General features: G+C 66.2%; 52 protein-coding genes (2 of these 52 running past the window's edge). 26 read left to right on the forward strand and 26 right to left on the reverse strand.

Features of this window, described 5'->3' with window-relative positions:
• Positions 1–818: the 3' portion of an energy transducer TonB1 gene (gene tonB1 / locus AC4OR5_RS01555; RefSeq protein ID WP_010895710.1), read on the forward strand. 211 nt of this gene lie to the left of the window's left edge; the window shows 818 of its 1,029 coding nt (coding positions 212–1,029); its start codon lies beyond the left edge, outside the window; it ends in the stop codon at positions 816–818.
• A gap of 415 nt (positions 819–1,233) precedes the next feature.
• Here tonB1 and AC4OR5_RS01560 read toward each other — a convergent pair whose 3' ends face one another.
• Together AC4OR5_RS01560 and AC4OR5_RS01565 are read right to left on the reverse strand one after the other, a co-directional pair.
• Positions 1,234–2,541: an MFS transporter gene (locus tag AC4OR5_RS01560; protein WP_003109136.1), complete on the reverse strand. Its 1,308-nt coding sequence runs from the start codon at positions 2,539–2,541 to the stop codon at positions 1,234–1,236.
• Between the two features lie 315 nt (positions 2,542–2,856).
• Positions 2,857–4,614 (reverse strand): cation:proton antiporter, encoded by a 1,758-nt coding sequence (locus AC4OR5_RS01565; protein ID WP_034028320.1) that lies wholly within the window; start codon positions 4,612–4,614, stop codon positions 2,857–2,859.
• Positions 4,615–4,977: 363 nt separating this feature from the next.
• On the opposite strand from AC4OR5_RS01565, the gene AC4OR5_RS01570 reads away from it, so the two are divergent.
• The 3 genes from AC4OR5_RS01570 to AC4OR5_RS01580 all read left to right on the forward strand — a co-directional run bounded on the left by AC4OR5_RS01570 (position 4,978) and on the right by AC4OR5_RS01580 (position 6,862).
• Positions 4,978–5,835 (forward strand): Tim44 domain-containing protein, encoded by an 858-nt coding sequence (locus AC4OR5_RS01570; protein WP_003109134.1) that lies wholly within the window; start codon positions 4,978–4,980, stop codon positions 5,833–5,835.
• A gap of 195 nt (positions 5,836–6,030) precedes the next feature.
• A complete protein-coding gene (locus AC4OR5_RS01575; protein WP_003099687.1) occupies positions 6,031–6,432 on the forward strand; it encodes an SMI1/KNR4 family protein in 402 nt (133 codons plus the stop codon).
• 217 nt (positions 6,433–6,649) lie between these two features.
• Positions 6,650–6,862 carry a YgdI/YgdR family lipoprotein gene (locus tag AC4OR5_RS01580; RefSeq protein WP_003097061.1) on the forward strand — a complete coding sequence of 71 codons (213 nt, stop codon included), beginning with the start codon at positions 6,650–6,652 and terminating at the stop codon, positions 6,860–6,862.
• 16 nt (positions 6,863–6,878) lie between these two features.
• Here the strand turns inward: AC4OR5_RS01580 and AC4OR5_RS01585 are convergent, their stop codons facing one another.
• Together AC4OR5_RS01585 and AC4OR5_RS01590 are read right to left on the reverse strand one after the other, a co-directional pair.
• The gene (locus AC4OR5_RS01585) at positions 6,879–7,559 is read right to left on the reverse strand and encodes a GntR family transcriptional regulator (protein ID WP_015503896.1); all 681 of its coding nucleotides are present in this window, start codon (positions 7,557–7,559) and stop codon (positions 6,879–6,881) included.
• A 64-nt stretch (positions 7,560–7,623) separates the two neighbouring features.
• Complete coding sequence (locus AC4OR5_RS01590) at positions 7,624–8,406, reverse strand: SDR family NAD(P)-dependent oxidoreductase (protein ID WP_058159837.1); 783 nt, start codon at positions 8,404–8,406, stop codon at positions 7,624–7,626.
• A 115-nt stretch (positions 8,407–8,521) separates the two neighbouring features.
• Between AC4OR5_RS01590 and AC4OR5_RS01595 the strand changes: the two genes are divergently transcribed.
• The 3 genes from AC4OR5_RS01595 (at position 8,522) to AC4OR5_RS01605 (ending at position 12,138) form a co-directional block, all read left to right on the forward strand.
• Positions 8,522–9,916, forward strand: a complete 1,395-nt coding sequence (locus AC4OR5_RS01595) for an aspartate aminotransferase family protein (RefSeq protein ID WP_023107473.1) — start codon at positions 8,522–8,524, stop codon at positions 9,914–9,916.
• A 1-nt stretch (position 9,917) separates the two neighbouring features.
• Positions 9,918–11,285: a glutamine synthetase family protein gene (locus AC4OR5_RS01600; protein WP_023091001.1), complete on the forward strand. Its 1,368-nt coding sequence runs from the start codon at positions 9,918–9,920 to the stop codon at positions 11,283–11,285.
• A gap of 94 nt (positions 11,286–11,379) precedes the next feature.
• On the forward strand, positions 11,380–12,138 hold the full coding sequence (locus AC4OR5_RS01605) for an SDR family NAD(P)-dependent oxidoreductase (protein WP_003097046.1): 759 nt from the start codon (positions 11,380–11,382) through the stop codon (positions 12,136–12,138).
• A gap of 47 nt (positions 12,139–12,185) precedes the next feature.
• On the opposite strand, the gene AC4OR5_RS01610 is transcribed toward AC4OR5_RS01605, so the two are convergent.
• A complete protein-coding gene (locus AC4OR5_RS01610; protein WP_058159835.1) occupies positions 12,186–12,929 on the reverse strand; it encodes a hypothetical protein in 744 nt (247 codons plus the stop codon).
• A 160-nt stretch (positions 12,930–13,089) separates the two neighbouring features.
• On the opposite strand from AC4OR5_RS01610, the gene AC4OR5_RS01615 reads away from it, so the two are divergent.
• The 3 genes from AC4OR5_RS01615 to AC4OR5_RS01625 all read left to right on the forward strand — a co-directional run bounded on the left by AC4OR5_RS01615 (position 13,090) and on the right by AC4OR5_RS01625 (position 16,240).
• The gene (locus AC4OR5_RS01615) at positions 13,090–13,572 is read left to right on the forward strand and encodes an acyl-CoA thioesterase (RefSeq protein ID WP_033984475.1); all 483 of its coding nucleotides are present in this window, start codon (positions 13,090–13,092) and stop codon (positions 13,570–13,572) included.
• A 378-nt stretch (positions 13,573–13,950) separates the two neighbouring features.
• Complete coding sequence (gene ybaL / locus AC4OR5_RS01620) at positions 13,951–15,654, forward strand: YbaL family putative K(+) efflux transporter (protein WP_058159833.1); 1,704 nt, start codon at positions 13,951–13,953, stop codon at positions 15,652–15,654.
• Position 15,655: 1 nt separating this feature from the next.
• A complete protein-coding gene (locus AC4OR5_RS01625; RefSeq protein WP_003097034.1) occupies positions 15,656–16,240 on the forward strand; it encodes a YqaA family protein in 585 nt (194 codons plus the stop codon).
• Here AC4OR5_RS01625 and AC4OR5_RS01630 read toward each other — a convergent pair.
• Together AC4OR5_RS01630 and pdxY are read right to left on the reverse strand one after the other, a co-directional pair.
• On the reverse strand, positions 16,237–17,439 hold the full coding sequence (locus AC4OR5_RS01630) for an acyltransferase family protein (protein WP_058159831.1): 1,203 nt from the start codon (positions 17,437–17,439) through the stop codon (positions 16,237–16,239). The genes AC4OR5_RS01625 and AC4OR5_RS01630 overlap by 4 nt on opposite strands.
• Positions 17,440–17,486: 47 nt before the next feature.
• On the reverse strand, positions 17,487–18,359 hold the full coding sequence (pdxY, locus tag AC4OR5_RS01635) for a pyridoxal kinase PdxY (protein WP_003122320.1): 873 nt from the start codon (positions 18,357–18,359) through the stop codon (positions 17,487–17,489).
• Between the two features lie 32 nt (positions 18,360–18,391).
• On the opposite strand from pdxY, the gene AC4OR5_RS01640 reads away from it, so the two are divergent.
• Positions 18,392–18,892 (forward strand): DUF3301 domain-containing protein, encoded by a 501-nt coding sequence (locus AC4OR5_RS01640; RefSeq protein ID WP_003122321.1) that lies wholly within the window; start codon positions 18,392–18,394, stop codon positions 18,890–18,892.
• Between the two features lie 12 nt (positions 18,893–18,904).
• Here the strand turns inward: AC4OR5_RS01640 and AC4OR5_RS01645 are convergent, their stop codons facing one another.
• Together AC4OR5_RS01645 and poxA are read right to left on the reverse strand one after the other, a co-directional pair.
• Positions 18,905–19,693 carry an OXA-50 family oxacillin-hydrolyzing class D beta-lactamase OXA-851 gene (locus AC4OR5_RS01645; RefSeq protein ID WP_014603442.1) on the reverse strand — a complete coding sequence of 263 codons (789 nt, stop codon included), beginning with the start codon at positions 19,691–19,693 and terminating at the stop codon, positions 18,905–18,907.
• A gap of 71 nt (positions 19,694–19,764) precedes the next feature.
• Positions 19,765–20,643: an alpha/beta hydrolase PoxA gene (gene poxA / locus AC4OR5_RS01650; RefSeq protein ID WP_003161097.1), complete on the reverse strand. Its 879-nt coding sequence runs from the start codon at positions 20,641–20,643 to the stop codon at positions 19,765–19,767.
• A gap of 81 nt (positions 20,644–20,724) precedes the next feature.
• Here poxA and AC4OR5_RS01655 point away from each other — a divergent pair, with 81 nt between their 5' ends.
• The gene (locus AC4OR5_RS01655; protein ID WP_003097020.1) at positions 20,725–22,491 is read left to right on the forward strand and encodes a sensor histidine kinase; all 1,767 of its coding nucleotides are present in this window, start codon (positions 20,725–20,727) and stop codon (positions 22,489–22,491) included.
• Positions 22,488–23,831 (forward strand): sigma-54-dependent transcriptional regulator, encoded by a 1,344-nt coding sequence (locus tag AC4OR5_RS01660; protein WP_058159828.1) that lies wholly within the window; start codon positions 22,488–22,490, stop codon positions 23,829–23,831. The genes AC4OR5_RS01655 and AC4OR5_RS01660 overlap by 4 nt, the downstream gene beginning before the upstream one ends.
• Positions 23,832–23,849: 18 nt before the next feature.
• On the opposite strand, the gene AC4OR5_RS01665 is transcribed toward AC4OR5_RS01660, so the two are convergent.
• The 12 genes from AC4OR5_RS01665 to zur all read right to left on the reverse strand — a co-directional run bounded on the left by AC4OR5_RS01665 (position 23,850) and on the right by zur (position 34,756).
• Positions 23,850–25,199 carry an APC family permease gene (locus AC4OR5_RS01665; protein ID WP_003099715.1) on the reverse strand — a complete coding sequence of 450 codons (1,350 nt, stop codon included), beginning with the start codon at positions 25,197–25,199 and terminating at the stop codon, positions 23,850–23,852.
• A gap of 101 nt (positions 25,200–25,300) precedes the next feature.
• Entirely contained in the window at positions 25,301–25,969 is a 669-nt protein-coding gene (locus AC4OR5_RS01670) for an N-formylglutamate amidohydrolase (protein WP_003136463.1), read from the reverse strand.
• Between the two features lie 67 nt (positions 25,970–26,036).
• On the reverse strand, positions 26,037–27,368 hold the full coding sequence (locus AC4OR5_RS01675; RefSeq protein ID WP_023100289.1) for a glutamine synthetase family protein: 1,332 nt from the start codon (positions 27,366–27,368) through the stop codon (positions 26,037–26,039).
• Complete coding sequence (locus tag AC4OR5_RS01680; RefSeq protein WP_003097010.1) at positions 27,365–28,018, reverse strand: cysteine hydrolase family protein; 654 nt, start codon at positions 28,016–28,018, stop codon at positions 27,365–27,367. The genes AC4OR5_RS01675 and AC4OR5_RS01680 overlap by 4 nt, the downstream gene beginning before the upstream one ends.
• A gap of 4 nt (positions 28,019–28,022) precedes the next feature.
• Complete coding sequence (gene qapR / locus AC4OR5_RS01685) at positions 28,023–28,880, reverse strand: transcriptional repressor QapR (protein WP_003097009.1); 858 nt, start codon at positions 28,878–28,880, stop codon at positions 28,023–28,025.
• A gap of 202 nt (positions 28,881–29,082) precedes the next feature.
• Complete coding sequence (locus tag AC4OR5_RS01690; RefSeq protein WP_009316033.1) at positions 29,083–29,865, reverse strand: MetQ/NlpA family ABC transporter substrate-binding protein; 783 nt, start codon at positions 29,863–29,865, stop codon at positions 29,083–29,085.
• A 76-nt stretch (positions 29,866–29,941) separates the two neighbouring features.
• A complete protein-coding gene (locus AC4OR5_RS01695) occupies positions 29,942–30,619 on the reverse strand; it encodes a methionine ABC transporter permease (RefSeq protein WP_003097004.1) in 678 nt (225 codons plus the stop codon).
• Complete coding sequence (locus tag AC4OR5_RS01700) at positions 30,619–31,626, reverse strand: methionine ABC transporter ATP-binding protein (protein WP_003097002.1); 1,008 nt, start codon at positions 31,624–31,626, stop codon at positions 30,619–30,621. Before AC4OR5_RS01700 ends, AC4OR5_RS01695 begins: the two co-directional genes overlap by 1 nt.
• 206 nt (positions 31,627–31,832) lie before the next feature.
• A complete protein-coding gene (locus tag AC4OR5_RS01705) occupies positions 31,833–32,621 on the reverse strand; it encodes a PA5502 family lipoprotein (protein ID WP_073657448.1) in 789 nt (262 codons plus the stop codon).
• Positions 32,622–32,662: 41 nt separating this feature from the next.
• Positions 32,663–33,451, reverse strand: coding sequence for a zinc ABC transporter permease subunit ZnuB (gene znuB / locus AC4OR5_RS01710; protein WP_003096998.1), 789 nt, complete (start codon positions 33,449–33,451; stop codon positions 32,663–32,665).
• Complete coding sequence (znuC, locus tag AC4OR5_RS01715; RefSeq protein WP_003099732.1) at positions 33,444–34,253, reverse strand: zinc ABC transporter ATP-binding protein ZnuC; 810 nt, start codon at positions 34,251–34,253, stop codon at positions 33,444–33,446. Before znuC ends, znuB begins: the two co-directional genes overlap by 8 nt.
• Positions 34,253–34,756, reverse strand: coding sequence for a zinc uptake transcriptional repressor Zur (gene zur, locus AC4OR5_RS01720; protein WP_003096992.1), 504 nt, complete (start codon positions 34,754–34,756; stop codon positions 34,253–34,255). Before zur ends, znuC begins: the two co-directional genes overlap by 1 nt.
• A gap of 69 nt (positions 34,757–34,825) precedes the next feature.
• Here zur and AC4OR5_RS01725 point away from each other — a divergent pair, with 69 nt between their 5' ends.
• The 3 genes from AC4OR5_RS01725 to AC4OR5_RS01735 all read left to right on the forward strand — a co-directional run bounded on the left by AC4OR5_RS01725 (position 34,826) and on the right by AC4OR5_RS01735 (position 38,769).
• On the forward strand, positions 34,826–35,749 hold the full coding sequence (locus AC4OR5_RS01725) for a zinc ABC transporter substrate-binding protein (protein ID WP_024947780.1): 924 nt from the start codon (positions 34,826–34,828) through the stop codon (positions 35,747–35,749).
• A gap of 109 nt (positions 35,750–35,858) precedes the next feature.
• Positions 35,859–38,063 carry an adenosylcobalamin-dependent ribonucleoside-diphosphate reductase gene (locus AC4OR5_RS01730; protein WP_003122328.1) on the forward strand — a complete coding sequence of 735 codons (2,205 nt, stop codon included), beginning with the start codon at positions 35,859–35,861 and terminating at the stop codon, positions 38,061–38,063.
• Positions 38,064–38,079: 16 nt separating this feature from the next.
• Entirely contained in the window at positions 38,080–38,769 is a 690-nt protein-coding gene (locus AC4OR5_RS01735) for a TSCPD domain-containing protein (RefSeq protein ID WP_003096987.1), read from the forward strand.
• A 727-nt stretch (positions 38,770–39,496) separates the two neighbouring features.
• Here AC4OR5_RS01735 and AC4OR5_RS01740 read toward each other — a convergent pair.
• Both AC4OR5_RS01740 and AC4OR5_RS01745 read right to left on the reverse strand, forming a co-directional pair.
• Positions 39,497–40,447, reverse strand: a complete 951-nt coding sequence (locus tag AC4OR5_RS01740) for a homoserine kinase (RefSeq protein WP_058159826.1) — start codon at positions 40,445–40,447, stop codon at positions 39,497–39,499.
• A 33-nt stretch (positions 40,448–40,480) separates the two neighbouring features.
• Positions 40,481–40,771 carry a DUF2782 domain-containing protein gene (locus AC4OR5_RS01745; RefSeq protein WP_003096984.1) on the reverse strand — a complete coding sequence of 97 codons (291 nt, stop codon included), beginning with the start codon at positions 40,769–40,771 and terminating at the stop codon, positions 40,481–40,483.
• A 77-nt stretch (positions 40,772–40,848) separates the two neighbouring features.
• On the opposite strand from AC4OR5_RS01745, the gene polA reads away from it, so the two are divergent.
• Positions 40,849–43,590 carry a DNA polymerase I gene (gene polA, locus AC4OR5_RS01750; protein WP_058159824.1) on the forward strand — a complete coding sequence of 914 codons (2,742 nt, stop codon included), beginning with the start codon at positions 40,849–40,851 and terminating at the stop codon, positions 43,588–43,590.
• A gap of 263 nt (positions 43,591–43,853) precedes the next feature.
• On the opposite strand, the gene yihA is transcribed toward polA, so the two are convergent.
• Complete coding sequence (gene yihA / locus AC4OR5_RS01755) at positions 43,854–44,501, reverse strand: ribosome biogenesis GTP-binding protein YihA/YsxC (RefSeq protein WP_003096980.1); 648 nt, start codon at positions 44,499–44,501, stop codon at positions 43,854–43,856.
• Positions 44,502–44,684: 183 nt separating this feature from the next.
• Between yihA and AC4OR5_RS01760 the strand changes: the two genes are divergently transcribed.
• The 7 genes from AC4OR5_RS01760 to ampDh2 all read left to right on the forward strand — a co-directional run bounded on the left by AC4OR5_RS01760 (position 44,685) and on the right by ampDh2 (position 50,857).
• The gene (locus tag AC4OR5_RS01760) at positions 44,685–44,978 is read left to right on the forward strand and encodes a c-type cytochrome (protein ID WP_003096979.1); all 294 of its coding nucleotides are present in this window, start codon (positions 44,685–44,687) and stop codon (positions 44,976–44,978) included.
• A gap of 45 nt (positions 44,979–45,023) precedes the next feature.
• Positions 45,024–45,629 (forward strand): c-type cytochrome, encoded by a 606-nt coding sequence (locus AC4OR5_RS01765; protein WP_003102831.1) that lies wholly within the window; start codon positions 45,024–45,026, stop codon positions 45,627–45,629.
• 167 nt (positions 45,630–45,796) lie between these two features.
• Entirely contained in the window at positions 45,797–46,432 is a 636-nt protein-coding gene (dsbA, locus tag AC4OR5_RS01770) for a thiol:disulfide interchange protein DsbA (protein ID WP_003096976.1), read from the forward strand.
• A 15-nt stretch (positions 46,433–46,447) separates the two neighbouring features.
• Positions 46,448–47,326 carry an endonuclease/exonuclease/phosphatase family protein gene (locus AC4OR5_RS01775; RefSeq protein ID WP_003096975.1) on the forward strand — a complete coding sequence of 293 codons (879 nt, stop codon included), beginning with the start codon at positions 46,448–46,450 and terminating at the stop codon, positions 47,324–47,326.
• Positions 47,323–49,338, forward strand: coding sequence for a diguanylate cyclase DgcP (gene dgcP, locus AC4OR5_RS01780; protein WP_058159822.1), 2,016 nt, complete (start codon positions 47,323–47,325; stop codon positions 49,336–49,338). Before AC4OR5_RS01775 ends, dgcP begins: the two co-directional genes overlap by 4 nt.
• A gap of 117 nt (positions 49,339–49,455) precedes the next feature.
• Positions 49,456–50,049 (forward strand): MarC family protein, encoded by a 594-nt coding sequence (locus AC4OR5_RS01785; RefSeq protein ID WP_003102836.1) that lies wholly within the window; start codon positions 49,456–49,458, stop codon positions 50,047–50,049.
• A 28-nt stretch (positions 50,050–50,077) separates the two neighbouring features.
• Positions 50,078–50,857 carry an N-acetylmuramoyl-L-alanine amidase AmpDh2 gene (gene ampDh2 / locus AC4OR5_RS01790; RefSeq protein ID WP_003096970.1) on the forward strand — a complete coding sequence of 260 codons (780 nt, stop codon included), beginning with the start codon at positions 50,078–50,080 and terminating at the stop codon, positions 50,855–50,857.
• 34 nt (positions 50,858–50,891) lie between these two features.
• Here the strand turns inward: ampDh2 and AC4OR5_RS01795 are convergent, their stop codons facing one another.
• Together AC4OR5_RS01795 and algB are read right to left on the reverse strand one after the other, a co-directional pair.
• Positions 50,892–52,679, reverse strand: coding sequence for a KinB sensor domain-containing domain (locus AC4OR5_RS01795; protein ID WP_079980140.1), 1,788 nt, complete (start codon positions 52,677–52,679; stop codon positions 50,892–50,894).
• Positions 52,676–54,025: a sigma-54-dependent response regulator transcription factor AlgB gene (gene algB / locus AC4OR5_RS01800; RefSeq protein ID WP_003136427.1), complete on the reverse strand. Its 1,350-nt coding sequence runs from the start codon at positions 54,023–54,025 to the stop codon at positions 52,676–52,678. Before algB ends, AC4OR5_RS01795 begins: the two co-directional genes overlap by 4 nt.
• A gap of 476 nt (positions 54,026–54,501) precedes the next feature.
• Here algB and AC4OR5_RS01805 point away from each other — a divergent pair, with 476 nt between their 5' ends.
• The gene (locus tag AC4OR5_RS01805) at positions 54,502–54,663 is read left to right on the forward strand and encodes a DUF1328 domain-containing protein (protein ID WP_003096961.1); all 162 of its coding nucleotides are present in this window, start codon (positions 54,502–54,504) and stop codon (positions 54,661–54,663) included.
• A gap of 21 nt (positions 54,664–54,684) precedes the next feature.
• Positions 54,685–55,086: the 5' portion of an inhibitor of vertebrate lysozyme family protein gene (locus AC4OR5_RS01810; protein WP_003096958.1), read on the forward strand. The gene runs 66 nt beyond the window's last position; only the first 402 of its 468 coding nucleotides appear in the window; its start codon is at positions 54,685–54,687; its stop codon lies off the right edge, out of view.

Consider the following 55,086-nt stretch of genomic DNA (forward strand, 5'->3'; position numbering starts at 1 on the left):
ATGGCAGCGATCCCGAAGACGTCCCCGGCGAGCCGCCCAAGTCGCGCTGGTGGTTGTCCTCCGGCGCAGCGGTGGCGATGCATGTGGCGATCATCGGTGCGCTGGTGTGGGTGATGCCGACCCCGGCCGAACTCAACCTTGGCCACGGCGAACTGCCGAAGACCATGCAGGTGAATTTCGTCCAGCTCGAGAAGAAGGCCGAGCCGACCCCGCAGCCGCCGGCTGCCGCGCCGGAACCGACGCCGCCGAAGATCGAGGAACCCAAGCCGGAGCCGCCGAAGCCGAAGCCGGTGGAAAAACCCAAGCCCAAGCCGAAACCCAAGCCCAAACCGGTGGAAAACGCCATTCCCAAGGCCAAGCCGAAGCCGGAACCCAAACCCAAGCCGGAACCCGAGCCGAGCACGGAAGCATCCAGCCAGCCCAGCCCGTCCAGCGCCGCGCCGCCGCCCGCGCCTACCGTCGGGCAGAGCACGCCCGGCGCGCAGACTGCGCCCAGCGGCTCGCAAGGCCCGGCCGGCCTGCCCAGCGGCAGCCTCAACGACAGCGACATCAAGCCGCTGCGCATGGATCCTCCGGTCTATCCGCGGATGGCCCAGGCGCGGGGTATCGAAGGCCGGGTGAAGGTGCTGTTCACCATTACCAGCGATGGCCGCATTGACGACATCCAGGTGCTGGAGTCGGTGCCGTCGCGCATGTTCGACCGCGAAGTGCGCCAGGCCATGGCCAAGTGGCGTTTTGAGCCGCGTGTCAGCGGTGGCAAGATCGTCGCCCGCCAGGCGACCAAGATGTTCTTCTTCAAGATCGAGAAGCGCCGCTGAGGCGGTTCGCCGACAACGAAAAGAGCCGCGCCTTCGAGCGCGGTTTTTTTATTCCCGGTAGGTCTCGCAGACGGGGCCTCGCTGCCTGGGGACGGCAGGCCCCTTGCGCTGTTCCGCCGTGGGAACGCGAGGAGATCGGCGTTTACGCGCCAAGGTTCCAGCCCCGCCGGAATGACGAGCCGCAGGGTGAATAACCGCTTGCGGTTATCCGCCGTGGAACGCAGGGGCACCGGCGGATTACTCCGCCGGCGTTGCGCGCCTTAGGGTTCCGGTCGGGATGCCGTGCCGTGGACCAACAGCCGGCGGGTGTGGGGAAATCGGTTGCCGCGCCAAAAAGCAGGACGGCGACCCGAAGGTCGCCGTCCTGTGGATAAAAAGGCCCGGAGTGTGTCGGGGCCATGAGCACGAGGCTCAATCAATCGGTCGTGATCTTCGAGTGCTTCTGGGTGTCCTTCATGAACACATAGACCAGCAGCGAGCAGGCGATGCAGGCGGTGACGTACCAGTAGAAGCCGCTCTCCAGGCCGACGCTCTTGAACCACAAGGCAACGTATTCGGCGGTGCCGCCGAAGATCGACACGGTCAGGGCATACGGCAGGCCGACGCCCAGGGCGCGGATCTCGGTGGGGAACAGTTCGGCCTTCACTACCGCGTTGATCGAGGTGTAGCCGCTGACGATCACCAGCGCCGCCATGATCAGGAAGAACGCGCCCCACCAGCTGTCGACGCTGTGCAGGGTGCTGAGGATCGGGTAGGTGAAGATGGTGCCGAGTACGCCGAAGGCGATCAGGATCGGCCGCCGGCCGATCTTGTCGGAGAGGGCGCCGACGATGGGCTGCAGCAGCATGAAGAGGAACAGGGTGGCAGCCGAGATCATGGTCGAATCGGTCTTGCTCATGCCTACCGTGTTCACCAGGTACTTCTGCATGTAGGTGGTGTAGGTGTAGAAGGCCAGGGTGCCGCCCATGGTCAGGCCGACCACGGTGAGCACTTCCTTCGGGTGGCGCAGCAGGGTGCGCAGCAGGCTTTCCTTCGGCTCTTCCTTCTTCTTCGAGAAGGACTCGGTCTCTTCCATGCCGCGACGCAGGAACATCGCCACCACTGCGCACAGCGCGCCGATGAAGAAGGGTACGCGCCAGCCCCAGCTTTCCAGTTGTTCTACGGTCAGGGTCTGTTGCAGGACGATCAGCACCGCCAGGGCGATGAGCTGGCCGGAGATCAGGGTCACGTACTGGAAGCTGGAGAAGAACCCGCGCTGTTCCTTGTTTGCCATTTCGCTCAGGTAGGTGGCGGAGGTGCCGTATTCGCCGCCGACCGACAGGCCCTGGAGCAGGCGCGCGACCACCAGCAGGATCGGCGCGGCGACGCCGATGGTTTCGTAGCTGGGGGTCAGGGCGATGATCAGCGAGCCGAAGCACATCAGCAGCACCGAGGCCAGCAACGCCGCCTTGCGGCCCTTGCGGTCGGCATAGATACCCATCAGCCAGCCGCCGATCGGGCGCATCAGGAAGCCCACGGCGAAGATAGCTGCGGTGTTCAGCAGTTGGGCGGTCATGTCGCCCTGGGGGAAGAATGCCTTGGCGAAGTACAGCGAGAAGGCGGCGTAGACGTACCAGTCGTACCACTCGACCAGGTTGCCGACGGAACCGCTGAAGATCGACTTGATGCGTTGCGAAGTGGTGCGGGGCTGGGCAGACGCGGAAATGGCGTTGGCGCTTTCCATCGTGTTTCCTCTTTTCGTTGTTGTCTTGGATGTGCTGATCAGGGCGCAGCACACCGGCACATCGCGAGGGCGACGTATTGGATGGCTCGATAGCAGGTGCCGTGCCAACGCGGGAAAGCCGCGTGGGGACTGGGTTGGAAGAGGAGCGGGGTGGTCTTGGCCGAGCGGGAGTCCGCCGACCGGGAGAGTGGATAAGCGGAAATCCGCCGATCCTTCAGGGCAAAGGGTCCGATAGCGACATCAGGTGCAGGCGAGGGCGAATAACCGCAGCGTGGTTATCCGCCGATTCGACGGTAGGCCGGGATTGCTTGGCTCTCAGTGGCTGCCCTTTTCCTGCTCCAGGGTTTCCATCAGGGCGATCTGCATCCGCGAATGCACGCGGATCAGCCAGCGCCAGAGCACTGCGATCACCAGGCCGGCGACCAGCACCACCACGATCAGCAACTCGCCCGGCGGCAGGATGCTCGAGCTGAGCGCAGCCAGCAGCACCATCATGCCGGCCAGCGACAGCAGCGGGATCACCTCGGAGATCACCCGGCGTACCCGCGCCGTATGGCGTCCGGCTTTCTCTGGCTTGACCCCGAGCTCGGCCAGCAGCATCGACAGAGCCTTGAGCTTGCGGTACGCGGCGATCAGGAAGGCCAGCGAGACCAGCAGCGCGCCGCCCCAGATCAATGCCTTGTGCAGTCCATCGTAGGCGACCCACTGGCTCATCCAGGCGGAAAGCGTATCGGCGAAATAACCGCCGGCGAGGAAGATCGCGATCACCAGCGCCAGGTTCACCCCGACCTGCAGCAGGATGCGCCGGATCATCGCCGCCAGCACCGCACGGTCGCCCTGCGGCTGGATGCTGCGCAGCCAGTCGCCGTAGTGGCCGAAGATCCTCGCCATGCGCTGCGGCATGGCGTTGGCCAGGTGCTGCGAGAGCGGATCGGCGGCGCGGATCAGGTACGGGGTGAGCAGGGTGGTGATGGCCGAGACCGCTACCGCCACCGGGTAGAGGAAGTCGCTGGTGACTTTCAGGGTCATGCCCAGGGCGGCGATGATGAAGGAGAACTCGCCGATCTGCGACAGGCCCATGCCGACCCGCAGCGAGGTGCGGCCATCGTTGCCGGCGATGAACGCGCCCATGCCGCAGGAAAACATCTTGCCGAGCACCACCGCGACGGTGATCAGGGCGATCGGCCAGGCGTACTCGACGAGGATCTTCGGATCGATCAGCAGGCCGATGGCGACGAAGAAGATCGCACTGAACATGTCACGGACCGGCTCGATCAGCCGTTCGATCTGCACCAACTGGCGCGACTCGGCCATGATCGCGCCGATCAGGAAGGCGCCGAGCACCATGCTGTACTCCAGCTTCACCACCAGCAGGCAGAAGCCGAAGCACAGGCCGAGCACGGTGACCAGCAGCATCTCGTTGCTCTCGAACTTCGCCACGTAGGCCAGCAGGCGTGGCACCAGGAGGATGCCGACGACCAGCGCGACGATCATGAACAGGCTGAGCTTGCCGACCGTGGAGAACACCTCGCCGGTTTCCACCGAACCGCTCACGGCGATTCCCGACAGCAGGGCGATGATGCCGATGCCGAGGATGTCCTCGACGATCAGCACGCCGAAGATCAGTTGGGCGAAGCGCTCGTTCTTCATCTTCAGGTCGCCGAGCGCCTTGACGATGATGGTGGTGGAGGAGATCGCCAGGATCGCGCCGAGGAACAGCGAGTCCATGGTGCTCCACTCGAAGAAGCGACCGATCTCGAAGCCGATCCAGATCATCAGGACGATTTCCAGGAACGCCGCGATGAACGCCGTGGCGCCGACCTGGAAGAGCTTGCGCAGGCTGAATTCCAGGCCGAGGCAGAACATCAGGAAGATCACCCCGAGTTCGGCCAGAGTCTTGATCGTGTCTTCGTCGTGGATCAGCCCGAAGGGCGGGGTGTGCGGGCCGATGATGAAGCCGGCGACGATGTAGCCGAGGACCACCGGTTGGCGCAGGCGGTGGAAGAGAATGGTGACCACGCCGGCCACCAGCATGATCACGGCGAGGTCCTGGATGAAATCGACGGCATGCATGGCGGCGGTCCTCGCTCGAGTGGGAATGGGTCGGCAAACGCGCGACCGGGAAGCCTCGCAGAGCCGCAGACTAGCACTGGCAAGTGCTTGATCGGGGTACTGAAAAAAACTGTAACAGACCTTTCTGCAAGGCTTTGCGCTGCGCCTTTCCAGCCGCCGGGCGGGCGTTCGTCCGCCGATCCGGGATAGCGCCTGTCATCCTCGTCAACGACGGTGTACCCTGGCGCCGACCCGCGAGCCAGACGCGGCGGGCGAAAAAACGGCGGCCAGGGAGCAATAGCCCGAAACAAAATCCGGCTGGTCCTGCCGCCCGTACCGCCGCAACATGACGCGCGTCGATTCCCCCAAGAGAGAAAGACTACAATGCAGCGTGTTCTCAGCATCGCCCTCGCCTTCTGCCTGGCGCTGACCGTCAGCCTGGATGCCAATGCCAAGCGCTTCGGTGGCGGCAAGAGCCTCGGCTCGGCACCCAGCCACCAGACCCGCCAGGCGCAGCCGGCCACTGCGCCGAACGCCACTGCTGCCGCCCCCAACGCCGCCCGTCCCGCCGCTGCCGCCAGCGGTGCTTCGCGCTGGCTCGGCCCGCTGGCCGGTATCGCCGCCGGCGGCCTGCTCGCCTCCATGTTCATGGGCGACGGCTTCGAAGGCATCCAGATGCTCGATATCCTGTTGATCGCCCTGGTGGCCTTCATTGCCTTCCGCTTCATCGCCGCTCGCCGACGCCAGCAGAATCAGGGGCAGCCGGCAATGGCCGGGCACGCGCCGATGCAGCGCGAAATGCCGGCCCAGGCGCCGATCTTCGGTGGCGCCACCGCCGCTGCCGCCGTTGCGCCGAGCCCGGTGATCAACGCGCCGAGCTGGTTCAACGAGGAGCGCTTCGTCGGTGCCGCTCGCGAACACTTCATGTCCCTGCAGCAGCATTGGGATGCCAACGAGATGGACAAGATCGCCGAGTTCGTCACCCCGCAGATGTTGCAATGGCTGAAGCAGGAGCGCGCCGAGATCGGCGACGCCTACCAGTCCACCTACATCGACAATCTGGTCGTGCAACTGGACGGCGTCGACGACCAGGCCGACAAGACCATCGCCACCCTGACCTTCAGCGGTGTGTCGAAGACCTCGCGCTTCGACCAGGGCGAAGCCTTCAGCGAAAGCTGGCGGATGGAGCGCGCCCAGGGCGAGAACCAGCCATGGCTGGTGGCCGGTATCCGGCAGAACTGATCCCGAGTGGTTGCGGTCCCTTCGGGGGCCGCCGAAACCCCCGCTCCCGCCAGGGAGCGGGGGTTTTTCATTTCCGTTGGCGGGTTGACCGACCATTCGTCCGGCGCCATGGCCGAAGGCCAGCCACGACACTTGTCTTGCGCTCGGTGCGGCTACTGTATAAAAAGCGCGCCACCCGTTGCGAGAGAGCCTGTCGTGGAAGACGTCATCGAAAAACTGCGTGAACTCAACGAACCGGTTCCGGTGCCCCTGGAACTGCCGGAAGAAGAACTGCTGGTGGAAATCGAGGAAGAGCTGCTGATCGGCATTCCCGCCGAATTCCGCGAATTCCTCCTGCTGGTCAGCGATGTGGTCTACGGCCGCCTGGAGCCGGTGACCGTGACCGATCCGCACTCGCACACCTACCTGCCCGAAGTGGCGGCCACTGCCTGGGACCTGGGCGTTCCGCGCGAGCTGATCCCGCTTTGCGAGGACGACGGCAGCTACTACTGCGTGGCGGAGGACGGCGAGGTGGTGCTCTGGGCCGATGGCGACCTCACCGATGAAAGCTGGGATTCGGTGTGGGTCTGGGCTCGCGACGTCTGGCTGGAGAGCTGAACCTGAACCGCCGCAAAGGCTCTGCAACGCGCCTTTGCGGCTGACTTCCCGACGTCGCGCGAGGCTGCCTGGAGGCCCTGCGCGCCGCCGTTGGTGTTTCATCTCCGACAAAGCGCCGCTGCGCTAAGGAATTTCCCTCGATTGCCACGGTCACAAGGGCAATTCCGCACTTGTCGCTCCGGATGTAGGCAAGTGCGCTGCCCCGTGTGGAGATTCTATGAAGTTCAAAGCTCTGTTCGCTGCATTGCTGCTGACCAGCCTGGCGGGTTGCGCCAACCAGGCGGTGGTCACTTTGCAAGATGGCAGCGAGGTCCTGGTCAAGGATCAGTCGGATTACGACAAATACAATGACTACTACGAGTTCGAACAGCTGAATGGCGACACCATCCTGATCAAGAAGGACAATGTGCGCACCATTCGCCCGCAGTAGCAGCGCTTATCTCCCGTCAGGCGTGCTCGCCGGAGCGGTGTCGCTTTCGTGGCCGGGCCTCCAGCTCCAGGAGGTTCAGCAGGTACTGGCCGAAATAGGCCAGGTCCTGTTCGATCGCCGCGCGCGCGGCCGGGCCGTCGCCGCGGCGCAGTGCCTCCAGGGCGTCCTCGTGGAAATCGTTCAGGCGTAGGGACAGGTCGGCCTCGGTGAACAGCCGGTTGAAGAACGGCCCGACCTGTAGCCAGAGCGTCTCGATGAGACGCAGCAGCACCGGGTTGCCGCAGGCGCGGTAGAGCGTCAGGTGGAATTCGCTGTTGGCTTCCAGGTAGGCCTGTACCTCGCGTCGGCGCAAGGCGTCCTCCATTCGCCGCAGACATCCTTCGAGCCCTTCCAGTGCCTGCTCGTCCAGCCGGCCGCTGGCGCTTTCGGCCGCCAGCCCTTCGAGGGAGAGGCGCACCTGGAGGATCTGCAGGAAACGTTCGCGGGTCATCAGCGGCACCCTGAGCGAGCGTTGTGCCTCGCCCTCCAGCGCCCCTTCCGCCACCAGCCGTTGCAGGGCGGCGCGAACCGGCATCGGGCTGGTGCCCCACTGGTTCGCCAGGTCGCGGATCTTCAGTCGCTCGCCGGGCTGGAAACGTCCGGCCAGCAAGTCTTCCCGCAGTCGTTGGTAGAGTCGTTCCTGGAGATTCTCGGCCATGGTCAGCTCCGGGTCGCCGGTGGCGCCGGAAGCTGGGAAAGCGTCAGGCTGCAGTTGCGCATGTTCAGCTCCGTTTGTTTTCGATCAGGCAGTTGCCGCCGTCCACCACCAGCAGTTCGCCGTTGACGAAGCTGGCTTCGGGCGAGGCGAGGAAGGCCACCGCGGCGGCCACCTCTTCGGGCCGGCCGGCACGTCCGCTGGGGCTGGCCAGGGCGGCCTGGCGTTCTTCGGCGGTGCTCGAGCCGGTGGCGATCCAGCCCGGCGCGACGCTGTTCACCGTGATGCCGCTCTTCGCCACCTCCAGCGCCAGGCCCATGCTCCAGCCGACCAGACCGGCCTTGGCCGCGCTATACGCGGCTTCGCCCGGGTTGCTGCCGCGGGTTCCGGTGGTGGAGGCGACGTTGACGATCCGCCCGTAGCCGCGCTCGCGCATGCCCGGCAGCAGGCCGCGGGTGAGCAGGAAAGCGCTGGTCAGGTTGCGCGACAGGGACAGTTGCCAATCCCGCAGCGAGGTCGCTTCCACTGCGCTGAAGGGTTCCGCGCTGTCCAATTGGGCCATGCCGGCATTGTTCACCAGGATGTCGACCCGTCCCCACTGGGCTTCGGCCCAGTCCAGCAGGCCCTGCACCTGGGCTTCGTCGGTCAGGTCGGCGCTCGCGGCGCGCACGTCGTGACCACATGCGCTCAGTTCCTCCGCTCGTTGCCGAACCCGCTCGCTGCTGGCGGTGATCAGCAGGCGCACGCCTTCGCGGGCCAGCCGCCGGGCAATGGCGAAACCGATGCCGAGTTCGCTGCCGGCGCCGCTGATGAGCGCGACCTGGCCTGCCCACTTCGGAAAATCGTTCATTTTTGTGATCACAAAATTGACATGAAAAGCAGATTATCAGTGCTTTCAAATACTGTATTGACTTTTTTGTGATCACAAATGAAAGTTGTGCGAAATAAAAAACGAGGTGTTCGAAATGACCGCCAGTGGTATCGCCGAAGCCGCCGTGGAAACCTTCATGGCCCGCGAGCAGCAACGTTTCCTCGCGCAGAATCCACAGTCCGTCGCGCACGCCGAGCGAGCCCGGCGTGCGTTGTTCGACGGCGTGCCGATGCACTGGATGAGCGATTGGTCGACGCCCTGTCCGCTGTTCGTGGAGCGAGCCCACGGCGCGCGCTTCCATGACGTGGATGGCCACGCCTACGTGGACTTCTGCCTGGGCGATACCGGCAGCATGTTCGGCCATTCTCCGGCGCCGATCGCCCGGGCACTCGCCGAGCAGGGCGCGAACGGCCTGACCACCATGCTTCCGGGGGAGGATGCCATCGTCGCCGGCGAGCTGCTGGCGCAGCGCTTCGGCCTGCCGTTCTGGCAGGTAGCGACCACCGCCACCGACGCCAACCGCTTCGTCCTGCGCTGGGCGCGCGCGATCACCGGTCGCAAGGTGGTGCTGGTATTCGACGGCTGCTACCACGGCACGGTCGACGACACCCTGGTTCGCTGCCGCGACGGCCGCACCGTGCATCGCTCCGGCCTGCTCGGCCAGGCCCACGACCTCACCCAGTTCAGCCGCGCGGTGCCGTTCAACGACCTCCAGGCCCTGGAGCGGGCGCTGGCCAGCGAAGACGTGGCCGCCGTGCTCTGCGAGCCGGCGATGACCAACATCGGCATGGTCTTGCCGCAACCCGGCTTCCACCAGAAGCTGCGCGAGCTGACCCGTCGTCACGGCACGCTGCTGATCATCGACGAGACCCACACCATCTCCACCGGACCAGGCGGCTGTACCCGCGCCTGGAAACTCGAGCCGGACTTCATCACCCTCGGCAAGCCGATCGCCGGCGGCGTACCGTGCTCGGTGTATGGTTGCAGCGCGGCGATGGCCAGCGCCATGCAACTGGCCAGGGCACGTGCCAGCGAGCAGAGCGAAGGCCACGGCCACAGCGGCATGGGTACCACACTGTCGGCCAACGCCCTGGCGATGCGCTGTATGCGCGCCAACCTGGAAGAGGTGATGACCGATGCCGCCTACGCCCACATGCTGCCCCTGGCGGCGCGTCTGGCCGAGGGCTTCCGCAGGATTATCCACAAGCACGGCCTGGCCTGGTCGGTGACCGAGCTCGGCGCGCGCAGCGAGTTCCAGTTCTGCCCGCAATCCCCACGCGACGGCGCGGCCGCCGAGGCGGCGTTCCACGACAGCCTGCAGATGGCCTTGCACCTGTATCTAATCAACCGCGGCATCCTCATCACGCCGTTCCACAACATGACCCTGTGTTGCCCGGACACTCGCGAAGAAGACGTCGACCGCCTGCTCTCCAGCCTCGACGAGGCGCTCGGCGAGCTGCTCGCCATACCCGGCGCGCGGGAGGCCTGAGATGCATTTCGCCGATCCGCGGGAAGCCCGCGAGTTCCTCGCCGCACACCCCGAGGTGCGCAGCATCGAGCTGTTCCTGATCGACGCCAACGGCGTGCCGCGCGGCAAGCTGCTGCATCGCGACGAGCTGCTGGCTGTCTACGAAAGCGGGCGGCCGCTGCCGAGCACCATCCTCGGCCTGACCATCAATGGCGATGACGTCGAGGAGACCGGCCTGGTCTGGGACGTCGGCGATGCCGATTGCTGGACCTTCCCGCTGCCCGGCAGCCTGACCCTGCAACCCTGGCGGCAGTCACCGACCGGCCAGGTGCAGGTCAGCATGCATCCCGAGCTCGGGCTACCGGCCGCGGCGGGCGATCCCCGACATGTGTTGCAGCGGGTTATCCACAGCCTGCAGGCGGAGGGTTTCCACCCGGTGATGGCGGTGGAACTGGAGTTCTACCTGCTCGACCGCGAACGCGACAGCGACGGCCGGCCGTTGCCGGCGTTGCAGATGAATGGCCAGCGGCCGCGGGCGACCCAGGTCTATGGCGTCTACGAGCTGGAGCAGTTGCAGCCATTCCTCGATGACTTGTATGCCGCCTGCGAGGCCCAGGGCCTGCCGGCGCGCACGGCGATCTCGGAGTACGCGCCGGGGCAGGTGGAGATTACCCTGCAGCACCGCTTCGACGCGCTCCAGGCGATCGACGAAGGCGTGCGCTACAAGCGCCTGGTCAAGGGTGTGGCGAATCGCCATGGGTTGCAGGCCTGCTTTATGGCCAAGCCGTTCGCCGATCTATCCGGCAACGGCCTGCACCTGCACGTCAGCCTGGCCGACGCCGCTGGCAACAATCTGTTCGCCAGCGAGGACCCGGCCGGGACCCCGCTGTTGCGCCAGGCCATCGGTGGAATGAAGGCGTGCCTGCTGGAGTCTTTGGCGCTGTTCTGTCCGAACGCCAACTCGTTCCGCCGCTTCCAGGCGAACAGCTACGCGCCGCTGGCGCCGACCTGGGGAATCAACAACCGCACCGTGTCGCTGCGGGTTCCCGGCGGCCCGCCGTCCAGCCGGCACATCGAGCACCGCATCTGCGGCGCCGACGCCAATCCCTACCTGGCGGCGGCGGCGTTGCTCGCGGCGGTGCGCCTGGGTATTCGCGAGCGACTCGACCCCGGTGCGCCGATCACTGGCAACGGCTACGCTCAAGCCACCCAGGCGTTGCCGAGCGACTGGCTGACCGCGCTGCGCGCGCTGGAGGGCTCGGCCTGGGCGCGCGAGGCGCTCGGCGAGGATTTCCTGAAGATCTACCTGGCGATCAAGCAGGCCGAATACCGTGCCTTCATGGGCGAGGTCGGCGAGCAGGACTGGCGCTGGTATCTCAACCAGGCCTGAATGAACGGCTGCCGGCGTTGCCGGTCAGTCATTGAAGCGGGCGGCCGATTGGCCGTCGGTGTTTTCCACGCGGCACAGGAGTAAGGAAAAGCAGATGAGCACGCCCGTCGTTCTTATCACTGGTGCAGCCGGCGGCTTGGGCCGGGCAATCGCCAAGCGTTTCGCCCAGAGTCATTGGCGCATCGCCGCCACGGATGTGGATAAGGAGGGCCTGCACGCGCTGAACGCGCAGGTGCCGTTGGACGCCAGCGGGGTCGCCGACCTGCGCAGCGCGGATAACTGCCATACCCTGATGTCGAAGATTCTCGCCCGTACCGGACGCCTCGACGCCCTGGTGAACGCCGCGGGCGTCTGGCGCGAGGGGCCTGTGGAAAACTTCACCGAGGAGGATTTCGACCTGGTCCTGGGAGTCAACCTCAAGGCCTCCTTCTACATGTGTCAGGCCGCGATACCCTACCTGAAGGAAAACCAGGGCAGCATCGTCAACATCTCCAGCGACTCCGGACGCCAGGCCTACCGGGGTTCGGCGGCGTATTGCGCGAGCAAGGCGGCGCTGACCATGCTGAGCAAGACCCTCGCGCTGGAACTGGCCGAGCAGGGCGTGCGGGTCAACGCCGTGTCGCCGGCGGATATCGCCACGCCGATGCTCGACTACCAGGCCGAACGCTATGGGATGGGCAATCCGGATGGCTACAAGCGCGCGCTGCTGAAGGATTATCCACAGGGCAAGGCGGCACGCTTCATCCGTCCGGAAGAAGTCGCCGAGCTGGTCTGGTATCTCTGCGGCCCTCAGGCCGAAGCGATCACGGGCGCCGACCTGGCGGTGGACTTCGGCCTGTCCGCTGGCCGCTGAGTGGATTTTCCACGGGTCGCTCCGCTGGAGCGGCCTGTGGAAAAGTTTCAGTCGTCCCTGGCCTGACTGGATATCTTCACCCAGTTACCGGCGGCGGCGATGCCCATGCCGCCGTAACCCTGGCAGTCCCCGCCAAGGCTCTCCACCACTCGCAGGTCGATGCCTTCCTGCCATACCAGCAGGCTGCAGCCGGCGCCCAGGCCTTCGCTGCGCAGCCGGTAGAGGGCGCCTTGCCCCTCCAGCCGACCGGACAACTCGCCGACCGCCGCGGGCCCATATTCCATCAGTTTCTCCGGATTGCCGATGCGCATCAGGGCGAAGCTCGCCTGGTAGCCGCCCTTCACCGGTTCGATCTGCAGGCTTTCCCATTTGGCCTGCCCGGCGTAGCGCAGGTAGTGCCCGGCGAGGCCCTGGAGGGACGGATAGTCGACTTTCAGGGCAACCTGTTCCAGGTTGTGGCGCGTGGCCTTGCCGCTGTAGCCGCGATCCAGCGCCAGGTTCATCCAGGCGCGGGCGCGTCCCGGTTGCCCGGCCTTGAGGCTGGTCAGCGCGAGATTGTTCAGCGCCTGTTCCGAGTCGGCTCCGCCCTGTTCCTGGCGTTCGGCCAGGCGCAATTGCCAGGCGAAGGCGTCCAGCGCCTGTGGATAACTCCCCTGTCGATAAGCCTGGGTGCCGCGCGTGTTGCATTCCGCGGCGGTGGCGCAGGGCGTATCCTCGGCCTGGATGGCAGCGGCACCGATGCCGGCAAGCACGGCCAGGGCCAGGAGAAGGATGCGAATGGCGGCAGGCATTGGCGCGATTCCCGGTGGAAAAGGGCCAGTCTAGAAAAGCCCGCGGATGTCTGCACGACCCGGCGCGATTTCGATCATGACGATTGAAAATTTGTGGCCGCTGCCGTCTTCGTTTGCGTCTATGGTGTCCCCCGCCCGTCCTGATGAGAGAAAAAGCGCTATGCAACCCGGAAACAACCAACTGACGATGACCGTGCTGATGACCCCGGACATGGCCAATTTCTCCGGCAATGTCCATGGCGGTACCCTCCTGAAGTATCTCGACGAAGTCGCCTATGCATGCGCCAGTCGCTATGCCGGTCGCTACGTGGTGACCCTGTCGGTGGATCAGGTGATCTTCCGCGAGCCGGTGCATGTCGGCGAACTGGTGACCTTCCTCGCTTCGGTCAACTACACCGGGCGGACTTCCATGGAGATCGGCGTCAAGGTCATCACCGAAAACATCCGCGAGCAGTCCGTGCGTCATACCAACAGCTGTTTCTTCACCATGGTTGCTCTGGATGACGAGCGCAAGCCGGTGGCCGTCCGCCCGCTGGAGCTGGAAACCGCCGAGCAGAAGCGCCGCTTCGCCCAGGCCCAGCAACGCCGCCAGCTGCGCGCGGAGCTGGAGGCCCGCTACCAGGCGATTCGCGAAGACGGTTGAGGAAAGCTGCCGGTGTCCGGTCGAGCCCGCTTCGGACCTGCTGCCGTTTCGCGAATTTTCGCAGCTTTTCATAAGAAAACGCAGAAGTTTGCCTCTGCTGGCGTCCATTCCTGACATTTCTTGATAAGAAACCGGCGTGCCTGTTAAAACTCCAGCAACGTCAACGGGTTAACCTGTCGGTATCGCGCCGGGTTTCGCCAGGAACCATAGCCGCCGTCGGGTCGCTCGAATGTCATGGGCCGGTCGCTCTGCCCGGCTCCGTTGGCGGAAAGCCTTTCCGCCTTGCTGTCACGGGCGCGGGTCCGTGATCCATTTCGAACGTCGTCGTCCGCCGGCCAGGCCGCGGAGGACGCGTTCCCCGTGTTGCCGGGAGTCCTGATGCACCATACGCCGTTACTCACTACACTCGCCGCGGGGTTCGTCCTCGCCTTCCTCTTCGGGGCCCTGGCCAATCGCCTGCGCATTTCGCCGCTGGTCGGCTACTTGCTCGCGGGTGTTCTGGCCGGGCCGTTCACTCCCGGTTATGTCGCCGACCAGGCGCTGTCGCAGGAAATCGCCGAACTCGGCGTGATCCTGCTGATGTTCGGCGTCGGTCTGCACTTCTCACTCAAGGACCTGCTCTCGGTGAAGGCCATCGCCATTCCCGGGGCGCTGGTGCAGATCGGCGTCGCCACGCTGCTTGGCATCGGCCTGGCCAAGCTGCTCGGCTGGAGCTTCGGCGGCGGCCTGGTATTCGGCCTGAGCCTGTCGGTGGCCAGTACCGTGGTGCTGTTGCGCGCCCTGGAGCAGCGCCAGTTGCTGGACACCAAGCGTGGCAGGATCGCCATCGGCTGGCTGATCGTCGAGGACCTGGCGATGGTCCTGACCCTGGTACTCCTGCCGGCGCTCGCCGGCACCCTCGGCGGCAAGACCGACGGCGGCGAAGCCGGTCTGCTCTGGCCGCTGCTGATTACCCTGGGCAAGGTCGCCGCCTTCGTCGCCCTGATGATCTTCGGCGGTCGCCGGGTGGTGCCCTGGGTGCTGGAGAGGATCGCCGCCAGCGGTTCGCGGGAACTCTTCACCCTGGCCGTGCTGGCCATCGCCCTGGGCATCGCCTATGGCTCGGCGGTGCTGTTCGGGGTGTCCTTCGCGCTAGGCGCCTTCTTCGCCGGGATGATCCTCAACGAGTCCGAACTCAGCCACGAGGCGGCGGAGAACTCGTTGCCGCTGCGCGACGCTTTCGCGGTGCTGTTCTTCGTCTCGGTGGGGATGCTGTTCAATCCGATGATCCTGTTGCAGGAGCCGCTGACGGTCCTGGCCACCTTCCTGGTCATCGTCTTCGGCAAGTCGGTGGCCGCCTACCTGATCGTCCGTGCTTTCGGCCATCCGAACAGCACCGCACTGGTGATCGCCGCCAGCCTGGCGCAGATCGGCGAGTTTTCCTTCATTCTCATCGGCCTGGGCATCGGCCTCGAACTGGTGCCGGAGCAGAGCCGCGACCTGGTGCTGGCCGGGGCGATCCTGTCGATCCTGGTCAATCCGCTGCTGTTCATCGCCATCGATCGCCTGCAGCAACGCAAGGAGCAGCGCCTGGCGGAGGCCGCTGGCGGGGTCCGCGAGATGCCGGCGCAGGACCTGCCGCCGCCGATCCTGGAGCGCGAGCATGCGGTGCTGATCGGTCATGGCCGGGTTGGCGGGTTGGTCAGCGCTCGCCTGCGCGCCGCCGGGACGCCCTTCGTGGTAGTGGTGGACAAGCGCGACAAGGCCGACGAACTGCGCGAACAGGGCTACAGCGTGGTCCTCGGCAACGCCGCCAGTCCCGGCGTGCTGGAACTGGCCAACATCGCCGAGGCGCGCTGGTTGCTGATCGCCATTCCCAACGGCTTCGAGGCCGGGCAGATCGCCAGCCACGCCCGCGCGGTGAACCCGCCGCTGGACATCGTCGCCCGGGCGCATTTCGACGCCGAGGTGGAATACCTGGAGCAGAACGGCGCCAATCTGGTGATCATGGGTGAGCGCGAGATCGCCTGCGGCATGGTCCATCGCCTGGGACTCGACCGTGACGAGCGCGGCGCCGACGCACCGCTGCCGCAGTCGGCCTGACATGTTGCGCCGTCTCTACGACTGGACCCTGCGCCTGGCCGGCCATCCTCGCGCGGAGCTGGCCCTGGGCGGGGTGACCTTCGCCGAAAGCTCGTTCTTCCCGATTCCGCCGGACGCCTTGCTGGTGCCGATGGTCCTGGCCAACCGGGCCAAGGCCTGGCGCTACGCGACGATCTGCGCGATCAGCTCGGTGCTGGGCGGCATCGCCGGCTATTTCATCGGCTTGCTGCTGTTCGAGAGCGTGGCCATGCCGATCCTGGCGTTCTACGGCTTGCTGGAGAACTTCGAACAGGTCGCCGAACGCTACAACGAACTGGGCTGGCTGATGGTGCTGCTGGGCGGCGGCTTCACGCCGCTGCCGTACAAGGTGATCACCATTACCAGCGGAGTGACCCAGCTCGACCTCTGGCTGTTCGTCGGCCTCAGCCTTGTCGCCCGCAGCCTGCGCTTCGCCGCTACCTGCGCTTTGCTGTTCTGGGCCGGCCCTCGCCTGAAGACCCTGATCGAGCGGCGCCTGGGCATGGCTTTCGTGCTGATGGCGGTGATGGTGGTCGGTGGGTTGATGTTGGGGAAATACGTTCTTTAGCCAGCAGTCGGGGGACGGCCCAGGCGCTTGAGCGCCAGCATCGGTTTGCCCAGCAGAGCGCTGAGTTGTCTGGAGCGTTGCATGGCCGGACTTTCTATGAAACGGAAGGATAGGTACGACGCGATCACCACCAGGGGAGTGATCGCGCCTATGACCAGCCAGTGTTCCAGAGCGGAAAACGCCTTGGCGTTGTCCCTGCCGATCAGCAGTTCGAAGCTGATGAATAGGATGCACCCGTGCAGCAGATACATGCTGTAGGTCATTTCGCCGAGGAAGCGGGACAGTGCTTGAGTCAGCAGGCCGAATAGGCTCGAACCCGCCGCAATCAGCAGGAAAGCCAGGCCGAGAATGAGGATCGCCGTTTCCTGATAGGCGCTGGGAAAGAGCACTCCGGGTAGGAGCAGGAGCGCCAGGCATAGGAGATTGCCGGGAATACTCGCGGCGAATCGCTGCAGGTGCGTCGAGCGTACCGCGAGCGCTGACACCCCACCAGCGACGAACATATAGGCGAGCGTCCAGTTCGGCTGCCAGGCTTTCAGTACCAGCCAGATCATGCCCGCCATGATGGCCATGGCTACTGGGGAAGGACGGTTCCCGAGCAGGACGCCGAGGAATGGCAGGCAGAAGTAGAACAACCACTCATAGGGCAGCGTCCAGGTCACCCCTGCCACGATGCGGAATGTCCCGATGAAACCGTTCATGTCAGGCTTGCTCGGTATCGAGAAGAGCAACCAGTCGAGCATCTTGCCAAGCAGGGCCGAGGGCGCCTCGCGCAGGGAAAAGCCGGTGGCCGTGAACACCAAAAGGAATAGCAGTGCCATTGCCAGGAGATAGGCTGGGAGCAGCCGGGCGATCCTCGATGCATAGACATCCAGCCATCTGATCGGCGTGCCGCGGCTGTGCAGGAGCTTGTGAGCGAAGAGGAAGCCGGTGACCATGAAGAACAGCGCGACGCTGGTCTGGCCGAAATGGGCGTAGAGCCGGGACGGCGGTAGTTGCCAGAGACCATCCTTCAGGTAGTAGTACCAGATGGACGAGTGATGGAGAAAAACGAAGAACGCCAGGTAACCGCGCAGGCCGTCGATGGTGACGAACCGGGAAGCGGGCAGGCGCGCGCTGCCAAGGCGACGAAGAAACTCACAGGTGGCGAGCGCCACAGCCAGGCAGGCTAGGGCAGGTAGGGCGCTGGTGGGGCTCATTCGTCGGTCTATCTCTGTCGGAAGACCGAGAATGATATGTCAGATTCCTACATTGCGAGTGAGCGAGCTTCGAATTTGAGACGTGGGTGTGCGATCCGATCCTGCGCCCGCACCAGCTCCAGCTCGTAGCTGCCGCAGGCCTGGGTTTCCAGCAGCACTTCATGGACCGCGGCGCCGGTGAATTCGAAGGCGTTACGCAAGTCGTCGCCGAGCAGCAGGCGAGAGAGGAACAGCCCCGAGGCCAGGTCGCCGACTCCGACCGGTTGCCGCGGGAAGGCCAGCAGCGGGCGTTGCAGGTGCCAGGCCTGATCGGCGGCCACCAGCAGCATCTCGAAGGTGTCGCCGGCCTTGCCCGGATAGTTCAGGTGCTTTACCAGGATTGCCCTGGGACCGCGTGCCAGCAGGCTCCGTGCCATTTCCACGCAGTCGGCGAGGGAGTTCGGTTGGCGGTCGCAGAAGCTGTCCAGCTCCAACTGGTTGGGGCACAGGTAGTCGGCGACCGCGGCGGCTTCTTCCAGCAGGAAGTCGCTGACCTCCGGGGCCACGATGCAGCCTTTTTCCGGGTGGCCCATGACCGGGTCGCAGAGGTACAACGCCCGAGGGTTGGCCTGTTTGATCCGTGCCACCACGTCGAGAATGGCGCGGCCCTGGGCGGCGCTGCCGAGATAGCCGGACAGCACCGCGTCGCAGTTGCCCAGTTCGCCGATGCCGGCAATACCGTCCACCAGCGCCGGGATCTGCTCCGGCGGCAGCACCTGCCCGGTCCATCGACCGTACTGGGTGTGGTTGGAGAATTGCACCGTGTTCAACGGCCAGACGTTGATTCCGATGCGCTGCATCGGGAACACCGCCGCGGCATTGCCGGCGTGGCCGAAGACCACATGGGACTGGATGGCGAGCAGGTGGGGCGTGCGTGGCATGAGACGACTTCCTACAGCTGAGTCGGCGCAGTATGGGGGCTAATTCACATGGCGAAAACACCCCCCACTCGCTGCCTGCCGGGAGAACGGGTAAGCTGACCTTCCCCCTACACCGGATTCCGCTCGTGACCCTGGGTAACCTTTTCGTCATGCTCCTGTTGGGCGCCGCCGCAGCCTGGTGGTGGCGCGCCCATGGCGTGCGCGAGCGGGCGTTGCTGCTGGCCAAGCAGCATTGCGCCAAGCAGGGCGTGGAACTGCTCGACGAGAATGTCGCGCGCCGGCGCCTGCGCCTGGCCCGTGACCACCGTGGGCAGTGGCGGCTGAGCCGCGAGTTCGGTTTCGAATTCACCGTCAGCGGCGAGGAACGCTACGCCGGGCGCATCGTCATGTATGGCTATCACCTCGGCGCCATCGAATTGGCCCCGCATCGCTTCGAGGCGGCCGCCGAGGTCGACAACCCGCCGGTGCATAGCGCCGAGGTGATTCGCCTCGACGAGTGGCGGCAGTCCCGGCAGAAAAAGGTCGGCGACTGAGGCGGCAGAGCGTCAGGGCAGTATCCCGAGAGCCTTGAGACTGGCCTTGCCCAGTTCGACGCGCTTGCCGATGTCGGCCTCGCCGCCGGGCATGTCGATGTTCAGGGCGAAGCCGTAGAGCCGCTCGTTGCGCTTCACCCAGCCCACCCACCAGCCGAGTTCCGGCGTGCAGTCGAAGCACCAGCCGGTCTTGCCGTGCAGCTCCCAGCCCGGGCCGCTTTCCAGCAGGGTCATGGCGCGCACGGTGGACTGCACCGGGGCGGGGAATGGCAATTCTCCCTGCGCCAGTCGGAGCAGAAAGCGGGTCTGTTCCATCGCGCTGATCTTCAGCGGTCCCACCAACCAGAAGTTATCCACAACCTGGCCGATTTCCGCGTTGCCGTAACCCAGGCGCGAGACATTGGCGCGCATCCGCTCCAGGCCGATGCGTCGCGCCAGTTCCTGGTAGACCGGTACGTTCGATGCCTTGATCGCGTCGCGCAGGCTCATGTCGTGCTCCCAGGCCTTGAAGCGCTGGGGCTTGCCGCCATAGGGAAGAACCTCGTCGGCGGATCTAACCGCCCCTGTGGATAAGCCAATCAGGCTGTTCGCCACCTTGTAGGTGGAGGCAGGAACGAAGCGAGTTTCCGCGCGCTCCCGGTCATGGCCGACATAGCGCTGCCGCTGCACATCGTAGAGGACGAAGGTGCCTTTCACCCCGGCCGCGCCGAATAGCTTGTCCACGGCCTGGCTGTCGTTCCATTCGCTGGCCTGGGCATGCCCGGAGAGCAGGAGAAGGGCGCTGAAGAGGAGAGGGCGCATGGCTCGGTCCTGTGGGGGTCATCCTCCCTGGGACCGATGGATGAGCGCCGGATTCCCCACGGAAGGAGCGTTCATGGATTGGGCAGGAGAAAGTCGCGTACGCGTTCGGCGGCATCGGCCGGGTCTTCCTGCATGAAGCAGTGGCCGCCGACCACCGCGTGGGCGCTGACCTGGGGGTTGAGCGAGCACCAGCGCGCCACCGACTTGGCGACGAAAGGGTAGGTGCGGTCACCGTAGAGCACGCGGGTCGGCGTGGTGATCTTGTCCAGCGACGGCCACAGCCGCCTGGGGAAGGAGCTGAAGATCTCCGCTTCGCGGCTTGGCCGGCACTTCAGCTCGACTCCGCCGTCGCTCTCCTTCAGCGCATATTCCACGTAGGCCCACAGCGCCTCGTCGGTCCAGCCCTTGAAGATACCGCGGCCGCGCAAGCCGGCGTAGGCGGCTGCGCGATCGGGCCACTGGCTGCGGCGCAGGCGCGCCTTCTTCGCCAGGCTGCCGCGCAATTGCAGGCCGAGGGTCTCGGAAAGTGCCATCACGCCGATCATCGCCGGGGTGAACAGTACCGGGTCGAGCAGCACGGCGCGGGCGAACAGGGTGGGATGGCGGGCCAGGACGAGGCTGCTGAGGACGCCGCCGAAGCTGTGCCCGCAGGCCAGTCGCTGGACATCGCCATAGGGACCGCGCCCGGCCTCGAAGGCCTCCACCGCCATCTCGGCGTTGCGGTTCCAGCCGTGGAAGCGGCCGCCGTGGTCGCTTTCGCCGTGGCCCTGGATGTCGCACAGCCAGAGGTCGAAATCCTCCGCCAACAGACGCAGCATCGGTTCGTAGGTGCGGCCGCAGAAGCCGTTGCCATGGAGGAAATGCAGCAACGGCTTGCCGCTCGGTTCGCTGCGCCAGCCGCGCAGGGTGAAACCGGCCGAGCAGGAATGGGACCAGGGGGATAGCGACATGGGCGGACTCCTCGTACGGCGCGCAGTGTAACCGGGCGCCGTGCTATCGTCGCCGCTTCCCGCCGCCGTTTCGATCCGCCGATGTCCTTGTCCCGTCCGCTGCGCCTGTTCCTGCTGTTGCTGCCGCTGCTCGGCGGCCTGCTGCTGTCCATGGACTGGGCGGGTCGCCAGGCGCGGCAGCAGGCGCTACGCGCCGAGGGCGAACAGGTGCGCAAGCAGCTGGACCTCTACGCCGGCTCGCTGCAGACCCTGATCGAACGCTTCCGCAGCCTGCCGGCGGTGCTGGCGCTGGATCCGGACCTGCGCGCGGCGCTGGCCGGGCCGATCGACGGCGAGTTGCAGCAGCGCCTCAACCTCAAGCTGGAAAGCATCAACCTGGCCGCCCGCTCCTCCACCCTGGAGCTGCTCGACCGTACCGGGCTGGCCGTGGCGGCGAGCAACTGGAACCTGCCGACCAGCTACGTGGGCCACAACTACGGTTTCCGTCCCTATTTCCGCCAGACCATCGCCCAAGGCTCCGGACGTTTCTATGCGGTCGGGGTGATCAGCGGGATTCCCGGTTATTTCCTGTCCCACGCGGTGCGCGCCGAGGACGGCAGCTTCCTGGGCGCAATCGTGGTCAAGCTGGAGTTTCCCGATCTGGAACGGCAGTGGAACCAGACCCCCGACCTGGTCCTGGCCAGCGACGCCAAGGGCATCGTGTTCCTCGCCAACCACGCCGGTTGGCGCTACCGCGAACTGGAACCGCTGGATACCGTGGACCGCTTCGAACTGGCGGAGACCCGGCAATACGATCGCCAGCCCCTGACCCCCCTGCGCCACCAGACCTTGCGCAGCTACGGCGAAGACAGCCGTCTGGCGCGGGTGGAAAGCGCCGACGGCGAGAAGGACTACCTCTGGCAATCGCTGGACCTGCCCAACGACGGCTGGACCCTGCACTTGCTGCGCGACACCGCGAGCATCCAGGACGACGTCGCCACCGCGCGCCTGGCCGCCGCCGGCACCTGGCTGGCGCTGGTCTTCCTCGGCTTGTTCCTGCACCAGCGCTGGCGTATCGCCCGCCTGCGGCAACGTAGCCGGGAGGAGCTGGAGCGCCTGGTCGAGCAGCGCACCGCCGACCTGCGTACCGCGCAGGACGGCCTGGTGCAGGCGGCCAAGCTGGCCGCCCTGGGGCAGATGTCGGCGGCCCTGGCCCATGAGATCAACCAGCCGCTCACCGCCCAGCGCATGCAACTGGCCAGCCTGCGCCTGCTGCTCGACGCCGGACGCCACGACGAGGCGCGCCAGGCGTTGCCGCGCATCGACCAGATGCTCGAACGCATGGCCGCGCTCACCGGCCACCTGAAGACCTTCGCGCGCAAGAGCGCCGGCGGCCTGCGCGAGCGTATCGAGTTGGGCCACGTGGTCGAACAGGCGCAGCAGTTGTTGCTGCCGCGAATCCGCGCCGAACGGGTGGAGATCGAGCAGGCGCTGCTCTGGCCGGCCTGGGTGATGGGTGACGCGATCCGCCTGGAACAGGTGCTGGTCAACCTGCTGCGCAACGCCCTGGATGCCGTTGCCGGCCAGGAGCGGCCATGGATCCGCCTGGCCCTGCAACGGCTTGGCGGCGACTGGGTGCTGAGCGTCGCCGACAACGGCGGCGGGATTCCCGCCGAGCACCTGGGCAGCGTCTTCGATCCGTTCTTCACCACCAAGCCGGTGGGAGAGGGACTCGGCCTCGGCCTGGCGGTATCCTATGGGATCGTCCACGAACTCGGCGGCCGCCTGCAGGTCGCCAATGCCGAGGCGGGAGCGGTGTTCAGCCTGATCCTGCCGGCGGCCCCCGATGACACGAGCGTAACGACATGAGCGACCAGGTGATCTTCGTCGACGACGAAGCGACGATCCGCGAAGCGGTGCAGCAATGGCTGGAGCTGTCCGGCTTCGAGGTGCGCCTGTGCCTGCGCGCCGAGGAATGCCTGGGAGCATTGGACAAGTCCTTCGCCGGGGTGGTCATCAGCGATGTGCGCATGCCCGGCATGGACGGCCTGCAACTGCTCGCCAACCTGCAGGCGGTCGATCGCGACCTGCCGGTGATCATGGTCACCGGGCACGGCGACGTGCCGATGGCGGTGGAGGCCATGCGCCAGGGTGCCTACGACTTCATCGAGAAACCCTTCACGCCCGAGCACCTGCTCGGCAGTTTGCGGCGCGCGCTGGAAAAGCGCCGCCTGGTGCTGGAGAACCGGCGCCTGAAGGAGCAGGCCAGTCTCAAGGACCAGGTCGATGCGCGTCTGCTCGGCGTGTCCAAGCCGATGGAAGCGTTGCGCCGGCAGGTTCTGGCCCTGGCGCCGACCCCGGTGAACGTCCTGATCCGTGGCGAGACCGGCAGCGGCAAGGAACTGGTTGCCCGCTGCCTGCACGACTTCGGGCCGCGCGCCGACAAGCCGTTCGTGGCGCTGAACTGCGCGGCGATTCCCGAGCAACTGTTCGAGAGCGAGCTGTTCGGTCATGAGAGCGGCGCCTTCACCGGCGCGCAGGGCAAGCGCATCGGCAAGCTCGAGCATGCCCATGGCGGCACCCTGTTCCTCGACGAGATCGAAAGCATGCCGTTGGCGCAGCAGGTCAAGCTGCTGCGCGTCCTGCAGGAGCAGCAACTGGAGCGGCTCGGCTCGAACCAGAGCATCCACGTCGACCTGCGGGTGATTGCCGCGACCAAGCCCGACCTGCTGGCCGAAGCACGTGCCGGACGCTTCCGCGAGGACCTGGTGTATCGCCTGAACGTCGCTGAGCTGCGCCTGCCGCCGATCCGCGAGCGTCGCGAGGACATCCCGCTGCTCTTCGAACATTTCGCCAGCGTTGCCAGCCAGCGCCTCGGCCGCGAGCCGCAGCCCGCCGCGCCGGCGGAACTGGCGCGGCTGATGGCCCACGACTGGCCGGGCAATGTACGCGAGCTGGCCAACGCCGCCGAGCGTCATGTCCTCGGCCTGGAGCGCGGGGACGCGGAGGAAGGCGGCGGCCTCACCTCGGGGCTGGCGGAACGCATGGAAGCCTTCGAGGCGGAGTGCCTGCGCCAGGCGCTCGGCCAGTGCCGCGGGGACATCAAGGCGGTGATGGAGTTGCTGCAACTGCCGCGTCGGACACTCAACGAAAAGATGCTGCGGCATGGCCTCAGCCGCAGCGATTTCGTCGGTGAAGAGCCGGCCTGAAGCAGCCCTCGCGAGGCGTCAGAGATCCTTGGCCAACTCCGTTGGCGCCTGGCGCCCGCCGCGTTGCAGCAACGCCAGGTAGACCAGCCCCACCGCGATCCAGGCCAGTCCGAGCAACTGTGCGTCGAGGCTCATGCTGTACAGCACGTAGGCGATGATCGCCAGGCCCACCAACGGGAACAGTAGATGCCGCAACCACTGGCCGGAGCGCTGGCGGCGGTAGTAGTGGTTGATCACGCTCAGGTGCAGCAGGCAGAAGCCGGTGAGGGCACCGAAGTTCACCAGTGAGGTGAGCACGTCCGGTGCGTCGAGGAAGGCCCAGCCGATTCCCAGCGACAGCACCGCCACCAGGTACAGGCTGACGTGCGGCGTCTGGTAGCGCGGATGGACCCTGGCCAGCGCGCGCGGCAGCCTGCCGTCGCGGGCCATCGAGTAGAGCAGGCGCGAGACCGCTGCCTGCGAGGTGATCGACACGGTGACACCCCAGGCCAGCGCGGTGGCTACCGCGGTCAGCATCGACAGCCACTGGCCACCGGCCGCTTCGGCGATCTCGTAGAAGGCGGTGTCCGCCGACTTGAAGTTCATCCCGGCGGCGAGGTCGGTGGCCAGCCAAGTCTGCGCGATGAAGATGCCGCCCATGATGAACAGCGCGATCAGCGCGGCGCGGCCGATCTGTCGCGCGGGATCGCCCTTGACCTCCTCGGCGAGGGTGGAGATGGCGTCGAAGCCGAGGAACGACAGTACGGCGATCGAGGCGGCCTTCATCACCAGGCCGAGATCGAAGGCCTCCGGGCGATACAGCGGTTCGAGGGTCAGCCGGCCGTTGCCCAGGCCGCCTTCCAGCGCCTGGTAGCCGACCACCAGGAAGATCGCCAGGACCACCAGCTCTCCGATCAGGAACAACAGGTTGGCGCGGGCGGCGAAGGTGATGCCGCGCAGGTTGACCAGGGTCGCCGAGACCAGGAACAGCAGCATCCAGGCCAGCTTGGGGATCGCCGGGAACAAGTGGTTCAGCGCCAGCGCGCTGAACACGTAGAGCAGCGGCGGGATCAGCAGGTAGTCGAGCAGCAGCACCCAGCCGGCGATGAAGCCGACATGGGGGTGGATGCCGCGCTGGGCGTAGGAATACACCGAGCCGGCAATCGGAAAGGCCTTGGCCATGGCTCCGTAGCTGAGGGCGGTGAAGAGCATCGCCAGCATGCCCACCAGGTAGGCCATCGGCACCATGCCGTGGGCGTCGGCATGGACCCAGCCGTAGACCCCGAACGGGGCGATGGGGATCATGAAGATCATCCCGTAGATGATCAGGTCGCTCAGGGACAGGCTGCGGCGCAGCTGTTGCCGGTATCCGAACTGTTCGATGGCCATGACGGGCTCCTCGGGAAAAGGCAGCGTATTGTCGTTATCGGCGCCGCACGCGAAGCGGGCCTCTTTCTCGTTATTGGCGACCGGCGGCGCCGGTCATCGCATCAGAGCCAGGGATACAGACGCTCGGCCCAGGCGCTCACCGCATCCGGCGTGCGCAATCCATCGTTGCGGATCTCCAGCAGCACCGCTTCCAGACCGCGTGCGTCGCCATGCACCGGAACGGTAGTGTCTTCCGCCGGGTCGATCGCATAGGGCTGGTTGCCGGCGACTTCCAGGCCGTGCCGGCGCAAACCGTCGAGGATGCGCCCGGCGTAGGCGCCGGCGTTGCGATAAAGCACCCCGGCAACCAGCGGGCGGGGTCTGCCGTGGTACACCGGGGTAAAACTGTGCACGCCGACCACGCGGGTCGGCACGCCGGCGGCCTGGCGCTCGTCGAGCAGTTGCGTCAGGCGCTGGTGGAACGGATGGAACAGGCAATCCTGGCGATAGCGGCGCACCGTCTCGGACAGCTCGCGGTTGCCGGGAACCGGGTAGATCTCGCTGTGCGGCGGAATGCTGTCGGGTGCCTCCAGCGGTCGGTTCAGGTCGATCAGCAGGCGCGAGTAGCCGGCCGCCAGCAATGGCGCGTCGAGCCGCCGGGAAAGCTCTTCGGCCAGCGCCAGGGCGCCGATATCCCAGGCGATGTGTTCTTCCGCCGCGGCCTGGTCCAGGCCGAGGCGCTGCAACTCCAGCGGGATGTGCCGGCTGGCGTGCTCGCAGACCAGGACCACCGGGCTGCGCCCTTCGGGGTTGAGCAAGCGGTAGGGAGGCAGCTGGTAGATGCCGAGTTCGGGGTTGTCAGTAAAGCTCGGCATAGTGGCGGCACAGGTCGTCGTCGGAAAGGCCCGCCGTCAGTGCCAGTTCGTGGCGCTTCATGGCGAGGTAGGTGTCCAGCAGCGGCTTTGGCAGCTCGGCGCAGAGCGTCTCGTCGCGCTGCAGGCAGTCGAGCGCATCGCCGAGGGTCGCCGGCAGGGCCTGGATGCCGCGGGCCTGGCGCTCTTCGTCGCTGAGGCCGTGCGGATCGACATCGGCCAGGGCGCGCAGCGGCAGGCGTCGTTCGATGCCCAGGCGGCCGGCGATCAGCACCGCGGCCATCGCCAGGTGCGGACAGGCGGTGGCGTCCATCGGCCGGAATTCCAGGTTGTACTGCTTGCCCAGCGGCTTGCCGCCGACGCTCACCACCGGGCAGATGCGCAGCGCCGCTTCGCGGTTGCGCAGTCCCAGGCAGGCGTAGGCGGCGCTCCAGTGGTGGGGTTTCAGGCGCAGGTAGGAGGCGGCGGTAGGCGCGGTCAGCGCGCACAGCGCCGGCAGGTGCGCGAGCACGCCGGCGGCCCAGTGCTCGCCGAGTTCGGAGAGATCGTTGGGTCGACCGGGCTCGTACAGCAGCGGGCTACCGTCGGCATGTTGCAGGCTCAGGTGCAGGTGTACCCCGTTGGTCACCGCGCCGGGTGCCGGCAGCGGTGCGAAGCAGGTACGCAGGCCCATCTGCCGCGCCACTTCGCGAGTGACCTCGCGGACGTTCACCGCGCGGTCGGCGGCGGCCACGCCCTGCGCCGGGCGGCAGGTGACCTCGTACTGGCGCTGGCCGTATTCGGGGAGGAACATCTCCGGCTCGGTGCCGGCCTGGGCCAGGGCGCTGACCAGCCAGCCGGGGAACTGCCCGGCGGCACGCTGGGCCTGCAGCGAAAACGCCGCGGCCGGACGCTCGCCGGGCAGGCCGAGCAGGCTGAATTCGTGTTCGAACGCCGCGATGACCTGCAGGCCGCTGTCGCGATAGCGTTCCACCTCGGCCCGCAGCAGGCTGCGCGGGCAGGCCGACCACGGCGTGCCGTCGGTTTCCACCAGGTTGCCGTGCAGGTAGTCGAGCGCCGGCGCAGCGGCGTCGGGACCCTGCTCGACGCGTACCCGGCTGTTCGGGTCGGGCAGCAGGCGCAGGTCGCCGTGGCTGCCCCAGGGGCTGCTCTCGTCGATCAGGTCCTGCGGGGTCAGCGAACTGTTCGCCGGTACCCAGCCGCAACCGCTGGCCAGTTGCTCTTCCAGGGTCGCCAGGGGCAGCGAGCGCCCGCGGGTGATGCCGGCCAGGTCGGTGGTGACGAAGCTGACCAGGCGTACCGGCTGCAGGCGGTTCACAGGTTGCTCCGGCCGAGGGCGGCGATGCGTTGCAGGACGGTCTCGGTGTCGCTGATCCAGCAGTAGCCCTTGATCGCTTCCAGGCAGGCCTGGTGGCGTTCCGGGGTATGGGTGGCACAGGCATCCTCGACCAGGGTGACCAGGTAGCCGCGGTCGGCGGCATCGCGCACGGCCATGTCCACGCACTGGTCGGTGACCACCCCGCAGACGATCAGGTGGCGGGTGCCGAGGTTGCGCAGTACGTAGTCGATGGCGGTGGAGTTGAAAACGCCGGAAGAGGTCTTCGGCAGCACGATCTCGTTGGCGGTCGGCTCCAGGGCGTCGATCACCCTGGCGTCCGGGCTGCCCTTGGGCAGGTGCATCTCCGACAGCTTGTGATCCAGCGAGCGGTCGCGGCCATCGGCGGTGAGGCTCTCGATGACAGTGTGCAGGACGTTCTCGTCCACTGCGCGCATGGCCCCGAGCAGGCGCTGCTGGTTGGGGATCACCTGGTTCTGCACGCGCTCGTAGAAGTAGCCGGCTGCCTGCGGATCGACGTGCGGGTCGCGCCCCGGCTCGACCCAGGCGCGCTGCATGTCGACGAACAGGATGGCGGTCTGCCGGCGGCCGAACGGCAGGTCGCGCGGCGAGTGGTGGGGCAGGCTGAACATCGGGTCATTCCTCCAGAAGATGACTGCTGAACGCATTGCGGAGCTGGTCGATGCCCTCCAGGCGTTCGTCGAGCGGCGCGCCCATGCGCGCCACCAGGGTCGCTACCAGTGCCTCGACCTGGGCCATGGCCGGCACCAGCGAGTCGAAGGGCGAGGCGGATTCCACCGGCGAACTGACGATCAGGTCGGCGTGTTCGCGCAGCGGCGAGGCGTAGATGTCGGTGAACAGCACCAGCCGCGTGCCGCGTGCCTTGGCGGCCTGGGCCACGTGCTGGGCCTGGCTCTGGTAGCGGCGATAGTCGAACAGGACCAGCAGGTCCTGGCGGCCGAGGTCGTAGAGCTGGTCGGGGAGCAGGGCGCCGTCGTCGAGCAATCGGCATTGCGGGCGCAGCAGGCGCAGATGGGTGACCAGGTAGCCGGCGAGGAAACGGCTGAAGCGTCCGCCGTGGCAGTGCACGCGCAGGCGGCTGTCGAGCAGCCAGTCGGCGAGGCGCTGGATGTCATCGGGGCGGGTCAGGCCGAGGGTCTGTTGCAGGCTCTGGCCAGCCTGGTCGAGGTAGCGCGCCCAGGTGTCGTCGCGGCCCATCCGCTCGCGACGTTCGGCGAGCAGGGTCCGCGGCGAGCGCAGGCGGTCGTCGACGTCGGCCAGCAGCGCTTCCTGGAAGTCGCCGTAGCCGGCGAAGCCGAGCTTTTTCACCAGGCGCATGATCGTCGGGTCGCTGACTCCGGCGTGCCGGGCCAGGCGCGTCATCGGACCGAGGCCGAGGCGCGGGTAGTCATCGAGCAGGGCACGCACCACCTTGCGCTCCGCGGGCGTCAGTTCGGCGGGCGGGGAGGCCAGGCGTTGTTTTAGTTCTTGCATGGGGCATCCTCGAAGGTGGGTCGATTGTGTAGTGAATTTTTCAGATTGTTCAATATGTGACGGAATGTTTTTTTCACTACATTTCCCGCAAACGGCCGAATGACCTCTGTCGTGGCACGGCAGGCAGACGTGCGGCCGGGCCGGAAACGAAAAAGCCCGGTCGAAGACCGGGCTTTTTCCAGGGGCGGTTACGCAGCGTGGCTCAGAACGCCGGCACCACCGCGCCTTTGTATTTCTCCTGGATGAACTGCTTGACCTCGGCGCTGTGCAGGGCCTTGGCCAGCTTCTGCATGGCGTCGCTGTCCTTGTTGTCCGGCCGCGCGACCAGGATGTTCACGTAGGGCGAGTCGCTGCCTTCGATGGCCAGCGCATCCTTGGTCGGGTTCAGCTTGGCTTCCAGGGCGTAGTTGGTATTGATCAGCGCCATGTCGACCTGGGTCAGCACGCGCGGCAGGGTCGCGGCTTCCAGTTCGCGGATCTTGATGTTCTTCGGATTGTCGACGATGTCCTTCGGCGTGGCGGTGATGCTCTTGTTGTCCTTGAGCTTGATCACCCCAGCCTTGTCCAGCAGGAGCAGGGCGCGGCCGCCGTTGGTGGCGTCGTTGGGGATCACCACGGTGGCGCCGGAAGGCAGTTCGTCGAGCTTCTTGTACTTGCTCGAGTAGGCGCCCAGCGGCTCGATGTGTACGCCGGTCACGGCGACCAGGTCGGTGCCCTTGGCCTTGTTGAACTCATCGAGGTACGGCTGGTGCTGGAAGAAGTTGGCGTCCAGGCGCTTCTCCGAGACCTGCACGTTCGGCTGCACGTAGTCGGTGAACTCCTTGACCTTCAGTTCCACGCCTTCCTTGGCCAGCAGCGGCTTGACCACATTGAGGATCTCCGCGTGCGGCACCGGGGTGGCCGCGACGGTGAGGGTCTCGGCGGCCTGGGCGGCGGTGAGGCCGAGCGCCGCGACAGCGGAGAAAGCAGCAAGCAGTTTTTTCATCTTCAACTCCTTTCGAGGTGTTCCTGGCGGCTGTGGATAACCGCGGCGCTCAGGGTTTTGGGCTTGGCCGGCAAGCTTACTTGCGCGAGAAGTGCACCACCAGCTTGTCGCCCACGGTTTGCAGAATCTGGACGAGGATCAGCAGCATCACCACGGTGACCACCATCACGTCGGTCTGGAAGCGCTGATAGCCGAAGCGGATCGCCAGGTCGCCCAGCCCGCCGGCGCCGACCACTCCGGCCATCGCGGTGTACGAGACCAGGGTGATGGCGGTGACGGTGATGGCGGCGATGATGCCCGGCCGGGCTTCCGGCAGCAGGGCGTTCCAGATGATCTGCCGGGTGCTGGCGCCCATCGCCTGGGTTGCCTCGATGATGCCCTTGTCGACCTCGCGCAGCGCGGTTTCCACCAGGCGCGCGAAGAACGGCGTGGCGCCCACCACCAGCGGCGGGATGGCCCCGGCGACGCCCAGCGAGGTACCGGTTATCAGTACGGTCAGCGGGATCATCACGATCAGCAGGATGATGAACGGCAACGAACGGAGGATGTTCACCACTAGCGAGAGCAGGGTGTAGACCGCCTTCTGCTCGAACATCTGCCGTGGCCCGGTAAGGAACAGCAGGACGCCGAGGGGCAGGCCGAGGACCACCGTGAATAGCAGCGAACCGCCGAGCATCCAGAAGGTGTCGACGCTGGCCAGCCAGATTTCGTACCAGTCGATGTTGGCGAAGCTCATGGTTTCGAAGAAGTCCATCAGCGCAGTACCTCCACATGTACGTCAGCGGCGTTCAACTGGCTCATGGCGGCTTCCAGGTCACCGCCGACCAGGGCCAGGGTCAGCTGGCCGTAGGGCGTGTCCTTGATGCGGTCGATGCGTCCGGAAAGGATGCTGTAGTCGACCCCGGTCTGCCGCGCCACGGTGCCCAGCAGCGGCGCATAGGTGGCTTCGCCGCGGAAGGTCAGGCGCAGGATGAGACCCGGCACGTGGGCGAAATCGTCGTGACGCTCGTCTTCGTCGACCCGTTCGGCCTCGAACACGAAGCGGCGTGTGGTCGGGTGCTGCGGATGGAGGAAGACATCGGCGACATCGCCCTGCTCGACGATGGCGCCGCCGTCCATGACCGCGACCTGGTCGCAGACACGACGGATCACGTCCATCTCGTGGGTGATGAGGACGATGGTCAGCTTCAGCTCGCGATTGATTTCCGCCAGCAGTTGCAGGACCGAGGCGGTGGTCTGCGGATCGAGGGCGCTGGTGGCCTCGTCGCAGAGCAGGATGCTCGGCCGGCAGGCCAGGGCGCGAGCGATGCCGACGCGCTGTTTCTGTCCGCCGGAGAGCTGGGCCGGATACTTGCGCGCGTGGTCGGACAGGCCGACCCGCGCGAGCAGCTCGGAGACCCGCGCATCGACTTCGGCACGGCTGAAGCCGCCGGCCAGGCGCAGGGGCATGGCGATGTTGTCGGCGACGGTCTTCGAGGACAGCAGGTTGAAGTGCTGGAAGATCATCCCGACGCGCTGGCGGAAACGGCGCAGGCCTTCGGCGTCGAGGGCGGTGACGTCTTCGCCCTCGACCAGGATGCGGCCGCCGCTGGGCTCCTCGAGGCGGTTGATCAGGCGTAGCAGGGTGCTCTTGCCGGCACCGGAATGGCCGATCAGGCCGAAAATCTGCCCGGCCTGGATGTTCAGGCGGGTCGGTTGCAAGGCGGGGATTTCCCGACCGGCAACTCGATAGGTCTTGTGGACGTCGTGGAATTCGATCACTGGGCGAACCTTGTGGGTGCGGCGATGCTGTTACGGCTGGAGCACGGGCTTGGCGGGAAGCATGGGCGGTCAGCTAAACCGAACATTTTACCTTGCTTTCTTATGCATTATTAATATTTGTTGGTGATGAAAAAACATTGAAATGGAATAAGCGTCTGGCTCGCTCCCGACAAGCGCTTTCTGCTGCGGCCGGGGCTGGACCGGCCTCAATTCCGGGGGGTAAGTATCAATCGGGTCGGCTTGTCGGCCTGTACGACATGGCTGAGATGCAGGTCGAAATCGGGTGAGAGCTTCTTCACCCGCGCCAGGAGCTGGTCGGAAACCAGCGGATAGTCGCTGTCCCGGCGCACTTCGATATGCACCCTGCAACGGTAGGCGACGACATCCGCGGCCACCGCGTCGAGCACCGCACCGAGGCCGCCCTGGCCGGTGCCGTCGAGCATCGGCAGGGGCACGGCGCTGCTGGCCGCTTGCGGATCGATCAGGTGGGGAGCGCCGGGCAGCGGCTTCAGTTCGCCGTCGGGCGGCGTCTGGATGATCTGCTGCATCTGCTGCTGGGCCGCCTGCTGCATGCGTCGGGCCTGCTCGGCACGGGCGGGATCGACCTTGGCGCGGTTGATCGCACCGTCCAGCCCGGCGGTCAGCGCCGGCGCCTTGGGCATCAGTCCGCGGGCATGGCCGAGGGCACTGGTGGCGGTGTTGAGGTCTCCTTGGCGCAGCGCGGTTTCCCCGCGCTGCATGTAGGCCTCGGCCAACTGGCGGCGGAATGCTTCGACGCGCTCGTCGCCGGCGGCGGCGCTGCGCAGGGCCAGCCATTGTTGCTCGGCCTGTTCGAGCTTGCCGGCGGCCAGGGTTTCCTGCAGTTCGGCATAGGGATCGGCGGGCTGCGCCTGGGGCGCGACCACCGGCGTCGGTTGCGACGACGCATTGCCCTGGCAGGCGCTGACCAGCAGCGCCGCCGCCAGGATGGACAGCAGGCGAAAGAAGGACGACATCATTCCTGCGGGTTCTCGTTTGGTCAAAAAATCGCCAGATTCTACACCGTGCGGCGGGGCAGGACAAAACTCAGCAGGAACAGGCCGGCGGCGCTGACCACGATCGAGGGGCCGGCGGGGGTATCCTTGAACCAGGACAGGGCCAGGCCGGCGCACACCGCGACCAGTCCCAGCAGGCTGGCACCGACCGCCATCTGCTCGGGACTGCGGGCATGGCGCTGGGCGGCGGCGGCGGGAATGATCAGCAGCGAGGTGATCAGCAGTACGCCGACGATCTTCATCGCCACGGCGATGACGATGGCGATCAGCAACATCAGCGCCAGGCGGATCGCTCCGACCGGCAGGCCTTCCACCTTCGCCAGTTCCTCGTGCACGGTGATCGCCAGCAGCGGCCGCCAGAGGAAGCAGATCAGTGCCAGGACCAGCGCGCTGCCGGCGATTATCCACAGCAGGTCGCTGGCGCTCACCGCCAGCAGATCGCCGAACAGGTAGGCCATCAGGTCGACCCGCACTTCCTTCATGAAGCTCAGGGTGACCAGGCCCAGCGACAGGGTGCTGTGGGCGAGGATGCCCAGCAGGGTGTCGGCGGCCAGCGGCTGGCGCTGCTGCAGGGTCACCAGCAGCACCGCGAGCAGCACGCAGCCGACGGTCACAGCCAGGGTCGGGCTGACATCGAGGAGGAAACCCAGGGCTACCCCGAGCAGTGCGGCGTGGGACAGGGTATCGCCGAAATAGGCCATCCGCCGCCAGACCACGAAGGAGCCCAGGGGGCCAGCCACCAGGGCCAGGGCGAGGCCGGCGAGGAGGGCGTTGAGCAGGAAGTCAGCCATGGTTGCAGTCGGGGCCGTGCTTGTGGACAGGAGTGAAGCGGGTGCCTGGAGGCAAGGCGCCGGGACCGGCCTTGACCACCTCGCCGTGGAGGTCGTGGGCGTGATCGTGGTGGTGGTGGTAGATCGCCAGGCTGCGAGCGTCCTGGCCGAACAGCTCGACGAAGGCCGGGTCGCCGCTGACCTGCTCGGGGTGCCCTGAGCAGCAGACGTGGCGGTTCAGGCAGACCACCTGGTCGGTGGCGCTCATCACCAGGTGCAGGTCGTGGGAGACCATCAGCACACCGCAGCCGTAGCGGTCGCGCAGTTTGCCGATGAGGCGGTAGAGTTCGGCCTGGCCGGCGACGTCGACGCCCTGCACCGGCTCGTCGAGCACCAGTAGCTCGGGCTTGCGCAGCAGGGCGCGGGCCAGCAGCACGCGTTGCAGTTCGCCACCGGAAATGCTTTGCAGCGGGCGCTCCAGCACGTGCGCCGCGCCGACCTCGCGCAACGCCGCCAGCGCCTGCTCGCGCCTGACCCCGGGTACCAGGCGGAGGAAGCGCAGTACGCTGAGCGGCAGGGTGGCGTCGACGTGGAGTTTCTGCGGCATGTAGCCGATGGTCAGCCGCGGCCGTCGCCAGACCTCGCCGACGTGCGGCTTGAGCAGGCCGAGCACGCTGCGTACCAGGGTGGTCTTGCCGGCGCCGTTGGGGCCGATCAGGGTGACGATCTGGCCGGGCTCGATGGCCAGGTCGACATCGCTCAGCACCGCTTGGCCGTTGAAGGACACGCCGACCTGGGTCAGCCGCACCAGCGCGTTGTCCATCAGGCGTCCTTCTGGTCCCGGCAGGTGCCGCAGAGGCCGACCACCTCGACGGTCTGGCTTTCAACGGCGAAGCCGACGCTGTTCGCTCCGGCGACGATGGCCCGGCTGATATCCGGCTGTTCCAGCTCGATCGCGGTGTGGCAGGTGCGGCAGATGAGGAACTGGCCCTGGTGGCTGTGCTCCGGGTTGTTGCAGCCGACGAATGCGTTGAGCGAGGCGATGCGGTGCACCAGGCCGTTCTCCTGGAGGAAGTCCAGCGCGCGGTAGACGGTCGGCGGCGCGGCGCGGCGGCCGTCGGTTTCGCTGAGCACCGCGAGGATATCGTAGGCCCCCAGCGGCTTATGGCTCTGCCAGACCAGCTCCAGCACGCGCCGCCGCAGTTCGGTCAGGCGCACGCCCTGGCGCGCGCACAGCGCATCGGCCTCGGCCAGCGCGGTGCTGACGCACTGGCTGTGGTCATGGGGCTGGCAGGCCAGCGGGGTCTTGGGCGCAATCTTGTACATGGGCTGCGACGCTCGAGGGTAGAGACGTTATTATATTACCCGCTAACCACCTTTCATGTGAGTGCCGCCGTGACCCTGCGTCCCTTTGCCCTGCTGTCCGCCTGCTTCGCCCTGTTCCTGCTGGCTTCGCCGGCGCGCGCCGAGGTCAGCGTGCTGACCAGCATCAAACCGCTGCAACTGGTCGCCGCGGCCATCCAGGACGGCGTCGGCCAGCCGGACGTACTGCTGCCGCCGGGCGCCTCGCCGCACCAGTACGCCCTGCGTCCTTCCGACGTACGGCGGCTGCGCGAGGTGCAATTGTTCTACTGGATCGGCCCGGACCTGGAGAACTTCCTGCCCAAGGTGCTCGCCGGCCGCCAGGGGTCCAGCGTCGCGGTGCAGGACCTGCCGGGCATGCACCTGCGCAAGTTCGTCAATTTCGAGGAAGAGGAGCATGCCGGTCACGACGAGCACGACCATGACCATCGTCCCGGCATGCTCGACGCCCACCTCTGGCTGTTGCCGGCCAACGCCCGCACCATCGCCGCGCGGATGGCCGAGGACCTGGCCCAGGTCGACCCGGCCAACGCCGGGCGCTACCGGGCCAACCTGAAGGCCTTCGAGGAGCGCCTCGGCGGGCTCGACGGGAAACTCCGCGAACGCCTGGGCAAGCTTGCCGGCAAGCCTTTCTTCGTCTTCCACGAAGCCTTCGACTATTTCGAGGAAGCCTACGGGTTGCGCCATACCGGCGTGTTCGCGGTATCCGCGGAGGTCCAGCCGGGAGCACGCCATGTCGCCGCCATGCGCGCCCAACTGAAGGCCGCCGGTCCGGCCTGCATCTTCAGCGAGCCGCCGCTTCGACCGCGGCTGGCCGACACCCTCAGCGAAGGCCTGCCGGTGCGCCTGGCCGAACTGGACGACCTGGGCGTGAACGTGACCGTGGACGCCAACGGCTATGAGAATCTTCTGAACAACCTGGCAGGCGAATTTGCCGGCTGTCTGGAAAAGCTCTGAAAACCCGTGACTGATGGCCGCGCCCTCTTGCGCGCGGCGTCCCGATGACTAAGGTTGTCTGTTGCTGCCTGACACAAGATATTGATTCCCGTCAGGTACGGATAACTAGATGTTGCGTACGGTGGCCGGCTTCGGACGCCCCAACAACCATCGGGAGGTTAATCAGCGGATGGCCAAGACAGACGCACGCAGTCCCCGCACCGAACGCGGGACCATCGCCCTGCAGGACGCGTCGCAGGATATCTGGGACAAGAAGTACCGGCTCAAGAGCAAGGACGGTACGCCGGTGGATGCCAGCGTCGACGGTACCTGGCAACGCGTCGCCCGCGCCCTTGCCGATGTCGAGGACAAGGCCTCCCGCGAACACTGGTACGGGCGCTTCCTCTGGGCCCTGCGCAACGGCGCCATCCCGGCCGGCCGGATCATCTCCAACGCCGGCGCCCTGGGGCACAAGCCGGCCACCTCGACCATCAACTGCACGGTGTCCGGAACCATCCAGGACTCCATGGACAACATCCTCGAGAAAGTCCACGAGGCCGGCCTGACGCTCAAGGCCGGCTGCGGCATCGGCTATGAGTTCAGCACCCTGCGCCCGCGCGGCGCCTACGTTTCCGGTGCCGGTGCCTACACCAGCGGGCCGCTGTCGTTCATGGACATCTACGACAAGATGTGCTTCACCGTCAGCTCCGCCGGCGGCCGCCGCGGCGCGCAGATGGGCACCTTCGATGTCAGCCACCCGGACGTCCGCGAATTCATCCGCGCCAAGCGCGAGGACGGGCGCTTGCGCCAGTTCAACCTGAGCCTGCTGATCACCGACCAGTTCATGCAGGCGGTGGAACAGGACGCCGACTGGCCGCTGGTATTCCCGGTGCACGTGAAGGAGCGCGACGAGATCGACCTCGACGACCCCAACGCGGTGGTCTGGCGCGAATGGCCGATCCAGGACGACTACGTCCAGCGCGCCGACGGGCTGGTCGCCTGCAAGGTCTACGGCCAGGTCCGCGCCCGCCACCTGTGGGACATGATCATGGTCTCCACCTACGACTATGCGGAGCCGGGCTTCATCCTCATCGACCGGGTCAACGAACTGAACAACAACTGGTGGTGCGAGGCGATCCGCGCCACCAACCCCTGCGGCGAGCAACCGCTGCCGCCGTATGGCTCGTGCCTGCTCGGCTCGGTGAATCTCACCTGCTTCGTCGAGCAGCCATTTGGCGACGAGGCGCGCTTCGACTGGGACCGTTTCCGCGAAGTGGTGCGGGTGTTTACCCGGATGCTCGACAACGTGGTGGAAATCAACGGCCTGCCGCTGGAACAGCAACGCCAGGAAATCCTTGGCAAGCGCCGGCATGGCATGGGCTTCCTCGGCCTGGGCTCGACCCTGACCCTGCTCAAGCTGCGCTACGGCAGTCCCGAGGCCTGCGTATTCACCGAGGAAGTGGCGCGGGAAATGGCCCTGGTGGGCTGGGAAGTGGCCCTGGAGCTGGCCAGGGAGAAGGGCCCGGCGCCGATCCTGGCGCAGGACTACGAAGTCACTGCGGAAATGCTTCGCAAGCGTCCGGAAATGGCCGCCGATGGCTATAAGGCCGGCGACCGCATCCGCGGCAGCGTGCTTCACGCCAAGTATTCCCGCTACATGCAACGGGTTGCCGAACATGCTCCGGAACTGATCGAGGCGTTGGCTGAAACCGGCGCGCGCTTCACCCACCACAGCTCCATCGCGCCGACCGGGACCATCAGCCTGAGCCTGGCCAACAATGCCTCCAACGGCATCGAGCCGAGCTTCGCCCACCATTATTCGCGCAACCTGATCCGCGAAGGCCGCAAGACCAAGGAAAAGGTCGAGGTCTACAGCTACGAGCTGCTGGCCTACCGGACCCTGGTCAACGCCCAGGCCCTGCCGGACAGCGACGACCCGGCGCGACGCCTGCCGGACTACTTCATCACCGCCGACAGCGTCACCCCGGCGCAGCACGTGGACATCCAGGCGGCGGCGCAGAAGTGGGTCGATTCGTCGATCTCCAAGACCGCCAACGTGCCCACCGACTACCCGTTCGAGGACTTCAAGGACATCTACCGCTACGCCTGGCACCAGGGACTCAAGGGCTGCACCACCTTCCGCTTCAATCCCGAGGCGTTCCAGGGCGTGCTGGTCAAGGAGTCCGACCTGGAGAAGACCCGCTACCGCTTCGAACTGGAGGACGGCAGCGTGGTGGAGTTCAAGGGCAACGAGCAGGTCGAGTACGACGGTGAGATCCATACCGCCGCCAACCTCTTCGACGCCTTGAAAGAAGGCTATTACGGCAAGTACTGAGGCCGGGGGAATCGATATGTCAGCAGTCAAGATCACGCAGAAGATCAAGGGCTTCAAGGTCGTCAACGAAGCCGAGGAGCAGGCCCTTGCCGCCGCTGCGGAAGCCGCGTCGGTGGTGCAGATGGACGAGACCCTGGAGCGCCCGGATACCCTGATCGGCGCCACCTACAAGATCAAGTCGCCGCTGTTCGAGCACGCGCTCTACGTGACCATCAACGACATGGTCCTCAATGCGGGCACGGCGCACGAGCAGCGGCGTCCCTTCGAGATCTTCATCAACTCGAAGAACATGGATCATTTCCAGTGGATCGTCGCACTTACCCGCATCATGTCCGCGGTTTTCCGCAAGGGCGGCGACTGCACCTTCCTTGTCGAGGAACTCAAGGCGGTATTCGACCCGCGCGGGGGCTACCTGAAGAAAGGCGGCATCTACATGCCCTCCATCGTCGCCGAGATCGGCGGCGTGCTGGAGCGCCACCTGACGGCCATCGGTCTGTTGCGTGGCCCTGAACTGGACGAGGAACAGCGTCTTTTCCTCGCGGAAAAACGCGCCGCCTACGAGGCCGCCCAGGGCACCAGCAAGGTCGAGCCGGGCGAAGGCTTCCCCGCCGGCGCGCAACTGTGCGGCAAGTGCAACAGCATGGCGGTGGTACAGATGGACGGCTGCGCCACCTGCCTCAACTGCGGACACTCGAAATGTGGGTGAGCACTTGAAAAACGCATGCGTTTTTCAATGCGAACGACCGGCCAGGATGGCCGGGCCGGGGATGGGCTGAACGACGAGGCCTCGACAGGATGTCGGCTCGGCCTCATCCCAAGACGCCGAACCGCATGCGTTTTTCAATGCGAACGACCGGCCAGGATGGCCGGGCCGGGGATGGGCTGAACGACGAGGCCTCGACAGGATGTCGGCTCGGCCTCACCCCAAGACGCCGAACCGCATGCGTTTTTCAATGCGAACGACCGGCCAGGATGGCCGGGCCGGGGGTGGGCTGAACGACGAAGCCTCGACAGGATGTCGGCTCGGCCTCACCCCAAGACGCCGAACCGCATGCGTTTTTCAATGCGAACGACCGGCCAGGATGGCCGGGCCGGGGGTGGGCTGAACGACGAAGCCTCGACAGGATGTCAGCTCGGCCTCACCCCAAGACGCCGAACCGCATGCGTTTTTCAATGCGAACGACCGGCCAGGATGGCCGGGCCGGGGGTGGGCTGAACGGCGAGGCCTCGACAGGATGTCAGCTCGGCCTTACCCAAGACACCGAACCGCATGCGTTTTTCAATGCGAACGACCGGCCAGGATGGCCGGGCCGGGGGTGGGCTGAACGACGAGGCCTCGACAGGATGTCAGCTCGGCCTCACCCAAGACGCCAAACCGCATGGGTTTTGAAGGGCGAGCGGCCGCAGGACGGCCGTACTCCTGCGGTTCCTGCCTACAACGCAAACGGCAAATGAATCTCCACGTTCTGCCGTTGCGCCAGGCGCATCTCGAACTCCGCCGGATCATGGATCAGCACGTCCTGTCCGGCGAACGCCTCGGCGGCGATCAGTCGCGACAGCCAGAAGCGCACGCAGGCGACCCGCAGCATGCTCGGCCAGTGCTCGGCTTCCAGCGCGGTGAACGGCCGGCGGTTGGCGTAGGCGGCGAGCAGGGCGCGGGCGCGGGCCGGGTCCAGGCTGCCGTCGGCATTGGAGCACCAGTCGTTCAGGGTGATCGCCAGGTCGTAGAGCATCCAGCCGGAGCAGGCGTTGTAGAAGTCGATCAGACCGGCCAGGTGCGGGCCGTCGAATAGCACGTTGTCGCGGAACAGGTCGGCATGCAGGTTGGCGCGCGGCAGCGCAGGGTGCTCGGCATCCAGCGCGGCGATCTCCGCCAGGGCCGGGGCGAGCAGGGCGCGGGCCTGTTCCGGTAGTCGCGGGGCGAGGTTGGCACCTTGTTCCAGCATCCAGGGCAGGCCACGGTCGCTCGGGCGTTCGAGGATGCGCCCGCGGGTGGCGGCGTGAAGGTGGCCGAGCAGATCGCCCACTTCCTGGCAGTGGTGGGCGTTCGGCTGCCGCTCGTGGCGGCCGGCCAGGCGCGGTTGCAGCAGCGCCGGCTTGCCTTCGAGACGGCGCAGGGCCTCGCCGTCGCGGGTGCGCAGGGCGTAGGGCACCGGCAGGCCGTCCTCGTGGAGCACGTCGAGCAGTTCGATGAAGAACGGCAGGTCCTGCACCGGGCCGCGCTCGACCAGGGTCAGGACGAACTCGCCGTGTTCCAGGCTGACGAAGAAGTTGCTGTTCTCGGAGCCTTCGGCGATGCCACGGAAATCCCGCAGGCGGCCCAGGTCGTAGGGGGCGAGGAAGGCTTCCAGGGTCGAGCGTTCGAGTGGGGTGAACACCGACATGTCAGCGCGGCCTCGCCAGGTTGGAAGTGCACATCACCAGCTGAAGATCTCCCATTGTGGAATCAGCTTGTCCGGCTGGTCGGAGCGAATGAAGTTGCCATCGCTGCCGTCGGCGCGGACCAGGAAATAGGGTTTGCCATGCTTGGGAACCACCTTGATGGCGTAGAGGAAGCCATTCACGCGGTATTCCTGGATGGTCTTGTCGCCCTCCTGGCGGATGGTTACGTCGGGCTCGCCGGAGGGCGCGTCGTCGTCCGCCGCCATCGCGACGAGCGGGGCGAACGCCAGCAGTCCGGCGAGCATCAAGCGGTTCAGCGTACGCATGGTAACCTTGCTCCTTTATCGAATCGTCCAGGGTTCATTCTACACGCCCTGGTCTCCGGAAAAGGTTGATTCCCCTCATGAGCCAAGCGCCCCTCGTCCTGGTGGACGGTTCCTCGTACCTGTACCGCGCCTTCCATGCCCTGCCGCCGCTGACCACTTCGACCGGCAAGCCCACCGGTGCGGTGAAGGGCGTGCTGAACATGCTCCTGAGCCTGCGCAAGCAGTACCCGGACAGCCCGTTCGCGGTGGTCTTCGACGCCAAGGGCCCGACCTTCCGCGACGAGCTGTTCGCCGAGTACAAGGCCAACCGGCCGTCGATGCCCGACGACCTGCGGGTCCAGGTCGAGCCGCTGCATGCCAGCGTCCGCGCCCTCGGCCTGCCGCTGCTGTGCGTGGAGGGGGTCGAGGCCGACGACGTGATCGGCACCCTGGCGCGCAGCAGCGCCGCGGCCGGCCGCCCGGTAGTGATTTCCACCGGCGACAAGGACATGGCGCAACTGGTCGACGGGCACATTACGCTGGTCAACACCATGACCGGTAGCCGCCTCGACGTGGATGGCGTGAAAGAGAAATTCGGCGTCGGTCCTGAGCTGATCATCGATTTCCTCGCCCTGATGGGCGACAAGGTCGACAACATCCCCGGCGTTCCCGGCGTCGGCGAGAAAACCGCGCTGGGCCTGCTGACCGGCGTCGGTGGCGGCCTGGAGGTGCTCTACGCCAGCCTGGACAAGGTGCCCGAGCTACCGATCCGCGGCGCCAAGGGTTTGCCGGCGAAGCTCGAGGAAAATCGCGAGCAGGCGTTCCTGTCCTATCAGTTGGCGACCATCAAGACCGACGTCGAACTGGACGTGGAGATCGACAAGCTGTATCCCGGCGAGCCGCAGCGCGAAGCGCTGATCGCCCTGTACCGCGAGCTGGAGTTCAAGAACTGGCTGGACGACCTCCTGCGCGAGGCCAAGGAGGCCGGCGAGAGCGGCGAGGCGGAAACGCCTATCCAGGCCGAGGTCGACTACGACGTGGTGCTCGACCAGGCCGGGTTCGACGCCTGGCTGAAGAAGCTGGAGGAGGCCGAGCTGATCGCCTTCGATACCGAGACCACCAGCATCGACGCCCAGCAGGCGCAGGTGGTGGGGGTGTCCTTCGCCGTGAAGGAGGGCGAGGCCGCCTACGTGCCGCTGGCCCACAGCTACATGGGCGTTCCCGAGCAACTGGACCGTGACGCGGTGCTGCGTGCGTTGAAACCGCTGCTGGAGGATCCGAAGAAGCTCAAGGTCGGCCAGCATGCCAAGTACGACATCAATGTCCTGGCCAATGCCAGCACCCCCATCGCGCTGCGGGGCGTAGCCTACGACACCATGCTCGAGTCCTATGTGCTGGACTCCACCGCCACTCGCCACGACATGGACAGCCTGGCCCTGAAGTACCTCGGCCACAGCACCATCCGTTTCGAGGACATCGCCGGCAAGGGCGCCAAGCAACTGACCTTCGACCAGATCGCCATCGAACAGGCCGGGCCCTATGCGGCGGAGGACGCCGACGTGACCCTGCGCCTGCACCAGGCCCTGTGGCAGAAGCTGGAGGCGATCCCGTCCCTGGCCAGGGTCCTGACCGATATCGAGATGCCGCTGGTACCGGTGCTGGCGCGAATCGAGCGCAACGGCGCGCTGGTCGACGCCAACCTGCTGGGCATCCAGAGCCGCGAACTGGGCGAGAAGATGGTCGCCCTGGAGCGCCAGGCATACGACCTGGCGGGGCAGGAATTCAACCTCGGCTCGCCCAAGCAGCTCGGCGCGATCCTCTACGACAAGCTCGGCCTGCCGGTGCTGAGCAAGACCGCGACCGGCCAGCCGTCCACCGCCGAGGCGGTGCTCGCCGAACTGGCCGAGCAGGACTTCGAGCTGCCCAAGGTGATCATGCAGTACCGCTCCATGAGCAAGCTCAAGAGCACCTACACCGACCGCCTGCCCGAGCAGATCAACCCGCGCACCGGGCGCATCCATACCTCATATCACCAGGCGGTGGCGGCTACCGGGCGGCTGTCGTCGAGCGACCCGAACCTGCAGAACATCCCGATCCGCACCGCGGAGGGCCGGCGCATCCGCCAGGCGTTCGTCGCGCCGCAGGGCTACAAGCTATTGGCCGCGGACTACTCGCAGATCGAGCTGCGGATCATGGCCCACCTGGCCAAGGACGACGGCCTGCTGGATGCCTTCCGCCACGACCTGGACGTACACCGCGCCACCGCGGCGGAAGTCTTCGGCGTGCCGCTGGAAGACGTCAGCGGCGACCAGCGACGCAGCGCCAAGGCGATCAACTTCGGATTGATCTACGGCATGAGCGCCTTCGGCCTGGCCAAGCAGATCGGCGTCGAGCGCAAGGAGGCCCAGGCCTACATCGACCGTTACTTCACCCGCTACCCCGGCGTCCTGGCGTACATGGAACGGACCCGCGCCCAGGCCGCGGAGCAGGGCTTCGTCGAAACCCTGTTCGGCCGTCGTCTGTACCTGCCGGAGATCCATTCGAAGAACGGCGCCATGCGCAAGGCCGCCGAGCGCACCGCGATCAACGCGCCGATGCAGGGCACCGCGGCGGACATCATGAAGCGCGCCATGGTCGCTGTGGATAACTGGCTACTGGAAAGCGGCCTCGATGCCCGGGTGATCCTCCAGGTGCACGACGAACTGGTGCTGGAAGTGCGCGAGGACCTGGTCGAGCAGGTGCGCGAGGGAATCCGCCCGTTGATGAGCGGTGCGGCGACCCTGGACGTACCGCTGGTGGTCGAGGCGGGTGTCGGTTCGAACTGGGACGAAGCCCACTGATGAACGGTTGCGAGGCCCGTGTGGCGGGCCTTGCGAGCAGGTCCGGAGTGCCCGGTGAGGGTGCCGTGGAAAAGTTTTTCGCGGTGCGCTGAACTTTCCCGTTTTGCCGACAGTCAGAACACACGAATGGCTTCTTGAGCCCTTCGATGCTCCTTTGCAGTGTTTAGTGTTGGCAGATTCCTGGACCCCGCCCTAGCGGTCCGGACTTGAACCCCGAACTTCCCCCTCCCCATACGAAGCTCGGGGTTTTTTTTGCCTGGAATTCAGGCTTCCTCGAACGCCTCTTGTTCCTCGTCCAGCAGGCCCAGCCATTGCGCCAGGACCATTTGCGCCTCGTCGACGCCCTGGCGCTTGGGCGCGGAGAACAGTTGCAGGGTGGCGACGTCGCCCCAGCCTTGCTGGACTTCCCGGCGTACCTTGAGCAGGGCGTTCTTGGCCGCGCCGAAGGCCAGCTTGTCGGCCTTGGTCATCAGCACATGGATCGGCAGCTGGCTGGCCTGTGCCCAATCCAGCATCAGTCGGTCGAAGTCGGTCAGCGGGTGGCGGATGTCCATCATCAGGAACACCCCGGCCAGGCTTGCGCGGCTGCTCAGGTAGGCTTCCAGGTGGCGCTGCCAGTGCTGCTTCAGGGGGATCGGCACCTTCGCGTAGCCGTAGCCGGGCAGGTCCACCAGGCGCCGCGAGTCGTCCAGGGCGAAGAAATTGAGCAGTTGGGTACGTCCCGGGGTTTTCGAGGTGCGCGCCAGGTTGGCGTGGGTGAGGGTGTTCAGCGCGCTCGACTTGCCGGCATTGGAGCGCCCGGCGAAAGCGACTTCCAGGCCCTCGTCGGGGGGGCACTGGTCGACCTGGGCGGCACTGATGAGAAAGCTGGCCTTCTGGCACAGGCCGACGATGGGGTTCTTCTCTGACATGGGTTATCCACAGGGGTGCGACTCGGTGTCGCGGGGGGCTGTTTCGTTTCCGTTTCGGTATCGGAAGTATATAATGCCGCGGATTTTGTGTGCGCTTTATCCCCCAGGGTCGAGCGCGCGCGGGAACGGACAGAGCATTTTCCGCGCGGTAGAACGCGGGCGTTCCCCCTGATGAGGACGATCATGAAGAAACTGCTGCTCGCAGCGACAGTCGTTGCGGTGGCCGTTACGGCGCAGGCGGCGCAGGACCCGGAAGCAGTGTTCAACCGGACCTGTGGCGCGTGTCACGACGGCCAGCTGCCGATGGCGCCGAAAAAGGGCGACCATGCCGCCTGGGAGCCGCGGCTGGCCAAGGGCATGCCGACCCTGGTCCAGCATGTGACCAACGGATTCAACGCCATGCCGCCCCGCGGCCTGTGCACCGACTGCAGTGCCGAAGACTACCAGGCAACCATCCAGTGGATGGTGAAGAAGTAGCCGAAGCCCACTATCTTTCACCCTTAGCCGTAATTGGATTAGCTGATGAACAAACTTCTCGTGAGTCTGCTGTTGACCCTGGGTCTGACCGGCCTTGCCCATGCCGCTGGCGATGCCGCCGCGGGCCAGGCGAAAGCCGCGGTATGCGGCGCCTGTCACGGTGCGGATGGCAACAGCCCGGCGCCGAACTTCCCGAAACTGGCCGGCCAGGGCGAGCGTTACCTGCTCAAGCAGATGCATGACATCAAGGACGGCAAGCGTACCGTGCTGGAAATGACCGGCCTGCTGACCAACCTCAGCGACCAGGACCTGGCCGACATCGCCGCCTACTTCGCCAGCCAGAAGATGAGCGTCGGCATGGCCGATCCGAACCTGGTGGCCCAGGGCGAAGCGCTGTTCCGCGGCGGCAAGATCGCCGAAGGCATGCCGGCCTGCACCGGTTGCCATTCCCCGAGCGGCGTCGGCATCGCAACCGCCGGTTTCCCGCACCTGGGCGGCCAGCACGCGACCTACGTGGCCAAGCAGCTGACCGACTTCCGCGAAGGCACCCGCACCAACGACGGCGACACCAAGATCATGCAGTCCATCGCCGCCAAGCTGTCGAACAAGGACATCGCCGCGATTTCCAGCTACATCCAGGGTCTGCACTGATCGCTGCGTAGCACGGCAAAAAAGATGTATGAAAAAGGGTGGCCTCGGCTGCCCTTTTTTGCGTCCGCCATCGCTACAATGCTGGAACCCGTGACCGCTCCCCCCGGTCGAACTGACCGGGCCGAACCCGGCCGGAGAGCGGCACTGACCTCGCCTAGGAGTGAACGATGCGTAACCTGATTCTCACCGCCATGCTGGCCATGGCCAGCCTGTTCGGCATGGCCGCCCAGGCCGACGACTATACCGCCGGCAAGGAATACGTCGAGCTGAGCAGCCCGGTGCCGGTGTCCCAGCCGGGCAAGATCGAAGTGGTGGAACTGTTCTGGTATGGCTGCCCGCATTGCTACGCGTTCGAGCCGACCATCGTGCCGTGGAGCGAGAAGCTGCCGGCAGATGTCCATTTCGTGCGCCTGCCTGCCCTGTTCGGCGGTATCTGGAACGTCCATGGGCAGATGTTCCTGACCCTGGAAAGCATGGGTGTCGAGCATGACGTACACAACGCCGTGTTCGAGGCGATCCACAAGGAGCACAAGAAGCTCGCCACTCCGGAAGAAATGGCCGATTTCCTCGCCGGCAAGGGCGTGGACAAGGAAAAATTCCTGAGCACCTATAATTCCTTTGCCATCAAGGGCCAGATGGAAAAGGCCAAGAAGCTGGCGATGGCCTACCAGGTCACCGGCGTACCGACCATGGTGGTCAATGGCAAATATCGCTTCGACATCGGCTCCGCCGGTGGTCCGGAGGAAACCCTCAAGCTGGCCGACTACCTGATCGAGAAAGAGCGCGCAGCGGCCAAGAAGTAGGCAAGGTGATTCGGCATGTTGCGCCGCTGGCAGCGTGAACCTCGGGTCGCAGGCAGCTGCGACCCGCGAGTGAACCCCTCCTGTGACGATTCGCGGGAGCTGCCCGACGACGGCCGCCTGCGCCTTCTCAGCTTCAACATCCAGGTCGGTATCAGCACCGAGCGCTACCGCCACTACCTGACCCGCGGTTGGCAGCACCTGCTGCCCCACGCGGGGCGGGCGACCAACCTGAAGCGGATCGGCGAACTGCTCGCCGACTACGATCTCGTCGCCCTCCAGGAAGCCGACGGCGGCAGCCTGCGTTCCGGCTACGTCAACCAGGTCGAGCACCTGGCCCAGTTGGGGGCGTTCCCCTACTGGTACCAGCAGCTCAACCGCAACCTCGGGCGTATCGCCCAGCACAGCAACGGCCTGCTCAGCCGCTGGCGGCCGACCCTGCTGGAAGATCATCCGTTGCCCGGTCCGCCGGGGCGCGGCGCGATCTTCGTGCGTTTTGGCGAAGGCGCCGACGCGCTGGTGGTAGTGATGATGCATCTCGCTCTCGGCGCTCGCACCCGCACCCGCCAGCTCGCCTATATCCGCGAGCTGATCGGCGACTACCGCCACCAGGTGCTGATGGGCGACATGAACACCCATGCCGTCGATCTTCTGGAAAACTCGCCCCTGCGCGACCTCGGCCTGATGGCGCCGCAGGTCGAGGCGACGTTTCCCAGCTGGCGGCCGCAGCGCAATCTCGACCACATCCTGCTCAGTTCCGATCTCGCTCTCGAGCGGGTCGACGTGCTCGACCAGCCGATCTCCGACCATCTGCCGGTATCGGTGGAGATTCGCCTGCCGGACAACCTGCGCGACAAGGCCTTGGTCGTGCGCGGGGATGCCGGGAGTCCGCCATGAGTCGCGACGACGTCCAGCGCTGGAAAGACAAGTACCTGGAGAACATCGAGCAGCAGGAGCGCCTGCAACGGCGCTGGGATGCCCGCATCGACCTGCTGCGTCGCGGCCTGGTGCGTAGCAGTCTGGCGGCCGAAGGCAGCGACAAGGCGGTCGACCAGTGCATGAAGGAGCTACGCGAGATCCTCCGTCGCGACGACATGGACGCCGGCCTGTCGGGCCTGATTCCGCGCCTGGAAAAGGCCGTGCTCGACTCCGAACAACGCCGCCAGCAACGCACCCAGCAGAACATCGATGCCCTCGGCGAACTGGCCCAGCAGTTGCTGGCCCTGAACCTGCCGCGGGAACTGCGCAAGCCGCTGAAGCAGTTCGCCCGCGATATCGAGGAGCGCGCCCGGCAGTCGCGCGAGATTCCGATCCTGCTCAGCGAGCTGAGCAGGCTGCAACGCCAGGCGCTGGCCGAGCGCAAGGGCGGCGACGCCGAAGACGGTCGCCCGAGCCTGTTGCAACGCCTGTTCGGCGGCAAGGAGTCGGAAACCGCTGCGGAGCCGAGCGCATCGGTGCCGTCCGTTGTGGCGGCAAGCAATACACCGATCCAACCGGCGGCGGCCACGCCGTCCCTGCCGGTCGCCGAGCACGACGAGGCGCCAGGCGGCCCGCCGCAGCCGTTGCCCGCCAGCAGGGTCGCCGCCATCGAAAGCGCGCCAGCGGGTTGGGTCGGGGTCGCCGAGCGTGGCGAGCCGAACCAGATCCTGCTGGATGAGCCTCGGGAAATCTGGCTCGACAGCCTGCCGCTACCGGCCGGCCTGAGCTTTAGCGAGACGCTGGAAGACGCGGGTGCGGAGTCGCCGCCCGCAGTGCCGGCGGACGTTGAAAGCGCGCCCGAAGCTCCGGCCACCCCTGTGGATAACCTCGACGGGCAGGCGGTAGACGAGGCCTACGAACTGCCGCCGCCGATACCGGAGCCCGGCTACAGCGCGGTGGCGCCGCACATCGAGGCCAGCCTGCTGCGGCTGCTCGACGGCCTGTCCCTGCCGAGCAGCCACCAGCCCCAGGCCGAGGCGCTGCGGGAGCGGATCGATGGCAGCCTGAACTGGTATGAGCTGGTGCCGGTACTCGACGACCTGGCGGTGCTGGTGCTGTCCCTGGCGGACAGTGGCCAGCGCGACTTCGAGGAATACCTGCGGCAACTCAACGAGCGCCTGGAAAGCTTCCTCGGCCACCTGGGCGACGCCCACGCCGGCTATACCGACGTGCTGGACAACGCGCGCGGCTTCGACCAATCGCTGCGTGAGCAGGTCAGTGGCCTGCAGGCCAGCGTGCAGCAGGCGACCGACCTGAACAGCCTCAAGCTGGCGGTGGACAGCCGGCTGAACGGCCTGCTCGCCTCCATGGACGAACACCAGCGCGAACAGGCCGAGCACGAACAGGAGGTGTCCGGCCGCCTGCAGGCGCTGATGGAACGGGTCAACAGCATGGAACAGGATGCCAAGGCGTTCCACAGCCACCTGGAGGACCAGCGACAGAAAGCCCTGACCGATCCGCTGACCGGGCTGCCCAACCGCGCGGCGCTCAGCGAGCGCCTGGAACAGGAGGTGGCGCGCCGGCACCGGGACGGCGGCGATCTGCTGCTGGCGGTGCTGGACATCGACCACTTCAAGCGGATCAACGACGACTTCGGCCACCTGGCCGGGGACAAGGTGCTGAAGATCATTGCCGGCGAATTGCGCAAACGGTTGCGGCAGGCCGATTTCATCGCCCGTTTCGGCGGCGAGGAGTTCGTCGTCCTGCTCCCGGCCACGTCCCTGGAAGCCGGCCGGCAACTGCTCGAACGGCTGCGCGCGGCGATCGCCGCCTGTCCGTTCCATTTCAAGGGCGAGCCCCTGAGCATCACCTGTTCCGCCGGCATCACCGCGTTCGAAGGCAACGAGGCCGGCGAAGTGGTTTTCGAGCGCGCCGACCAGGCGCTGTATCGAGCCAAGCGCGCCGGCCGGGACCGCCTGGAAGTGGCCTGAAGGGCGACCAGCGCACATTCCGACGACTCGGGACGGGCTCGCCTGCAGGTGTTGCCGCGGCTCGCTAGAATGGTCCCGCCCGGTAGAATGACCGGCTGTCCCGCTCTGGAAATTCCCATGGATATGTTCGGCGTCGCCGTCCTGATCTTTCTGGTCACCGATCCCTTCGGCAACATCGCCGTGTTCCTCGCCGCGCTGAAAGGCGTCGCCCCCGGGCGCCGCCTGCGCGTGGCGTTTCGCGAGCTGGCCTTCGCCCTGGGCCTGCTGCTGCTATTCCTCACCCTCGGCGAGCACATCCTCAGCGGCCTCGGCCTGTCCCGCGAGGCGACCGGGATCGCGGGTGGCATCATCCTGTTCGTGATCGCCATGCGCCTGATCTTCCCGTCGCCCCAAGGGCTGCTCGGCGAAGTGCCCGACGGCGAGCCGCTGCTGGTACCCCTGGCCACCCCGGCGGTGGCCGGGCCCTCGGCGCTGGCGATGCTGATCACCCTGCGCACCACCTTCGACGGTCCGCTGTGGGAGCTTTACCTGGCGGTGGTGCTGGCCTGGGCCGCTACTGCGCTGATCCTGCTGCAGGCGGCGTTCCTCCAGCGTTTCCTCGGCCCGCGCGGGCTGACCGCCATCGAGCGCCTGGCCGGCATGCTGCTGATCATGCTCAGCGTCGATATGCTGTTGGACAACCTGCGCAGCGTGTTGCACATCGCCGCCTGACCGCGCTGCCCATTTTTTCGGAGTCATCATGCGTTCGTTCGTTCTACTGGCTTTCACCCTGTCGCTGCTGGCCGGCTGCTCCAGCGGCCCGCGCCTGAACACCGACTACACCTCGGCGAACCAGGACAGCCGCGTCCAGTTCATCGTCCTCCACTACACCTCCACCGATCTGCCGCATTCGCTGGGCATCCTCACCCACGGCGGCGTCAGCGCGCACTACCTGATCGGCGACGACGAGCCGGCCACCGTCTACCGCCTGGTGGATGAGAACCGCCGCGCCTGGCACGCCGGGGTCAGTGAATGGCAGGGCCGGACCTGGCTGAACGCCACCTCGATCGGCATCGAGATCGTCAACCAGGGCTATCGCGATACACCCCAGGGGCGGGTCTGGTATCCGTTCAGCGAAGCGCAGATCCAGGCGCTGATCCCCCTGCTGAAGGACATCGCCAAGCGCCACGGCATCACCCCGGACCGGATCATCGGACACAGCGATATCGCGCCGGGCCGCAAGGTCGATCCGGGTCCGCTGTTCCCCTGGAAGCGCCTCGCCGACGCCGGCCTGGTGCCCTGGCCGAAGCCCGGCGAATTGGCGCGCCGGCTCGCCGAACTGAACGGCCAGCTGCCGGATGTGCGCTGGTTCCAGCAGCAGTTGGCGCGGCACGGTTACCTGGTGCCGCAGACCGGCGAGCTGGAGAAGGACACCCGCGACGTCATCGGCGCTTTCCAGATGAAATACCGTCCGGCCCGCTTCGATGGCGAGCCGGACCTGGAAACCGCCGCGCTGCTGCTGGCGGTGCCGACTTCCTGAGGCCTGTGGAAAAGCCTGCCGGGAGCGGCCCCGGTCACACCGGCAGCAGCATGTAGAAGCGCGCGCCTTGGCCCGGTTGCGAGCGCACCGCGATGCGCCCGCCATGCAGCTGGATGATTTCCTTGCACAGCGCCAGGCCGAGGCCGGCGCCGCCCTTCTTGCGTCCGACCTGGACGAAAGGCTCGAAGATCCGTCCTTGCTGGCTGAAGGGAATGCCTTCGCCATTGTCTTCCACCGCGATCAGCACCCGGTCGCCCTGGCGCCGGGCCTGCAGGTGGATCTGCCCGCCTTCGCTGCTATGGCGCAGGGCGTTTTCCAGCAGGTTGTCGATCACCCGCTCGATCTGCAGGCGATCGAGCTGCAGGCGCGGCAGTTCATCGCCCAGCTCCAGTTGCAGCGAGACCCGGCGGGCCTCGCCCTTGGGAGTGAAACGCTGCTGCGCCTGGGTGAGCAGGTCGACGAGGTCGCAGGACGCCAGTTCGAGCTTCTGCATGCCGGTCTGGTAGCGCGAGAAGTTCAACAGGTCGTTGATCAGCAGGACCAGCCGCGACATCTCTTCGTCCACCGTCTGGATCAGGTCCGCTTCCCGCGACTCCGCGGGGAAGTCCAGGCGTTCGCGGAGCAGGCTGAAGGCCATCTGCATGCCGGTCACCGGCGTGCGCAGTTCGTGGGAGGCGCGCAGGACGAATTCGCTGCGGACCCGTTCGAAGGCGCGCTGCTCGGTCACGTCGCGGACCACCAGCACCGCGCCGACGCTATGCCCGCCGGGATGGGTGACCGGATACAGCGACCAGGCCAGCAGGCGCGACTCGCCGGCGACGTCCACCACCAGGTCGGGCATCGCCTCGTCCTGGACTTCGCCGAGCAGGGCCTTTTCCACCGCTTCCTGGACATCGACATCGCTGAGTATTTCGTCGATCCGCTTGCCATGGGGGTCGTTGGAGACGAATAGCTGGCGGATCGCGACCGGGTTGGCGTGTTCGATGCGCCCCTGGTTGTCGAAGATCACCAGGCCGTCGTCGATGCTGTCGAGTACCGCCTGCAGGCGCCGCTCGCCGGAAAGCACCTCTTCGACGCTGGTCTTGCGGTACTGCCGCAGGGCCTCGGCCATCAGGCCGAAACGCCGGGTCAACTGGCCGACCTCGGCAACGTTGGTCATCGGCAGGGTCACGTCGAAATCGCCTTCGCCGATCCTGTCCGCCGCCCGCGCCAGGGTTTCGATCGGTGCGCCGAAGCGCCGGGCGATGCTGTGGGCGGTGACGAAACCGATCAGCAGGATGGCGACGCCCACCAGGCCAAGCAGGCCGGCGACCAGGTAGGCACGATGGCGGGCGCTGGTCTCGGCGTCGCTGATGCCGGCCAGCGCCAGTTGCTGCAGGTCCTGCAGGTGTAGGCGCAGGGTATTGAAGGCTTCGCTGAAGCCGTCGTTGTCGGCCATGGGCGCCTTGAGCAGCGCCGGGGTGTGCGCCTGCAGTTGCAGGTAGGCGTCGCGAACGCCATCCAGGGCGGCCTGCTCGGCGCCGTCGACGGTATTCGCCCGACCCTGTTCCAGGACCCGTCGGAAATCGTTCTGCGAGCGCTCCAGGGCCTGCCCGTCGGGTTTTTCGCGGAGCAGTATGACCAACTGGTCGCCGAGCAGCTGGCGCAACTGCTGGCTCACCTCGATGGTCGCGTGGTGGTGCGACATCCGTTGCTCCTGAGCGCGGCCGAGCTGCATCACGCTGAACAACCCGAGCAACAGGCCGAACAGCGAGACGGTGATCAGCGCGGAAATGCTGAGGAACAACCGGGTCCGGAGCTTCATCGGCAGCGGCATGCTCATAGGCCGTACTGCTTGCGCTTCCGGTACAGGGTCGAGGCATCGATACCGAGGGTCTTGGCGGCCTGGTCGAGGGTCGCGCTGGAGGCCATCACCGCCGTGATATGGGCTTTCTCCAGGTCTTCCAGGCTCAGCGATTCGCCGATCCGCGGCGCGCTGCTGGCGGATTGCGTAGCGCTGAAACCGAGGTGGTCGACATCCACCCGTTCCTGGTTGCAGATGATGCTGGCGCGCTCGATCACGTTGCGTAGCTCGCGTACGTTGCCCGGCCAGGGGTATTGCCGCATGGCCTCGCGGGCGGCTTCGCTGAAGCCGCGGGCGGGGCGGCCGTAGTCCTTGACGAAGCGGGCGAGGAAACGCTCGGCCAGGCCGAGGATATCCTCGGCGCGTTCGCGCAGGGGAGGCAGGTTGAGGACGATCACGTTGAGGCGGTAGAGCAGGTCCTCGCGGAACTGGCCCTGGGCGACCATCGCGCCCAGGTCGCGGTTGGTCGCGGCAAGGATGCGCACATCGGCGCGGCGGGTCACCGGATCGCCGACGCGTTCGTATTCCTTGTCCTGGATGAAGCGCAGCAGCTTGGGTTGCAAGGTCAGCGGGAAGTCGCCGATCTCGTCGAGGAACAGGGTGCCGCCGTCAGCCTGGCTGACCCTGCCCAGGGTGCTTTCGGTGGCACCGGTGAAGGCGCCGCGACTGTGCCCGAACAGTTCGCTTTCCATCAGTTCGGCGGTCAGCGACGGGCAGTTGATGGTGACCTGGGGCTTCTTCGCGCGTTTGCTCCAGGTGTGGATGGCGCGTGCCAGTTCGCCCTTGCCGGAGCCGGATTCGCCGAGGATGAGGATGTTGGCGTCGGTCGCCGCCACCTGGCGCGCGGTCTCCAGTACCGCGGCCATGGCCGGGCTGTGCGATTCCAGGCCGTCGCCCTGGCGGCGCACTTCGTCCTCCAGGGCCTCCAGGCGCGCGGTCAGTTGGCGCACCTCCAGTTGCTTGGCGGCGGCCAGGCGCAGTTGGTCCGGGCTGCAGGGCTTGACCAGGTAATCCACCGCGCCGGCCTGCATGGCGTCGACCGCGGTATCCACCGCCGAATGCGCGGTGACGATCACCACGCGCATCCATGGCGCCTGGACGCGCATCTGGGCGAGAACGTCGAGCCCGTTGTCTTCGCCCAGGCGCAGATCGAGGAAGCACAGGTCGAATACCTGGCGCTGCAACAGGGCCTCCGCCTGCGGCGCGCTGCTGGCGGTGGCCACGCTGTAGCCTTCGTCTTCGAGGCAATAACGGAAAGTGCGCAGGATCGCCGACTCGTCATCGACCAGCAGGATGCGCCCCTGTTTTTCGGAAGTGGTTTCCATCGTTGCTTTTTATCCTCTAGGGAATTCACTGCCATTCGGCTTCTGGGTTAGTCCCCGGAAAGCCCATGCAAGTTGCAGAGCGCCCCGCCGCCCATCCGGGCGGCCAGGGCGGCGTGCAACCTGCCGATGTTGCTGTTCTTGGGTTTTCGGGAAGCCGTGGCGGCTCCACGGATGGCTCCGGGTAGCAGGTGCCGGGTCGCTTCCCTGTTGCATGTGACAGCGTACCGCGCCGATCGTGCAAAACGCCCGGAATAATTTGTCGCGTCGTGCAGGATGAACTGCGCAGACTATCTGGGTTGTTTTATAACCTGTTGAATTAAAAGTATTTTTGTTTTTCAGAAAGGCTGGCATGGGGCGTGCAATGAGGTAGTCACGGTCTCCCTGAAGAAAAAATGGACATAGGCCGGTTCGCTACCCCGATGGGCCTGGCCCCGAGGCGGTACCGACAGTTCCGAAGGCACACAGGAGAAAACATCATGCTTAGTTGGGCTATCACCTTTCTGATCATCGCCATCATCGCTGCCGTCCTCGGGTTTGGTGGCATCGCAGGTGCCGCCACCGGAATCGCGAAGATCCTCTTCGTGCTGTTCCTGGTGCTCTTCGTGGTCTCGTTCTTCTTCGGACGCCGTCGCGGCTAGCCGGATGCCAAGGAGAAAGCGATGCGACTCATGCGTAACCTGATGAACGCACTGCTGCTCGGTGCCGCCGCCAGTTCGCTGGCGGTGGCGGCCGACAGGGACGGTGAATACCGCTTGAACGAATTGCAGAGCACCGATGCCGGATACCGCGAGGCCTGGCAGAACCTGGTGGAAGACGAGAGCCGCTTGCCCGACTGGGTGATGAATCTCTCGGGAACCGCTACACCGATGCATGCCGTCGACGACCAGGGCGACAAGTATCTGGTTGGCGGTCTCTGCGAGAAGTCCGATTGCAAGGGCCAGCGCCTGCTGGTCGCCTTCGATTGGGACAAGAGCCATGCCTACGGGCTCTACGTGCAGGTGCCCGAAGGGCTGCCGCAGGACAAGTCGCCGAGCAAGCACGCCAGCTTCCGCTGGCTGGGC

The sequence above is a fragment of the Pseudomonas sp. YA1 genome (genome assembly GCF_058680555.1).

What these genes read in the sequence shown, in the direction of transcription:
- AC4OR5_RS01560 (WP_003109136.1), bottom strand. Translation starts at nt 2,541, where the DNA reads ATGGAAAGCGCCAACGCCATTTCCGCGTCTGCCCAGCCCCGCACCACT.
- AC4OR5_RS01565 (WP_034028320.1), bottom strand. Translation starts at nt 4,614, where the DNA reads ATGCATGCCGTCGATTTCATCCAGGACCTCGCCGTGATCATGCTGGTG.
- AC4OR5_RS01570 (WP_003109134.1), top strand. Translation starts at nt 4,978, where the DNA reads ATGCAGCGTGTTCTCAGCATCGCCCTCGCCTTCTGCCTGGCGCTGACC.
- AC4OR5_RS01580 (WP_003097061.1), top strand. Translation starts at nt 6,650, where the DNA reads ATGAAGTTCAAAGCTCTGTTCGCTGCATTGCTGCTGACCAGCCTGGCG.
- AC4OR5_RS01585 (WP_015503896.1), bottom strand. Translation starts at nt 7,559, where the DNA reads ATGGCCGAGAATCTCCAGGAACGACTCTACCAACGACTGCGGGAAGAC.
- AC4OR5_RS01590 (WP_058159837.1), bottom strand. Translation starts at nt 8,406, where the DNA reads ATGAACGATTTTCCGAAGTGGGCAGGCCAGGTCGCGCTCATCAGCGGC.
- AC4OR5_RS01595 (WP_023107473.1), top strand. Translation starts at nt 8,522, where the DNA reads ATGACCGCCAGTGGTATCGCCGAAGCCGCCGTGGAAACCTTCATGGCC.
- AC4OR5_RS01600 (WP_023091001.1), top strand. Translation starts at nt 9,918, where the DNA reads ATGCATTTCGCCGATCCGCGGGAAGCCCGCGAGTTCCTCGCCGCACAC.
- AC4OR5_RS01605 (WP_003097046.1), top strand. Translation starts at nt 11,380, where the DNA reads ATGAGCACGCCCGTCGTTCTTATCACTGGTGCAGCCGGCGGCTTGGGC.
- AC4OR5_RS01610 (WP_058159835.1), bottom strand. Translation starts at nt 12,929, where the DNA reads ATGCCTGCCGCCATTCGCATCCTTCTCCTGGCCCTGGCCGTGCTTGCC.
- AC4OR5_RS01615 (WP_033984475.1), top strand. Translation starts at nt 13,090, where the DNA reads ATGCAACCCGGAAACAACCAACTGACGATGACCGTGCTGATGACCCCG.
- ybaL (WP_058159833.1), top strand. Translation starts at nt 13,951, where the DNA reads ATGCACCATACGCCGTTACTCACTACACTCGCCGCGGGGTTCGTCCTC.
- AC4OR5_RS01625 (WP_003097034.1), top strand. Translation starts at nt 15,656, where the DNA reads ATGTTGCGCCGTCTCTACGACTGGACCCTGCGCCTGGCCGGCCATCCT.
- AC4OR5_RS01630 (WP_058159831.1), bottom strand. Translation starts at nt 17,439, where the DNA reads ATGAGCCCCACCAGCGCCCTACCTGCCCTAGCCTGCCTGGCTGTGGCG.
- pdxY (WP_003122320.1), bottom strand. Translation starts at nt 18,359, where the DNA reads ATGCCACGCACGCCCCACCTGCTCGCCATCCAGTCCCATGTGGTCTTC.
- AC4OR5_RS01640 (WP_003122321.1), top strand. Translation starts at nt 18,392, where the DNA reads ATGGGGGCTAATTCACATGGCGAAAACACCCCCCACTCGCTGCCTGCC.
- AC4OR5_RS01645 (WP_014603442.1), bottom strand. Translation starts at nt 19,693, where the DNA reads ATGCGCCCTCTCCTCTTCAGCGCCCTTCTCCTGCTCTCCGGGCATGCC.
- poxA (WP_003161097.1), bottom strand. Translation starts at nt 20,643, where the DNA reads ATGTCGCTATCCCCCTGGTCCCATTCCTGCTCGGCCGGTTTCACCCTG.
- AC4OR5_RS01655 (WP_003097020.1), top strand. Translation starts at nt 20,725, where the DNA reads ATGTCCTTGTCCCGTCCGCTGCGCCTGTTCCTGCTGTTGCTGCCGCTG.
- AC4OR5_RS01660 (WP_058159828.1), top strand. Translation starts at nt 22,488, where the DNA reads ATGAGCGACCAGGTGATCTTCGTCGACGACGAAGCGACGATCCGCGAA.
- AC4OR5_RS01665 (WP_003099715.1), bottom strand. Translation starts at nt 25,199, where the DNA reads ATGGCCATCGAACAGTTCGGATACCGGCAACAGCTGCGCCGCAGCCTG.
- AC4OR5_RS01680 (WP_003097010.1), bottom strand. Translation starts at nt 28,018, where the DNA reads ATGTTCAGCCTGCCCCACCACTCGCCGCGCGACCTGCCGTTCGGCCGC.
- qapR (WP_003097009.1), bottom strand. Translation starts at nt 28,880, where the DNA reads ATGCAAGAACTAAAACAACGCCTGGCCTCCCCGCCCGCCGAACTGACG.
- AC4OR5_RS01690 (WP_009316033.1), bottom strand. Translation starts at nt 29,865, where the DNA reads ATGAAAAAACTGCTTGCTGCTTTCTCCGCTGTCGCGGCGCTCGGCCTC.
- AC4OR5_RS01695 (WP_003097004.1), bottom strand. Translation starts at nt 30,619, where the DNA reads ATGGACTTCTTCGAAACCATGAGCTTCGCCAACATCGACTGGTACGAA.
- AC4OR5_RS01705 (WP_073657448.1), bottom strand. Translation starts at nt 32,621, where the DNA reads ATGTCGTCCTTCTTTCGCCTGCTGTCCATCCTGGCGGCGGCGCTGCTG.
- znuB (WP_003096998.1), bottom strand. Translation starts at nt 33,451, where the DNA reads ATGGCTGACTTCCTGCTCAACGCCCTCCTCGCCGGCCTCGCCCTGGCC.
- znuC (WP_003099732.1), bottom strand. Translation starts at nt 34,253, where the DNA reads ATGGACAACGCGCTGGTGCGGCTGACCCAGGTCGGCGTGTCCTTCAAC.
- zur (WP_003096992.1), bottom strand. Translation starts at nt 34,756, where the DNA reads ATGTACAAGATTGCGCCCAAGACCCCGCTGGCCTGCCAGCCCCATGAC.
- AC4OR5_RS01730 (WP_003122328.1), top strand. Translation starts at nt 35,859, where the DNA reads ATGTTGCGTACGGTGGCCGGCTTCGGACGCCCCAACAACCATCGGGAG.
- AC4OR5_RS01735 (WP_003096987.1), top strand. Translation starts at nt 38,080, where the DNA reads ATGTCAGCAGTCAAGATCACGCAGAAGATCAAGGGCTTCAAGGTCGTC.
- AC4OR5_RS01740 (WP_058159826.1), bottom strand. Translation starts at nt 40,447, where the DNA reads ATGTCGGTGTTCACCCCACTCGAACGCTCGACCCTGGAAGCCTTCCTC.
- AC4OR5_RS01745 (WP_003096984.1), bottom strand. Translation starts at nt 40,771, where the DNA reads ATGCGTACGCTGAACCGCTTGATGCTCGCCGGACTGCTGGCGTTCGCC.
- polA (WP_058159824.1), top strand. Translation starts at nt 40,849, where the DNA reads ATGAGCCAAGCGCCCCTCGTCCTGGTGGACGGTTCCTCGTACCTGTAC.
- yihA (WP_003096980.1), bottom strand. Translation starts at nt 44,501, where the DNA reads ATGTCAGAGAAGAACCCCATCGTCGGCCTGTGCCAGAAGGCCAGCTTT.
- AC4OR5_RS01760 (WP_003096979.1), top strand. Translation starts at nt 44,685, where the DNA reads ATGAAGAAACTGCTGCTCGCAGCGACAGTCGTTGCGGTGGCCGTTACG.
- AC4OR5_RS01765 (WP_003102831.1), top strand. Translation starts at nt 45,024, where the DNA reads ATGAACAAACTTCTCGTGAGTCTGCTGTTGACCCTGGGTCTGACCGGC.
- dsbA (WP_003096976.1), top strand. Translation starts at nt 45,797, where the DNA reads ATGCGTAACCTGATTCTCACCGCCATGCTGGCCATGGCCAGCCTGTTC.
- AC4OR5_RS01775 (WP_003096975.1), top strand. Translation starts at nt 46,448, where the DNA reads ATGTTGCGCCGCTGGCAGCGTGAACCTCGGGTCGCAGGCAGCTGCGAC.
- dgcP (WP_058159822.1), top strand. Translation starts at nt 47,323, where the DNA reads ATGAGTCGCGACGACGTCCAGCGCTGGAAAGACAAGTACCTGGAGAAC.
- AC4OR5_RS01785 (WP_003102836.1), top strand. Translation starts at nt 49,456, where the DNA reads ATGGATATGTTCGGCGTCGCCGTCCTGATCTTTCTGGTCACCGATCCC.
- ampDh2 (WP_003096970.1), top strand. Translation starts at nt 50,078, where the DNA reads ATGCGTTCGTTCGTTCTACTGGCTTTCACCCTGTCGCTGCTGGCCGGC.
- AC4OR5_RS01795 (WP_079980140.1), bottom strand. Translation starts at nt 52,679, where the DNA reads ATGAGCATGCCGCTGCCGATGAAGCTCCGGACCCGGTTGTTCCTCAGC.
- algB (WP_003136427.1), bottom strand. Translation starts at nt 54,025, where the DNA reads ATGGAAACCACTTCCGAAAAACAGGGGCGCATCCTGCTGGTCGATGAC.
- AC4OR5_RS01805 (WP_003096961.1), top strand. Translation starts at nt 54,502, where the DNA reads ATGCTTAGTTGGGCTATCACCTTTCTGATCATCGCCATCATCGCTGCC.